Consider the following 55,599-nt stretch of genomic DNA (forward strand, 5'->3'; position numbering starts at 1 on the left):
AGCCAAGAAGGGATTCGGAGATTCTTTAATGTTGATCGGGTATTTTTCACCGTGATCGGTGTATTGAGCAGCTTGAACCATCATGCCCATGTTGAAAATAGCAGTTTCAAACAAGCTGGTTTCAACTTTTTCGCCTTTGCCCGTCATTTTTGCGTGGTAAAGAGCAGCTAAAATACCGGCTGCAAGGTTCATACCGACGTTGTGGTCGCCTACGCCAGGAACGACGTTCATGGGTACGCCGTCACGTTGTCTCAAGGTTTCGAGGTAACCGCCCCGTGCAAAGAACGAGGTAAAGTCAAAACCGGGAAGGTTTTTGTCCGGTCCGAATTCGCCGTAACCTGTACACATACCGTAAACAAGTTTCGGGAATTTTTCCTTTAACGTATCGTAATCGAGTCCTGCTTTTTCGAGGGCCTTCGTACGCCAGTTTGTAATTAAGACATCGGCATCTTCAAGTAACTTAAAGAGGATTTCTTTTCCTTCTTCACCGCGGGTGTCGATGGAGATACATCTCTTGTTTCCGTTTTCAAGTTCCCACGTCGTGTTTTCATACATGTCCAAAGGTCTTCCTTCGGAAGGAGCAGTGTAACGCAAGGGGTCGCCGCCGGAACGTTCAACCTTAATAACGTCTGCGCCCAAGTCGGCTAAGAAACGTCCGGTTGTAGCAGCTGCAATAAATGTAGCCAACTCGACAACCTTTACACCTTCCAAAAGTTTTCTGCTTTCTGTCATCTAATCCATCCTTTCAAGTCACACTCTGCCTTTGCAGAAGAAATGTTTGACAAAACTAATACTTAACAATATAGCTACTCGAAAAAATTTGTAAACTCCGGATCATCCACGACCATTCCGTGCACCGTATTAATGTGAACATCTGTCGCCAATAATGCGGCGTCGAGATCGTTGGATTTCACGGCCTCCAAAATTTTTTCGTGCTGCTCGACAAGCGTCGCCAGATAGACGCCGCTGTCCACGTAAATATTACGCCAACGCGCAATATGAAGAAGATGCTGATCCAGTAAATGAAGAATGTCTTCGGAATCATTGCCCGCGAGAATATAATTGTGAAACTGCTCGTCTAAGAGACGAAACTTTTCCACGTATTTTTTCTCGCCCTCAAACTGACGCTGCTTTTGAAGATTCAGTTCCATCTTCCCGATCGTGTCCTCTTTTAAAATAGGCCCCGCCATAAAACGTCTCAGAACTTCTTTTTCTACTGCTGCACGGATGAATAATGCCTTTTGTATGTAGTTTAAGTTCACGAGACTGACGTAGGTGCCCCTTTGGGGATACACTTTCAAGAGATTACTTTCAACTAATCGAGCAAAAGCTCCGCGAACGACGGATCTCGATACATTATACTCGGCGCTGACAGCGTTTTCGCTAAGCTGCATGCCCGGATATAGGGACAGATCAATTATTCGTCGGAGCAAGTCGTCATATAAAGCATAAGAATTCATCTTCATTTCCACACCCGTCTCCTTCTTGTGTACTAGTCTACTATTTCGTAAAAACAATTGCAAGAAGATTTTCTAAAAATTAACAAACAAGGATTTTCTTAAGTTATACTTTATATGTGTCTTTCTAATCCCTAAAATTACAACTTTATATAGGTTTTTAATCTTTCAGAATAAAATCTCCTTCACGGGTTGATCTGTGAAATGCTTTTCCTCGTTTTGTTATTATTTTATTTCATTTTCTTTTTTTTCGCAAATTTCCTCGTTTGTTTTTTTACATTTTTACTTGATATTTTTTTATTTTATAGTAAAGTAGTTCTTGTATACTAGTACTTATCGCCATGTGCAGCATAATGAAAATGGTTTCTGCGTTCCTATGTTGGGAGGTTTCATGGACTATTATAAGACGATCGGTTGCATGCCTTTTGAGTGGAAAAAGAAGCACCCGCAAAATGTCGCCATTATTCACAAAAATAAATCCTATACTTACGAGGATCTACATAATATTTCTCTTTCCTTCGCCGCCTATTTTGCAACAAGCGGCGTAAAGCGGGGAGATCACGTTTTGATCATGGGCAAAAATTCCGCCGATTGGCTCTTTGCCTTTTTCGGCTTGCAAATGCTCGGCGCCGTTACCGTTCCCGTCAACCCCTCGTACACGACGGCGGAAATCGCACAGATCATGAACATCGTCGGCGCCAAATACGTGGTCACTAACGAATTTCACGATTATGCTCAGCAAATTAAAAACATCCACAAGATTTCAAAAGATTACACCATACTCTATACCAATCGCGGATACCAATATTCCCATTTGCTCACCCTTAAAATTCATAATCAGCCGGAAGATGTTGCCTGTATTCTCTTAACCTCCGGAACCACAGGCGTCCCCAAAGGCGTACAGCTCACCCACATTAATCTTTTGCACAACGCCGCGAAAGTTTCCGAGATTACCGGCTGGAATGACGGGGATAATTTCTTGTTGAGCGTGCCCCTCTTCCACTGTTTCGGTCTATCCGCCACCACTCTTTGCGCCTTAATGGCGGGCGCAAAGCTTACGATTTTGGACAGCACGAAATCTTCCCATTTACTGGCCAGCATCGCCCAATACCACATTACGGTCTTTAACGGCGTGCCCGCCCTTTACCTCGTCGCCATGCGCCACAACGATCTCCGCCACTACGATCTTTCGTCTCTGCGCTCCGGCATTATTGCAGGTTCCCCCCTTACCTCGCGGGAATACATGGCCATTAAGAAAAATTTCGGCATCAAATACCTGATTCAATCCTACGGCCAAACGGAAACTTCTCCCGCCATTACGGTGGTGCGCCCCGACGAAGACGACGACATCGCGTCGGTAAGTGTCGGCACGGTCATCGACGACTGCGAAATCGCCATCGTCGACGACGACCTCAAGCCGCTTCCCGTGGGAAAAGCCGGCAACATCGTCGTGCGGGGAAAAAATGTGATGCGGGGTTATATTAACGGAAAGAATACTTACACGGAAAAAGATTGGCTCTGCACCGGCGACATCGGCTTGGTGGATGAAAAAGGCCATCTCTTTATTTCCGGCCGCACGAAAGATATTATTATTCGCGGCGGCGAAAATATATCCGCCCTGGAAATCGAAAACGTCGTAAAAGAACTGGATTATGTAGAGCAAGCGCGGGCTTTAGCTCAAAAAGATCCTATGATGGGCGAAGAAGTTTGCCTAAATGTATCCCTTACCGACGACAGAGATCCAAAAGAAGCGGAAGAAGCCATTCGCGAGCACTTGGCGGAAAGACTCGTGCGCTACAAAATGCCGAAATACATCATCATTCACCACGCCCTTCCCGCCAACGGAACGGGCAAAATCGACGACAAAGCGCTGCTCTGTTGGATGAAACAACACTTAGGCTAATTATCTTTCAACCGAAGGAGAAGGCTCGGGCATACACCCGAGTCTTTTTTGCGCCTTTGATTTGGAAATGCTGTTTTTATTTTTTCTAATTGATGTATAATATCAATTAGAAAAAGGAGATGCATATGAAAACTATTAATTTAGATTTACCCGTTGCCAAATTAGTCGAACAATACGCGGAATTGAAACCCATTTTAAAGGATTTAGGTTTCACTGAAATCGTCAATCCCGTAGCCCTTTCCACTGTGGGAAACATCGTCTCTCTGAAAAAAGGTGCTCAGATTAAAACGATCGACCTTAAATCCATCGTGAAACGATTGGAGGATGAGGGCTTTGAAGTCGTCGATCCTGCAAAACACGAGGAAAAAGAAGAAGCTAAAGAAGATCGCCTCGAGCTTTTGAAATCTTATATTCAAAGGCTCAGCCAAGGGGAGGATCTCGACGAGGTGCGAAAAGATTTTGTGGAAAACTTTCAAAATGTTTCGTCCAATGAAATCGTCGAAGCGGAACAATCCCTGATTTTAGGTGGCGTTCCCCTGGAAAAAGTGCAAAAACTCTGCGACATTCACTCCGCTCTTTTCCACGATCAGGACATTGTAGATGGGAGCGGCAAAGAGTTGGAACATGAGGTCGGCCATCCCCTGTATATTCTCGCCTTGGAAAATAAAAAAATCGGCGAACTCGTCAAATGTGTAAGGGAAAGTGAAGATAAACTTTCCGCCGTGGAAAAGCTCCTCGCCCTTCGTTCTCACTACGGGAAAAAAGCGGGGTTGATTTACCCTCTTTTAAAGACAAAGTATAAGATCAACGGACCGAGCGATGTTATGTGGGGGGTAGACGATGAAATACGTCAATCCCTTAGCCATATAGCGAAGACAAAAACCTACACGGAAGAAGAATTAATGGCCGTCTTGAACCGTGTGGAGGAAATGATTTACAAAGAGGAAAATATCCTCTTCCCCCTTTTGAAAGATCACTTTACCGACGAGGAGTGGAACAAAATTTACGGCGATCTGGCGGAATATGGTTTGGATCTCATCGGCGAATGTCCGGACTGGAAAGATTACGTGCCGGAAAAGGAAACCGCAGATAGCGACGCCGGGAAATTGCAGTTTGAAACCGGGTCTTTGACGGCGAAAGAGGCCGTGCAAATTTTTAGAACCTTGGATGCGGAGCTTACTTTTATCGACAAAGAGGACATCGTCCGCTACTATTCCGAAGGGGACGATAAAATCTTTCCTCGGCCGAAATCCTGTTTGGGACGCGATGTTGCATCATGCCATCCTCCCAAAATTGTTCCCATTGTAAAAAATCTTCTCGACGATTTTAAAAATAAGAAGCGGGATCGACTCGTCATGTGCCGAAAAATTAAAAATCGAGATATTTTGGTAAAATACCTTGCCGTCTATGACGATGGCGACTACATTGGCACTTTGGAAACCGTCGAAGATATTAGCGATTATAAAAATTAAAAAAGCAGGCCGACGCCTGCTTTCCACAAGAGATCCTCTCGAGGGATCTCTTTTTATGCTCTTAAATTCATAACCTCATCTTTAAAAATACGGGGATCCATTTCGATCATATGCTCACTTACGAGGGGCGTAAAGCCCATTTGATCCAAAATATCGCGTTGAAGATCGATTCCCGGTGCGATTTCTGTAATCATCAGCCCCTTTTCCGTGGGCTTCATGACGCAGCGATCGGTGATAAAGGTAATGTCCTGCCCGTTCTTTAAACCGTAGGCGGCGTTAAAGGTCGTTTGGCCGATGGAAGGGATGAATTTCTTTTGGGATCCCTCCTGCTCGATGACGAGTTTTCCGTCCTGCACCGATTCTTTTAAACCGCCTGCCGTTAGGGTGCCTACGAAAAATACCCGATTCGTGGGCTGAGAAATATCGATAAAGCCGCCGCAGCCGGCGAAGCGCCCGCCGAAATGGCTCACATTAATGTCGCCCATGGGGTTCACTTCGGCGAAACCTAAGAAGGCGCAGTCCAAACCGCCGCCGTTATAAAAATCAAACATTTGGTTCATAGGCAAATTGGCATCGGCATTCAGAGCCGATCCGAAGTTCGCGCCCCCTAAGGGAATGCCGCCTAAAATGCCGCATTCCAACGTCAAGGTAATCTCCTCGCCCATGCCCTCTTCGTTGGCGACGATGCCCACTACTTCGGGCACGCCGTAGCCTAAATTCACCACATCTCCCGGATGAATTTCCATGGCCGCGCGGCGGGCGATGATCTTTCGCTCGTTTAAGGGAAATTGGCTTTCGGGCTCGGCCGACACCTTTACGTGGCCGGCAATGGCCGGATCGTAGTAATTCGCCACCGTTTGGCGATGGGTCTTTTCAGGGTCATCACATAAAACGACGTAATCTACCAAAATTCCCGGAATCACCACGTCGTTTCGATCCAAGGATTTGGAATCTGCCAAGTATTTTACCTGAACGATCACTTTGCCGCCACAAGCCTTCGCCGCCATGGCGATTTCACGGGCGTCGATCATATTGGATTCTTCCTCCATGGTAATATTGCCCTTTTCATCAGCGGTGGTGCCGCGAATAATGGCCACGTCCAGGGAGGGCGCCTTATAAAATAAATACTCTTCCCCTGCCACTTCCGTCAGTTCCACCAAATCTTCCGTGGTAATATCGGTAAGTTTTCCGCCGCCCCGGCGGGGATCGCAGAAAGTATGGAGACCGATAGTGGTGAGCACGCCCTTTTGCCCGGCGGAAAGCGCCCTGTACATTTTCGACAAAACCCCTTGGGGAAAATTATACGCCTCGATACTGTGATCCAACGCCTGAGCTTCCAATCTGCGGTTTCGCGCAAAGTGCCCGGTCATGTAGCGCTTCACCATGCCCGGATGGGAAATTTCCATAATGCCCTCGTCGCCGTTATTTCCCGTACCCGCTGCCTGGAGAAGAGTCATATTCCGCGGCGCGCCCTCTTCCAAAAATCGCTCGCCGATAGCGCGCAAAATCGCGCTGGGCGTCGTGGCGAGCAAAAAACCGCTCACGGCAAGAGTGTCGCCATCTTCAATAAGTCGGGCAGCTTCCGCCGCCGTGATTCTATTCATAAAACCTCCGCTCCGTGTCATTTTGTATATTTAATCATTTTTAGTTTAACGGATAGAGGGAAAAAGTCAATTCGCAAATCGCGGACAAAAAAAGATGCCGGCAATGCCGACATCTGCTGTGACCAACTATATGCTATTCTTTCGCCTTCATCATAATCGTCCAAGGCGATTCCGTCACCAAAACGCCGTCTTGATTGACGAGGCGCGCTTCGAAATTGACGATGCCTTTTCCCGGTTTCGACGAGTGTTTCACCTCTACCGGTTCCACTTCCAAATGGACCGTATCGCCGATGCGAAGAGGGCTCTTGTAACGAATAGTAAGTTCCAAAAAGGCGATGGTGGTGCCGTCGAATATGCCGAGCATATTGGAAAGGCCCGTCATAATCGAGGCGCCGAGCATGCCGTGAGCGACCCGTTCTTTAAAGGGGCCGGTTTTGGCAAACTCGTCATTGGTGTGCAATACATTGAAGTCTCCGGAAAGGCCGGCGAAGTTGACCACGTCCGCCTCGGTAATGGTTCTGCCTTGTGAAATGTAGACTTTACCGACTTCAAATTCTTCTAAATATAATCCTTTAGGTTCGTAACTCATAGCTCCTCCTATTCAAAATGGGCGCGGCGCTTTTCGCGAAAAGCCGCCATTCCCTCGATTTGATCCGGCGTGCCGAAAATCGTGGCGTTCATGGCGTTTTCGAGAGCGATTCCGCCATCCAATGTCATGTCAAGCCCTAGGTCCACCATTTCCTTTGCCATGCCGACGGCGGTCTTGGAATTTTTCGCAATGGATTTCGCCAGTTCCACGGCACGATCCATAACATCCTCCGGCGACACGACGTCGAGAACGAGGCCGAATTCTTTTGCCTTGTGAGCGTCGATGACCTCTCCCGTCATCAGCATATACATGGCGTTCATACGCCCGATGGCGCGGGGCAAACGCTGGGTTCCGGAAAATCCGGGGGTAATGCCCAGTGTCACTTCGGGAAATGCCATTTTCGCTTTTTCCGATGCGATGCGAAGGTCGCAAGCCAGGGCGAATTCCATGCCGCCGCCGAAAGCGTAGCCGTTAATGGCGGCGATAGTGGTAATCTTCATGGTTTCGATGCGACGGAAGAGATCTTGTCCTTTTTTGGAAAAAGATGCCACTTCCATGCCCCGCAAATACTCCATTTCCTTGGTGTCGGCGCCGGCGATAAAAGCCTTCCCCGCTCCCGTAAAGATGACGACACGAACATCCTCTTTCTCAATGCGATCGATTGCGTTTTTAAGAGCGTCCAACATATCGCTGTTGAGAGCATTCATCGCTTCCGGCCGATTAAAGATTACAGTAGCGATGCGCTCTTCGATTTTTAAATCGATCATGCAAATCGTCCCTTCAAATCCATGAGCTTGTCCTCAAAAATGGAAAGGTCCATGGTCTTTACGTCGTCGGCTACGATGGGATCAAATTCCATTTGGTCGATAATATCTTTTAAAATGTCCACGCCCGGCGCCACTTCCGTAATGACGAGACCTTTTTCCGACGGTTTCATGACGCAGCGGTCGGTGATGAAAGTGACGTTTTGTCCGTTTTCCAAGCCGTAATCGGCGCTGTAAGTGATTTGATCCAAAGATTTTAAGAATTTTTTGCGCTTACCTTCCTGCTCGATGACGAGTTTCCCGTCTTCCACACGTTCTTTTAAGCCGCCGGCCGTCAGGGTGCCGCAGAAATAAATATTCTCAGTGGATTGGGAGATGTCGATAAAGCCGCCGCAACCGGCAATGCGATCGCCGAATTTGCTGACGTTAATGTCGCCCTTGCTGTTAACCTCGGCGAAGCCTAAGAAGGCGCAGTCCAATCCGCCGCCGTTGTAGAAGTCGAATTGTTGATTCATAGGCAGGCCCACCATGGCGTTGACCGCCGAACCGAAGTTGGCGCCGCCTAAGGGAATGCCGCCGATCATGCCGTCTTCCAACGTCAGGATAATTTCATCGCCGAAGCCCTCTTCGTTGGCGACGATACCGACGACTTCGGGAATGCCGATGCCCAGGTTCACAACATCTCCCGGATGAAGTTCCATGGCGGCGCGACGGGCGATAACCTTCCGTTCATTTAAGGGGAAGCTTGCGCTTTGTTCCATTATGACGCGGCGTTGGCCTGCAATGGCCGGGTCGTAAAAGTTTGCCGGCGTTTGGCGATGTTTCGTTTCCGGCTGTTCACTCAAGACGACGTAATCCACGAAAATACCGGGGATAATGACGTCGTTGCGATTAATGGATTTGGAATCGGCCAGGTATTTTACCTGAACGATGACCTTGCCGCCGTTTGCCTTTGCCGCCATGGCGATTTCCCGGGCGTCGACAACGGATGCTTCCTCTTCCAGGGTAATATTGCCCTGCTCGTCGGCGGTGGTACCGCGAATAATGGCCACGTCGATATGAGGCGCTTTGTAATAAAGGAATTCTTCGCCGCCCACTTCCAGAAGTTCGACTAAATCTTCTTTTGCGGCGGAATTAATTTTTCCGCCTTCCAAACGAGGGTCGCAGAAAGTTTTCAGTCCGACTTTTGTAATGTCGCCGTTAAAACCGGAGGCGATGTTGCGGTACATTTTCGATACGACCCCTTGAGGGAAATTGTACGCTTCCACTTCGTTGGCATTGGCTTGATCGATGAGCCGTTGATTGTTGGCAAAGTGGCCGGTGATATAGCGCTTAATCATGCCGGGATGGGAAATTTCATAAATCCCTTCGTCTTTATTATTGCCGATGCCGGCTGCTTGAAGGACCGTTAAATTTTTCGGGCTTCCCTCTTCCAAAAAGCGTTCGCCAATGGCGGTTAAAATTTCAGAAGGTGTGGTTTGAAGTAAAAATCCCGATACAATCAGGCCGTCCCCGTCTTGGACGAGTTCCGCCGCTTGTTTTGCATTAATACGTTTCATAATCAATCCTTTCCATATTCCAAGACGATTAAATAATGCCCATGAGACCGAGGCAAAGCGCCGTGATCAAACCGAAGAACGGTACGATACAGGTGGCGATGAAAATGCCCGGGTAGCCTTCTTTAAAGGAAAGACCCGCTACCATTAAGAAAGTAACATTAGGGCCTGCGTGAGGCAGAGAGTCTAAAACGCCGGCTGCAATAGCGCAGACGCGGTGTAGAAGTTGAGGTTCGATGCCCATGTTTAAGAAGTTTTGGCTCATAGAGTCCATGAAAATCGTAATCCCCGCCGAAGAAGAACCTGTAATCCCCGCAATAATATTGACCGCAAGGGCCGCCGAAATCAGGGGATTAAATGCGAGGCCTGTGGCGAAGCTTACGAAGGCTTGGAATGCGGGCACGAGGCGAATGGCGCCGCCGAAGCCGACGATGGACGATGTGTTGACGAGGGCGTTGATGGAACCTTCACTGGCCATACGAACCGATGCCTTGGGATCATCGAGGCGTTTGTAGAAAAGAAGATAGGTTACGATGGCGCCTGCTAAAAGAGCGATGACCACAGAATAAATAGGGTCGATGTCGATGCCCGCAAAGCGTACACCTAAAATCGTAGCGACGATGACGATAATGGGGATAATGGACAGGCCGAAAGCAGGTAAGTTTTCCATTTGTTCGGCGGAAATGCCGATTAATTTATCTTTTTCGCCCAGTTCAAACTTTTCGCCGTTAGCCTTCAACTTCTTAATGTAAGCGTTGAAAATAATAACACCTACGGTAAACATGACGATGGAAGCGCCGATGCCCACGAGGGGTGCGGCTGTCGTCGTCGTGCCCAAATATTTCGTGGGGATAATGTTCGTAAGAGCCGGAGAGCCGGGAAGGGCCGTCATGGTAAAAGAACCTGCGCCCAGCATAATGGCTCCGGGGATCACGCGCTTCGGAATATCCGCTTCCTGGAAGAGAATAAGCGCAATGGGATAAATCGAGAAGACGATGACGAAGACGGAAACGCCGCCGTACGATAAGATAACCGACGATAAGACGACGATTAAAAAAGCGTGTTTCGCACCGAATGTATCGGTGAGCTTTTTTGCAATGGCACTTGCCGCGCCGGATTTCGATAAGAGCTCGCCTACCAGTGAGCCCAGTAAGAACATAATGAGATAGCTTGCGATAAATCCGGTCATGGCAGGGGCATAACCCTTCATAAAACCGGGCCAAATATCAAATCGGTTGGTAACAAAAATAACTAGTGCTGCAAATAAGGACACCGGCAATGCGTGATAGCCTTTAAAGACCAGGACGATAAGCACAGCCAATGCCAGTAATAAGCCAATAACTCCCATTTTGCACTCCTTTCATAGATTAAGGGTATAGACTAAACTAGCGAACCATTTAAACGATTTTTTTCTAACAATCGGAATAAAAAAAATAGATTCCTTCAAATATGTTGTAATAATTTACTCCCATTGCCCTTCGTTCTGTAAATATCTTATCAAGCTTTACTCGTTATTAAAAAGACGAAAATGTAATCATTTTCATAACTTAAAGTTATCGTATAATAGAATGTAAGGAGGGCCTATGATCGACCTACAAAAAATCATCTACTTTATCGCCGTCGTGGAAAATAATTTTAATATTACCAAGGCGGCCCAAGAGCTTTATATTTCTCAACCGGCGCTGAGCAACGCCATACGCGCCATGGAAAAAGAAGAGGGCGTCGCCCTTTTTATTAAAAACAAAGGCCGCTACACGGATCTGACCCCCGGCGGACGCTATTTATATGAAGAGGGCAAGCTCCTTCTTCGTCGCCACGAAAAAATAATCCGTCAACTCCATCGCATCGGGAATCACTTTGCGCGCACCGTCAACATTGCGGCGCCTCCCTTTTTGTTGCGCAGCTATTTGGCATCCATTCTATTTTTCCTTCACGAACGTTTTCCCGGAGTAGAATTCATTTTTTCCGAAACGGATCAGGAAGGATTAAAAGAAAGCCTACTGAATCAGTCAGTCGATCTGGGACTTATGACCGAACCGAACGATTACAATAATGTGGGAATTTCCAAAATCCCCGTAGATCACTCAAAATTTGCCGCCATTCTCTCCAAAAGCCACCCGCTGGCCAAGAGAGAATACCTCGATTGGGAAGACATCGTCCACTATCCCCTGTCCGTTCCCGGCGATAAGTTCTCCACATACTACCTCATCCAAAATGCCATTCATTCCAGAGGACTCGAAGCCCACGTAGCCCTCGCCGGATCCGTTTGGGATTTTCAGGTAACGACCCTTATCGGCACCGATTACATCAGCCTTATGCCCGAACGCATTCGCCATTATTTTACGAAAGACATGGTAAGAAATTTAACCATGGTTCCCGTACGCGAATCCGTAGATTGGACAGTGGTATGTTGCGAAAATATTGCCGTCGAAAATCCGCCTATTATAAAAGAAATAAAGCGCTTTATCATCGACAAAATTCAAGATATGGAGGAATAGAAAAAGAGCCCGTAGTGGGCTCTTTTCAAAGGAATTATTCTGAATTTCCGTACACATTATGTCGGCGATTACTACTTCTCTCCGTCTCTATCTATCCGTCGTGCGCCTTTTGCATCGAAGGTGCGGCGCAGATCTATTTCCGTGGCGGCGATGGTGGCCAAGAGCACGGCGGTTTCAAAGGCGGTATAGTAACCCATCCATTCCCCGCCCCTTGGATGGCGAAGAACGAGGATCAAAACCATTAATGTAAAAAGGGCGAGAATTCTTCCCCCTATTCGCCACCGCTTGGCGCAGGCGGCCTGTGCATAGTTCCATGTATCCTGATTGATCATGGACATGGCGGTGCGGTATCCGTAGGCTGCGTTAATTGTTTTCGGCGAATGATCTCTCATGATGCGGCCGAAACAGATCATGATCCCCGGAATTAAAAACACGGAAAAGGCCATAAGAACACGAAAACCCATAGACGCTCCCCTCTCTTAAACATTTTTCCAAGCACATTTTAGTGGCATCGAATGGTCGCGTCAAGTGGACCTCGGCAGTGAATCCTCTAGCTTGCCAATTCAAGACACAAAAAAACCTGCTCTTCAGCAGGTTTAAATATCGATAACTTCTTTGAATCCGAATGTTTTGGCCAATGCCAGGAGTTCGGACTTTTTTTCGCGTGTCGGCGCTTGTAATACGTCGACGTAATCTTTTCGCACGCCGAAGGGGCGGTAGCTAATGAGTTTAATGACGACGTCGCCAATGTGTTCTCCCAGTACGCTCGCCACTTCTCGCAAGGTGCGCTCGTTGTCCAAATGACCTAAAAGGACGAGGCGCACTTCTTCAAGCCCTCCATGTTCGGCGAGATAAGCGAGGTTTTGTTTAACGATGTCATTGTCTCGCCCCGTCAGTTTTCGGTGATCCTCTTTATCCCACGCCTTCACATCCAACATGACGCCGTCGGAAATACGAAGCAGTTCATTGAGGGCGCCTTTTGAAAAATCCATGCCGCCGTTGGAGTCGATGAGCGCCGTGAGCCCTCGCTCCTTCGCCCCTCGAAAGAGGGGAATGAGCCCTTCCGCTTGTAAAGTGGATTCGCCGCCGCTGACGCTGATGCCTTCGATAAAGGGCATGGCGTCGTCGATTGCGTTTAAAATCTCTTCCGCTTCCATGGCCCGCACTTTCGGCGAGGCGCCGTGGGTGCAGGTGGCGATACATTTGTCGCAGTCCACACATTTGACGGGATCCCACACTACTTTTTCGCCTTCCATGGAAAGGGCGGATACCGGACAGGTTTCGATGCAATCGCCACAGTGAATGCAGCGGTGAATGGTTTCGGGATTGTGGCAATACATGCAGTTAAAATTGCACGCTTGCAAGAATATAGCAAAACGATTCCCGGGACCGTCGACGACGCTCATGGGAATCAGTTTGTTGACATATAACATTAGACGCCTTCGACTTTTCGGTCCAAGATGCCGTATTTCGTCAGGGGATCGGCTGCGTATTGCGCCGTATCGTAAGTTACTTGTTTGCCCGCTTTAAAGGCTTCCACGTCGGATTTTTTAACGAGGTAGCCGGTGACGCGAATGAGATCGCCGTCGTCGTTGTAAGCGGAAAGGTAGCGGTTGCCGAGTTTAAAGCCGCCTTTAAATACGTCGAGAACTGCCTTCGGGTTGCGCTTCGCCGTTTCGTCGAAGGGGAAGTGATCGCCGACGCCGGAGGGGAAGTATTTTTGGAATTTTGCCGCTTGGCGAATGTGGGTGTAAAGATCCGGTTCCTGACCGATGGGAATACGGTGTGCCGCCGTGGTACCTTCATCGTTTGCCGCCCCTACTTGTGCGTGGAGCATAAAGCGATGGTTCCATACCGGGCTGTAATCGGATGTAAAGTTCTTTACCCGTTCTTCGATAAAGTCCATAACGCGAATGCCCATGGCATCTGCCGATTCGTCGATACCGAATTTTGCATCGACGCCGTCTTTTTTAAGAAGTTCTTGAGTACATTCCGCAAGGCCTACCATGCCGAAGAGGCCGACGAAGTTGTCGAGATCGACGAAATCTTCTTTAACGAGGAAGTTGGATTTAAAGAAAGAGGTTTCCTCGACCAGATAGTGGATTTTCGATTCCATAAAGTGGAGCATGGTGTCGATGGCGCGGGGCAAGTTGTTTGCGAAGAACGCGTCCACGCTTTCGGCGCCTTCCGCAATTTTATTGAGGCGTAAGCGGCTCAGGGTAAAGGCGCCGCCGTGTTTGGGAAGGGCGTTGTAGCAGGATGCGATGCCGTAATCTACATCGCCGAAATCGCTGCTGTAGTATTTATCGTTGGCGAAGGCCGGGTTGGCGCAGACGAGGCTCGTCTTTAATGCCTTTTCCGCAAAGGCATCGGGCGTCTTGTCTTCGTCATAAAGAAGGGTCATGTTCGGCGTTACGATTTGAAGTTCCGCCACAAGGTCTAAAATAATATTGCCCGTTTCCGTTTCGTAAGGGCCGATATTGGCGTGGCAGAAAGAATCGTCTACGGTGCGATCCAGCTGAATCAGAAAGCTCTTTAAAATAGCCTTTGCTTCTTCCCGATCGGTTTTTTGTACAAAGGGCTCGAGGAGATCGTCGAGGGCGCCGATGTAAACCGGAAAGCGGGTAACGCTGGGTACGTGGTGGTACATGACAAGGAGAGCCGTAGTCGCTTCTAAAAGCGTCTTCGGCGGTTCCATACGTAAAAAGTCGCTGCCTTCTTTTAAGTATTTTTCGTAATCCGGAAGGATGTAGCGAGGCGCATAGGGCGCGTGGCCTTCGTCTAAATCGCAGATTTCACTCTTATCGTAAAGTTCGTAAAAAGCATCCTCTCCCTTTACCGGATAATCCATTACATTTTCCGCAATTTTTGCGAGACGAGACGTTTGTTGTCCATAAGTTTGTGCAGTATCTTGCTGAATAGCTTTTACCGCATCCCGTACACTTTCAATACTAAAAAAACGTTCCATTATTGGCCTCCCTTTCCCTTTTTCTAGGGATAGTATATACTGAATGAAAATAAAAAAAGATGCCAGATGGCATCTTTTGGAGGGCTTTATGGATTTTTCTACGCTTTTTTCAAATGGAATGCTTTCCGGACGCAGACGGTTTCAAAAAGGGGATATGCTCCTTTATCCGGACAGCGAGCAATACGCCATTTTGTTTTTGGAATCGGGCACGGTGGAAGTTTCCCGATACGATACGGAAGGGGAACGTATTTTGCAGAGCTTTATGGCGGCGCCTCAATGTTTCGGCCTCGTGGAATCTTTTGCCGATGCGCCGATTCTCTGCGGTGTAAAGGCCGTGACAAAGGGCAGTTGTTACGCTCTTTCCCCGGAGGATGCCCTCTTTAAAGACGGCAAGGTTTTAGACTTTCTGCTCCGCTACATTTCCACCCTTTATGTAGAGGAAATGGGGCGCAGCGCCCGTGAAAAACATCTTTCCGGGAAGGAGCGCCTGCTCCACACTCTTTATCGAATGGCGCAAAAGCCCTTCCCCTACACCCTGCCTCTAACTCGGGAAGATCTCTCCGATCTGTTAGGCATTCCTCCAAGAAGCCTTTACCGCTATTTAAAGGAACTGGAAGATGAGGGTTTTTTAACGCGTGTGCGGGGCAAAGTTGTCCTCGACGAAGAACACATCGCTAGGATAGACGGTATTTTTCATCGGATTTAACCACGTGGCGATCGATAAAGATGTGGAATTTCATGCCGAGTATAATCAGGAGACAGGAGACGGCCAGGCAAAGGGGCACGTATAAGAGATCGGGCATATCGCCGACCAATGGCTTTTCTCTGAAATAAAAGTAGTTTCCGTCGACCAACGGATTTACGAGATAGGTAAACACGAAGTACGCAAAAAAGGCTTTAAGGGCCGGTTGTATATCTTTGTGGGTAATGGTAAAGCCCCTGGTAATGTGGCCGTAGAGGCCAAAGAGGAGGTTCACCGTGTGGCTGATAAAAAAGCTGAGGCCGATGGGGTGATTAATAGGCGTCACTTCCAAAGGATAGGCGAAACTCAACAGGGCGAAAAAGCCGAAGGCCGTGCCGATAATGTAGAGCGTCCGCTTTTTCGTAAAAAGATAGGCTAAAATCACGAGACTCGCCACTCGACAAATATGTAAGGGCAAGGATTCCGATAAAATGAAATCGTAGTGGAACACGTAGGTTCCGTACATTAAGATTTGTTGAAAAATAATAATCCCGGCGAGGATTTTATCCGCCCGATTGGCGTGGGTGCGAATGGTTTCCCGCTTGCGCATTAAAAAGTAAAGCACGACCAAAAAGCCGATTAAGTAAACAAAATGGCCCGGTCCCAAGAAGGAAATATACTCTTCTTTTAAGGTCATAAACTAATTCCTCTTTCTTTTTTCGGGTAGTTTAACATAGTTTTTTACGGTGACGGTGACAATTTTGTGGAGAAGATGTTAAGATTCAGCAAATGTTATTCGACTGTTTCTTCAATATCCCCTTCCGGTAAATCGGCGCGCCATTTACCTAGTCGGAAATAAATCACCGTCATAATAAAGGTGGCGATCCAGCTAATGGGATAGCTCCAGTAAATGGTGTCGATGTTGTTAAAGACGGGCATGGCCACGACGATCCAACCCAGGCGAATAATAAACATGCCGATGAGCGTAATGATCATGACAGGAATAGAAGTGCCGCTTCCCCGAATGGCGCCGGAAAGCACCTCTGTAGTAGAGAACACCACGTAAAAGGGCGCCAAGGTTACCGTCATTTTCGCGCCGTAAAAGATGACGCCGTGATCGGCGCTGAATACACTCATAAAGGTGTAGCGGAAGCAGACGAGAATAGACGATACGACGGCGACAAAGACCCACGTCATCAGTAAGGATGTCTTAATGCCCGCCGAAAGACGCTTGGGCTTTCGCGCACCGATGTTTTGGCCGACAAAGGTCGTAATGGCAAGGGCGAAAGCTTCCAGTGATGTAAAGACGAAGCCGTCGATTCGATTGGCGGAGGCGGCGCCGGCAATGGCTTGAGCGCCGAATACATTGATTTGGCCCTGAATAATAACATTGGAAAGGGCGATCATGGCCCCGGAAATGCCGGCAGGTAACCCGATGGCAAAAATATCCCGCAAGCTGTCCTTGTGGAAGCGAATCCGTTTGAAGCGTAATCTGTAAATGTCCGTGGTTCTAATTAAGCTGTAGGTCACGAGAATACCCGATACCGATTGGGCGAAAGCTGTGGCGATGCCCGCCCCTACGGCGCCCATATCGAAAATGCCGACAAAAACCAAGTCTAATATAATGTTTAAAAAGGCGGATACGGCTAGAAAGTTAAAGGGACGCACGCTGTCGCCGACGCTTCTTAAAACCGCCGAACCCATATTGTACAACATGACGGGCACCATGCCGGCAAAGACGATGCGCAAATAGCTCGTGGCGGGGCCCATAACTTCCGGCGGTGTGGCGATCCATTTCAAAAACACGGGGGAAAAAATAATCGTAATAATCGACAATAAACCACCACCATAAATGGCGATGGCGAAGTTGGTGTGGACTACTTTTGAAAGTTCCTTGCGGTTTTTAGCGCCGTAATATTGGGCGACGAGAACCGATGTCCCGGTGGAAAGCCCCATAAAAAGCGCCACGACTAAAAGGGTGATAGCGCCGCAGGCTCCGATGGCGGCCATATCCACTTTCCCTGCAAAACGTCCGACGATTAAAAGGTCGGCAGTGTTATAAAGTTGCTGTAATAAAGCGGAGAAGAGCAGGGGTAGCGTAAAGGTCAACAGGTTTTTCCAAATACTGCCTTCTGTCAGATCTACATTTTCCCGCTTCATACACCAACCCTTTCTTTTTATAAACACTCAAAGGACGACACCAGCCGGGACACGGTGCCGTTCACTACTTATCATCTATCTTGAGAAGTTATTGTAACACTAATTTCCTTATATTTCAGGAATTTTTTTAAATTATGCTAAAGATTTTCCTTTTTGTACCGTTTCGATCATAGCATCGGAAAGGGCGCCGCGCACGCCGGCACGTTCCATGGCGAGAACCCCTTCGATGGTGGCGCCGCCGGGGGAACACACTTTATCTTTCAATTGGCCGGGATGCAGCCCTTCCTGAAGAAGCTGTTCGCAGCTTCCCGCTATGGCGGCTGCGGCGATTTTGTAAGTGTCCGCCCGTTTCATGCCGCACTGAAGGGCGCCGTCGGAGAATGCTTCCACGATCATGGCGACAAAGGCGGGGGTGGCGCCGGCGAGGGCGGTGACAATATCTAAATTCCCCTCGTCCATTTCCATAATCAGACCTGCCGGAGCGAGGAGGGCTTCGAAATTTTCCTTTTCCTCATCGCTCATATCGTAACCCGGCGTGTAGGCGATGACCCCTTTACCTACGGTAATGGGCGTGTTGGGCAGCACGCGAATAATTTTTTCCGTCGGCGCCATGGCGCGGAGAGATTCGAGATTGACCCCGGCCGCCATGGAGACGATGGTCTGCCCTTCGATTTTATCTTCGATTTCCTTCATAACGGATTTCACCATATAGGGCTTGACGCCTAAAAAGATAATATCCGAGCGATCGACGATTTCCCGATTGTCTCGTGTTTGGAATGTAGCTATGTCTTTTTCATGAGGACAAGCGACGAAAAGCGTGTGGCCCGCCTTTAAAAACAAATCGTAAAATGCCCGGCCCATATTGCCCAGGCCGATAATACCAATGTTCATATAATCCACCCTTTCTTGAAGCAGTTTTCTAATTACAGTATACTATCTCCTAGGAGGTTGTGCATGGAGAAGCGTATATCCTTATGGAAATTATTTTTAACCTTTTTAAAAATTAATACTTTTACTTTTGGCGGCGGCTACACCATCGTACCCATTATTCGCGATGAATTTGTAGAGCACCAACAACTTATCGACGAGGACGAAATGCTCGACATCGTGGCCCTCGCCCAATCGGGGCCGGGGGCCATGGCCATTTCCTGCTCCCTTTTAACGGGCTATCGTTTACGGGGACCTTTGGGGGCGGCTACCTGTCTTTTCGCCAGCGTCTTGCCCTGCCTTGTCATCATTCTTTCGATTAATCTGGCCTATAAACAATTCCGCGAAAATTTTTACGTCAACGCCGCCCTCGTCGGCATTAGCGGCATTATTTCGGCTGTTCTTTTTTTAACCACTTGGCGCATGGGCAAGCGCGCCATGCACGAAGATCGGAATTTTTCGATTGTCATGATTATTATCGCCACATTCCTCGGCATGTTCACCGATATTAACACCGCTTTTATTATTTTATTCCTCGGCTTTTGCGGCATTATCGTCACCAAGCTTGAAGATCACAAGAAAGAAGGTCATCGCTCGTGAAAGAGTTTCTCCGAAAAAAACACGTCAATCCCGGCTTTAAGATTTACGGCATCGATGCCTTAGGCGCCATGGCCTACGGCCTTTTCGCCACCCTTTTAATCGGCACGATTTTAAATACCGTCGGAACCCAACTTCATATTTCCTTTTTGACGGATTTCATCTGGCCCATGGCAAAACAGGCGACGGGCCCTGCCATCGCCATTTCCATCGCCTATGCCTTGGATGCACCGCCCCTCGTCCTCTTCGCCTCCGCCGTCGTCGGCGCCGGCAGTTATGATATCGGCGGCCCCGTTGCCGTTTACATCGCCGCCATCGTCGCGGCGGAATGCGGTAAGTTGATCAGCAAGGAAACGCGCGTGGATATTTTGCTCACCCCGGCGGTCACCGTTCTGACGGGGATGCTCGTGGCAAAACTCGTGGGCCCGTCTATTCAATGGTTTATGGAAAGCGTGGGAAGCTTAGTCATGGCGGCTACGGAACAGCAACCCCTCCTGATGGGTATTCTCGTTTCCACCATCGTGGGCATCGCCCTAACCCTTCCCATTTCAAGCGCCGCTATTTGCATGATGCTTTCCCTTTCAGGCCTCGCCGGCGGCGCCGCCACTATGGGCTGCTCGGCGCAAATGATCGGCTTCGCCGTTATTTCCTTTAAGGACAACGGCTTCGACGGGCTCTTCGCCCAAGGGCTCGGCACCAGTATGCTTCAAATGCCCAATATCGTAAAAAATCCGCGGATTTGGATTCCCCCTACCTTGGCAGGGGCCATCCTTTCTCCCCTCTCCACCATCGTCTTCCGATTGGAAAACTCGCCTCTCGGTAGCGGCATGGGCACAAGCGGCCTCGTGGGGCAAATCGGCACCATACAAACCATGGCCGGCACCATGCCGTTCGGAAAACTTTTAATCGTCATCACAGCGCTCCACGTCGTCCTTCCCGGCGCATTGTCCTATGGAATTTATCGCCTGATGCGATCGAAAGGTTGGATTCACGACGGCGACATGACCTTGGAAATTTAGGTGATGGCGTGCTTTTAATCAAACTATTCTTCGAATTTTTTAAGATCGGCATTTTTTCCTTCGGCGGCGGCTACGCCACCATTCCCCTGATTCAGCAATACATTGTGGAGACGGAAGGCTGGCTCACCATGACCCAGTTCACCGACCTGATTACCATTAGCCAAATGACCCCCGGCCCCATTGCCATTAACAGCGCCACTTTCGTCGGCGCACAAGTGGCAGGCGTGCCCGGCTCCATCGTCGCCACCATGGGCGTTACGGCGCCCCAGACCATGATCATGCTCACCCTCGCCTATTTCCTCTTTACGAAAAAGAAAAAATTCCGCCTCATGGATATGCTCCTTCGGGGTATTAAGGCGGGGATTATCGGGCTGATCTTTATCGCCTCTTACGATATGTTTAAAAATTCCCTTTGGCCTACTGACGGCAGTTTTGAAATCGTCGCCCTCATTACCTTTATCGTCGGCGGCTACCTCTATTACAAAAAAGTCGATCTCATTCGCATCATTATGATCGGCGCGGTAATGGGCATCGGCCTAAAACTATGTCTGCCGCTTATTATCTAAAACAGAAAAGGCGCCTCCCTTAGGAAGCGCCTTTTTGAATGCTTTGGAATCATCGTCTGTTCGATAGTCCCATGCTTAATTGTTTCTCCGAAGCTATCGTAACATATCGCCAACGATAATGTCTCGCAAAACGACAAAATTTTCATTTCTCTTAGAAAAAAGATAGATTTGAAAGCGCCACGACGTTAAAAATGGAAGAAGTCATTTTTTACCAATGCAAAATAGTTCTTTTTACGCCGGCACAATAAAATCGGCGGCCTGCGCGAAAACTTTTGCTCTTTTTTGCGTTTTCAATCCCTTGATTATCTTTCCTTTTCTCTGATGACCGCCCGCCCTGAAAACTGATAGAATAGAAAAGAGGTGAATCATGAAATACATATTAGCAATCGACGCGGGCACCACGTCAAACCGCGCTATTTTATTCGACGAAGACGGCCACGTGGTCACCGTGGCACAAAAAGCCTTTAAGCAATACTTCCCGAAGCCGGGCTGGGTGGAACAGGATCCTTCGGAAATTTTATCCACCACCATCGGCGTCGTCGCCGAGGCCCTCGCCAAAGCGGACATCGACAAGCGGGATGTGGTCTGCATGGGCATTACCAATCAAAGAGAGACCACTATTCTTTGGGATAAACAAACGGGCCGAGCCATCGCCCCGGCCATCGTGTGGCAATGTCGCCGCACTGCCGACAGAGCCGAAGCGGTAAAGGCGAAAGGCTACGGCGACATCGTGCGGAAAAAGACGGGTCTCGAGGTGGACGCTTATTTCTCTTCCACGAAAATCGGCTATCTTTTGGATTCCGTTCCCGGCGCCAGGGAGCGGGCGGAAAAAGGGGAAATCCTCTTCGGCACGGTGGATTCTTTTTTACTCTTCCACTTAACCGGCGGCGTCCACGCCACGGATATGTCCAACGCCTCCCGCACCATGCTCTTTAATATTCACACCCTGGACTGGGACGACGAGCTTCTTGAGATTTTTAATGTCCCCAGAGCTTGCCTTCCCGAGGTAAAGCCGACGGCCTATACCTTCGGCACTACCTTGGCTTCTCACTTCGGCACGTCCATTCCCGTAACGGGCATGATCGGCGATCAACAGGCCGCCCTTTTCGGCGAGCAATGTTTTGAAGTGGGCGAGGTCAAAAGTACCTTCGGCACCGGCGCTTTTATTTTAATGAACACGGGCCATACGCCGGTTCTCAGCGAATACGGTTTGCTTTCGTCTTACGCCTGGGATATTGGCGACGGCCCGGTCTATGCCATGGAGGGAAGTATTTTCGCCTGCGGAAGCGTCATGGAATGGCTGAAAAATGATTTGAAAGTCATCGAATCGGCAAGTGAAACGGAGCCTTTGGCGCGCAGCGTGGAAGGGGACAATCCCCTGGTCTTCGTTCCCGCCTTTACAGGCCTGGGCACACCTTATTGGGACGCCGACGCGAGGGGCACCATTTTCGGCATTAGCCGCAGCACGGGTAGAGCCCACCTCATTAAGGCGGCCCTGGATGCCATCGCCTTTATGACCGCCGATGTTATCGACGCCATGGAAAAAGATTTAGACGGCGGCCACGACCGCATTCTCGTCGACGGCGGCGTAAGCCAAAACGATTATTTAATGGAGCGGCTCGCCGATTTAATCGGGCGAAACGTCCATCGCCCCGAACTTGTGGAGACCACGGCCTTAGGTGCCGCCTTTATGGCAGGAATCGGCTCCGGTCTTTACAAGGATCTTTCGGACATAAAAAAACGCGCCTCAAAAGCGCGCGTTATCGAGCCCAAGGGCATGGATTATTCGAAGGAGCGAAGCCGCTGGGTTCGTGCCGTGGAAATGACCATGGACGTTCACCTGGAGGACAATGCCGATTGAAGGGCTTCTATTTCCTTTTCATGATCCGCTCCTTCCCCCGGCGTTTCCAGCGCCATAGGAAGATCTTTAAAAATAGATTGCCCTATAAAATTCACAATACTATCCAGTCCAATTTCGCCACCTCCTACGGGAGCGTGGCGATCTTTTTTTGCGCCGAAGGGTATTAGGGAATCGTTTAAATGCAAACCGTGTACCCGATGAAGGCCGACGGTGTCCTCGATTTGATTCAATACATCGCCGGGTTTTGAAAGATCGTAGCCTGCGCTGAACATGTGGCAGGTATCGAGTAAAATCCCCAGATTGTCGTCGGCGACGCCTTCGATAATCGCCTGCAACTCCTCGAGCCTGCTCCCCACTTCGCTGCCCTTGCCGCTCATGGTTTCCAAACAAATTCTCCCGTGGGGAAATTTTTCTTTTACGACACTAAGCCCGCGAACAATCCGTTCAATTCCCTTTTCCACTCCGTCGCCCGTGTGGCTTCCCGGATGAAAGACGTATACCGTGTCCTCGGGAAAGGCGGCGAGGCGCTCCATATCGTCTGCCAAAAGCGCAATGCTCTTTTCCCGCACCTCTTCCTTCGACGATGCCGGATTCATGGTGTAGGCGCCGTGGGCGATCACCGGGCCGAAATCACTCCTATATTTTTGAAAGGATGCCAGATCCTCGTAATCCAATTCTTTCGCCTTCGATCCTCTGGGGTTTCTCGAGAAAAATTGAAAGGTGGTGGCGCCGAAGCCCTTTACCTCTTCCATGGCCTGAACCCATCCCTTCGTTACCGACGTATGGTATCCGATCTTTCGCATACTACCTCCTTTGGGGCAACCACATCATGATAATAATTAACGCCACCATAATATATTCTACGTGCACGACGATCCCTTCCTTCCCTTACTATTCGGTAATAGTATAGCGAAAAGAAGCAAGAAAAAAGCGCCCTTCGGCACTTCTCTCTTTGTTGTTAAACAATTCTTAGAGCTTTTCGAAAAATCATCACATTATGCCAGGGGAATGTAATTGACCACGGGCACCTCATAAGGATGCACCCGGTCTATAATCCGTTGAACTTCTTCCCGTTCCTCTTCTTTAATGCGAAATTCCATTTTAACTTCCGGCCTGGTTTGCACTTGCCCTACCGTGCCGTCGAAAGGATTGGCTCCCTCCAAGGGGCGCCAGTGGCCTTCCACTTCCATGGTGGAAAAAGCATAATCGTAACAGCCTTCTTTTAAAATATCCGCTTCGTTTAAATCGTTGGCCAATTCCACAACGTATTTCTTGGGAACGAAAATTTCAACTTTTAAATAACTCATACCGTTTCACCCTCTTCTAAGGATTCTTCGCTCTTGTCGATGCGCTCGAAGGCGCCTCGATCCACGAGTTCGCGGATACTGTCAATAACCGCTACATACATAATAAGGCCCGAAATCACCGTTATAACGGATTGTGAAATAGACGACACTACGCCGCCTGTGGTGCTAATGCCCATAAAGGCAAAGGCCCAGGCGATGGCAATGACCATGACGATGATGCCGGCGATAAGGCATCGGCCGAAGATCATACCCTTAAAGCCTTTCGTCAGATTCCAGGAATCTCTGATAGACTGCATAATGCCGTATTCCCCTTTTAAGTAATTGACGCCCATTACCGCGCCGAGGGGCACCATGGCGATGGAAAAGACGATGCCGGGAATGATGAGAAGGCCGATACCAATAAGGGTGAAAATGCCCGACACAATATAAGTGAGGAACGCTTTATACCATTTCCCGTTGAAAAAGTAAAAATAATCGGCAAAACTAACGTCGCTTCCATAGCGGGCGACTCTGTAAATGGAAAGGATGATGCCGAAGCCAATGAGACCTGCCATGACGAAATAAATTAATTGTAAAATAATGGCTAAAATACTTTCGGCGCTTGTATTAAAACTTGGCGGCGAAAATTGACCCGGCTCCGGCATGCTCACCATAGCATCTGTTCCCAAGCCCATTGATTTTGTAATGAGCGAATAAACGGCTAATATAACCAAATAGATTAAAAGACTCGGAAACATTTTTTTGAAAATATCTGATGTGCTTTGTCTCATAGGTAATCTCCTTTTCAAATAAACAATCGTACGGTTAGCTTATACCCCGTTTTCCCAATTTTTATCAAACATTGCCCTATCCTTTCGCATTTTTTTAAGGGCGGGAAGCACTTGAGCAAAAAACTGCCCGATTAAAATAAAAATGCAGCCGATGATCTTCTTCGGCGGGAAATCTTCCCCGGCGAAAAAATAAGCGGCGAAGGTGCCGAAGAGGGATTCCGAGCTGATGATCAGCGCGCTTTTATCCGGCGAGGCGTCGCGCTGGGCGTAATTTTGAATAACATAGCCCACCGCCGTGTTGAGCACCACGATGTAGACCATGCCCAAAATGGCCGCCGTCGTCACCTCCCCCGCGTACATGACCCTGCCGTTGATAAAAAAGAGAACAAGGGAGATCATCGTCGCCGCAAAAAACTGCACCGCCGTAAACATAATGGAACTCGTCACTTTCGGCATCCAATAATCGATGCGAATAATCTGCACGGCAAATAAAAGGGCCATGATAAAGGTCATGACGTCGCCTATATTGAAGCCCGTCCCGGGCCCCAGGGTCAAAAAGCCGACGCCGATCACCGTAAAAACCGCCGCCACTAAAATATGGCGACCGGGCTTTACTTTTGAAATCGCGAAATTTAAAAGGGGCACGGTGATAACGTAGCTTACAATAATAAAGGTTTGGTTGGCAGGCGTGGTGTACTGAAGGCCTACCATTTGAAAGGCCGTTCCCGCGCCTAATAAAATCCCCACTTCCAAGCCGCCGGCCAGGGTGGGCTTATTTAATTTTCGGTGTTCTTTCGGAAAGCAAAGCCACAGCAAGAGCGTTCCCAAGCCGTAGCGAAGCACCATGACCCAATAGGGATCGAAGCTCGTCATGGAAAATTTAGCGGCGACAAAACTTCCGCCCCAAATCATGGCGAGGACGAAGAGTAAAAGCTCGGCCTTCGTTTCTTTGGAAAGCCCCTTATTCATCTAACCAACTCGTGAGCCGATCCATGACTTCGAGATCGGCGGAACCGTAAATAACAGGCGTCAGCGTAGCGTACCCCTGTTTCAGGAAATAGCGATCCGTGCCCTCTTTAAATTCCATTTTGCTGCGGCCTTTTAGAGAGAGAATGCGTTCCCCGTCCACTTCTTCTTCGAAATAATAATCGTAGGCGTTTTCGCCGATGTCGGCGACACGCACACCCTTTACCTCGTCTACAGGCAAGTAGGGCACATTAATATTTAAAACTGTAGGCTCGGGATTGCTTAAAAAGGAATCTTTCACCTTTTCAAAAATACGGCAGCCGATGGTGGCGGCGGTTTCAAACATGGCGTCGCCGTCCACCCATTCGGCGCTCACGGCGACAGATGGAATGCCGAGAAGCACGCCTTCCAAAGCGGCGCTCACCGTGCCGGAATAAATAATGTCCATGCCGGCGTTGTAGCCTAAATTACAGCCGGAAAAAATAACATCGGGCCGCCAGGGCACGATTTTATCAATTCCCGCCCGCACGCAATCCGCTGGCGTGCCGCTTACGCTGTAAGCGTCGATATCAAGGCCGTCGATGACCACTTTTTTCACCACCAGGGAATGGTGAATGGTAATGGCGTGGCTTTGGCCGGAGTGTTCCTTTTCAGGGGCGACGAGCACCACGTCGTGTTCTTTGGCGAGGGTCTTGGCCAGAGTTCGAATCCCCGGTGCAAAATAGCCGTCGTCATTGGTCAATAAAATGCGCATTACAATCTCCTTTATAACTCGATAAGTTTCGTCGGGTCGTCGGGCTTTGCCACTTCCAGCAAAAAATCCACCCCTTCGTGAATATGGTGATCGGCGAGGGTATCGCGGGTCGTGCGCGCCGCCAAAAGGGGGATGTTATTTTCCTGAGACAGATGGGCGAGTATAACGTGTTCCTGTCTTTTTTCGAGGAGACTCGTCAAAAGCTCGGCACAGTGTTCGTTGGATAAGTGGCCGCGGGTGGACGCGATGCGCTCTTTTAAAACCCGGGGATAGGGCCCGTTTTGAAGCATTTCCAAATCGTGATTGCTCTCTAAATAATAGATGTCGCTCCCCGCCATATGTTCCAACATGGATGTATTCACCCAGCCCGTATCCGTTAAAATGGAAATCTTCTTTCCTCCCGACGAAAACACATAGCCGCAAGCATCGGCGGCGTCGTGAAAGAGGGGCATGGGGTAGACGGTGAGATCGCCGAAGTGAAAGGGCTCCGCCGATTGAAAGACGTGGCGCTTGTGGTCGTCGATGCGTTTTACCGTGCGCTCCATGGCTCGCCACGTATTTTCGTTGGCGAAAACCTCTAGGCCGTAGCGTCTCGCTAAAATCCCCACGCCCTTGACGTGATCATTGTGTTCGTGGGTGACGAAAATGCCGTCGAGGGTGGAGGGATCCACGCCGATTATATTTAAGTTGCGTTCGATGGCCTTGCCGCTTAGGCCGGCATCGATTAAAATCCGCTTTTCATTAGTTTCTATAAACTGGCAGTTTCCCGTACTGCCGCTGGCAATTGCAGAAAATTTCATACTTACTTTTCCTCCACGGCCTATTATAACAAAAAAAGGCGATCCTCTGGTAAAGCTTACGCTTTCGGTGTTCTCCGGAAAATGAAAAAAGAGCCTCCGGGAGACTCTTAATTCTTTTTCAATAGTTGCCGTCCGATCATAATGGCGACGAGGGTCGCCACGCTAAGGAGCACGATGCTCCCGCCCGGTTTCAATCCGCCATAATAAGAGAGGACCAAGCCCAGTTCCGTAAAGGCGACGCCAAAGAGAACGGAGGCTATATGGGTTTTTTTATAACTCAGTTTCAGTTGAAGGGCGCAGGATACGGGAAGCACTAATAGAGATGAAATAATCAGTACCCCGACGGTGCGCGCGCTTATGGCTACTGTAAGCCCCGTTAAGATGACGAAGATGCCGGAAAGTCTGTCGGCCTTAATGCCCGAAAGGCGGGCGGATATAGTATCGAAGGAAAGGTAGAGCAGGGCGTCGTAGTTTTTATAGAGAAAAATAACGACGAGTACGGATACGGCGAGAATGGTGTAAAATTCAAAATTTGTAATGGCGACGATGGTGCCGAAGAGGAAGGACTCGAAATTCGCTCCCCCTTTTACAAAGCCCGATAATATCGACGCCAAACCCACCCCCGTGGACATAATCACCGCCGTGGAGATTTCGCCGTAAGAGGGAAAGTAGCGGCGAATCCATTCCATGGAAAAGGCGGCGACGGCGCAGGTAATAATGGCGCCTAAAATGGGATTAATGCCGATTAAAAGCCCGAGCATAACCCCGGCGAGGGAAACGTGGGAAAGGGCGTCGCCGATCATGGCGAGCCGACGGTTGACGATGACGACCCCCATGGAGGGAATGACAATACCGAGCATAAGGCCGATGGCCATGGCCCGGAGCATGTAATCATATTGAAAGATTTCCATAGCCCATCCCCCTTTCCAAGATTCCGCCTTCCAGCGTATAAACCTCGTCTACCAGGTTTTCGATCAGGTGCATTTCGTGGGTGATCATTAAAATGGTAATCTTGTGCTCGTCGTGTAGATGGTTAAGCAATTCGTAAAGTGCGTTGCGCGATTTAAAATCGATTCCCGTGGTCGGCTCGTCTAAAATTAAAACGTCCGGCCTCGAAATCAAGGCTTTGGCGAGAAGCACTCTCTGTCTTTGCCCCCCAGAAAGGGCGCCGTAAAGGCGATCGTCTAAATGTTGCAGCCCGACGAGAGCGAGGGCGTCGTCGATGCGATCCCGCTTTTCTTCTTTGCTTATTTTTTTCCCGTAAAGGCCGAGGCCCACCAGCTCAAAAATCGTAATGGGGAAGTCGTAACTGGATACCATAAGCTGGGGCACATAGCTTACGCCGGAAAAATCCGTGCGTCCGCTTACTTTTTCCCCTTTATAAGTTATGGTGCCGCTGCCGGGCTTTTCGATGCCCAGGAGCAATTTAATCAGCGTGGATTTCCCCGATCCGTTCGCTCCTATAAATGCGAGAAAATCTCCCTGATTAACAGAGAGATTGACTCCTTTTAAAACTTGGTTTTTCCCGTAGGAAAAAGCCACATCGTCTACACGATAAAGGTTCATCATTGCAGTGCCGACTCCAATACCTTTAAGTTGCTTTCCATACGTTCGATATAGTTTTTGTCGCTTTCATATTCCAAGGGATCCAATTCTTTAACTTGAGCCCCGGTTTCGGAAGCGATGGTTTGGGCGATTTTGTCATCTTCATGAGGTTCGGTAAAGACAAATTTAATGCCTTTTTGCTTCATGGTTTCGATGATTTCCTTCATGGCCTTGGGATCCGGTTCGCTTTCGGAGTTAATACCTTCGATGGGGATTTGATGCAAACCGTAATCTTTTGCAAGGTAACCGTAGGCTTCGTGGCTGACGACGATGTCTTTGGTTTTTGCTTTTGCAAGAGCATCTTTAAAGGACGTATCGAGAGCGTCTAACTTTTTGTTAAGTTCCGCAAGGTTGGCTTCGTAAGTTGCTTTGTTGCCCGGATCTTGTTTGATCATAGCATCGGCAATGTTTTGTGCCATTTGTTTTGCGTTTTTAACGGACATCCAAACGTGGGGATCTTTTCCGCCGTGATCGTGATCGTGTTCTTCGGCGTCGTGATCGTGGTCATGATCGTGTTCCGCCGCGTCGTGGTTGTGATCGTTGGCGTTGGCGTCATGATCGTGGTCGTGATTGTCGGCATCGTGGTCGTGTTCGTGGGCTTCTTCCCCGTCGTCGTGATGGTGATGGTGGCCGCCGGCTAAAAGTTCGATGCCTTTCGATGCTTCCACTACTTCACCGTCTTCACCCATGGTGTCTTTAACGGTGTCGACCCAGGATTCCAAACCGGCGCCGTTATAAATAAAGAGATCCGCTTCTTTTAACATGTTCATGTCTTTAGGAGAAGGTTCGAAGCCGTGAACCCCTTGTCCCTTGGGAATCAAGCAGGTTACTTTTCCGGAATCGCCGGCGATAGCTTGTGCCAAATCTCTGGTAATATAAGTGGACGTAACGATGTTTAATCCGTTTTCTTTCTTGTTTTCCGTCTTGTCTTCCGCTTCCACTTTATTGTTGGTGGAGTTTGCATCGGCATTGGCGTTTTGTTTGCTGCCGCATGCCGTTAAAAGTGCCAAGGCGCAAACGGCGATGGCAATTTTTCTGAATTTCATTATATGCCTCCTAAATAGAAATCGTTATTATTTACTTTTTTAGTATAACAGAAATGATTCTTATTTAAAGGGTTTTTTGATTATTTTTTTGAAAAACTATTCTTTTTTATCCGCTTGCTCTATGATAGAGGAAAGGGGGTATGGTATGGAAACTATTTTAAGGCAATATGGCCTGAAAGCCACGAAGGGGCGTTTGGCGGTTTTAGACATTTTAAAAGGCGCCCACGTTCCCATGTGCGCCTTGGATGTCTATAAGGTTGTAAAAGATGAGACGACCGCTTCCCTTTCCACAGTCTACCGCATTTTAAATCAGCTGACGGAAGTCGGACTGTTGGAGGCCTCGGTTCAACAGGAAGATGTAACCTATTACGAATACCACGGCCACGAACATAATCACTACATCGTCTGCTCGAAATGCGGCAAGTTTACGCCCATTCACAATTGCCCGCTAAAGGATTTAGACGATCACATTGCAAAATCGACGGGCTACGCCATTACGGGCCACAGTTTTCAACTGGAGGGAATTTGCCCCGATTGTTTAAATAAGAAATAGAAGAAATCTGCTGCGGCAGATTTTTTTATGCCCTTTTTTGGTGCTTTAACTGCATGGCGAGGAGGACACTTGCCAGCGTAATGGCCATATTAAATAACACCACATAGCGTGGCGCATCGATTCCCGACATAGCCGTAAGCTTTCCCGCAAGGGCGAGCACCGCGTAATTGGCAACGGATGATGCGATCATCACTACCGATGTAATTTTCCCCTTGTGATCCGGATAATAGCTGTTGGCTTCGGCGACGACTAATTGCAACACGCCGCCGGCGCCGCCGTAGCCGATGAAAAAGCCCGCGACCAAGAGGGCAAGCGGCGTTTTCACAAAGTAAATAAAGACAAGGGCCAATAGCGACATCATGGGATAGGCGACTAACACATCTTCCGTGCTCCATTTTTTCAACACGACAAAGGCCGTGGCCAAAATCGCCACAATGGTGCCTAAGGCATAAAACGATTGAATTTTCGACGGGTCCGCCATGCCGTAAAGGGCGCCTAATTCCTGATTGCAGTTGAGCCAAAGAATAAAGGTGGCGGTGGCGGTAAAGCCCATTAATATAGCGGGAAGGGCCTCTTTTTTAAATACAAAGGGCTCGGAGGTGTAGGCCGTTCCCTTTTTCGTTTGCGGAAAGGGAAGGCAGGCGATGACCATGCCGTCCAAGGCGATGAGCCCGCCCATGAGATAAAAGAGGGCGCGATAGGTAAAGGCCATGGTCGTGGCTGCACCGATCATAAAGGGCAGGAGAAATTGACCGATGGACATGGAAAATTTCGTAAACATATTGGCGGTGCCGCCCTTTTCCCCGAAAATTTCGAGAATCGTCGGCGTCACGCAGGTGTCCAAAAAGGAATTGGCGATGCCGCCGAGGACGGCGAGGCCGTATGCCATTTTAGGCGAGGACGTAGCGGCAATGCCGAAAAAGTACAGGGCGTAGAAAAAAACGCCGATCAGCCCCGATGTCTTTCGCCCGAATCGGTCGGATACATAGCCCGATATGGGAAGGGCTACTAATCGCCCCAAGCCGAGGGCGGCGATGACTTGTAATACCGTGGCGATGCCCGGCGCCTGCCACGCCGATGCGAGGGATTCCTTATACTGGGAAAGAATGGACACGCCGATGCCGTGAACGAAATAGGTCATGTAAAGGGCGAGGGCGGTGATGTAATGGCTGCGTTTCATAAAATCTCCTTTTATCGTCACAAAAAAAGATGACCTTTTGGTCACCTTTTTCTGCGACATAATGTCGCCTCGACGGTATGCCCTTCCGATATTTGGTAAGCAACAGTAAGTAAGAAACAACTCTAAGTAAAAACTTATAGCTAGGAGTAGTGGGCATCGCACTCCGTCGATTGTTTCCATTATCCCATGAAGGGGCGGCTCGGTCAATACTTTATATATTGATTCCTTACATACGGGCGATGGAACGAAGATCTTCGTCGATAGAATCCACCATTTCCCGAAATTCCACCGGATTCATAAGTTCGCAGACGGAAAAGAGATCCTCTCCCGCTAGTTGGAAATGAACTGCCAAATCGCCATCTTCGATTTCCACGTAAAATCCCAAATCCGGATTTTCGATGATCGCCTCAAAGCCGTAGCTTTCGCCGTCTAATATTTCGACGCAATTTTCGTAAATGGATTCGATTTCGGAAAAACGGAAATAGCTGTCTTCCAACTCAAATTCATCGTCTCCGTCTCTTCCATGGATTTTGCAAATAATATAATCCGTATCGTAGGGCATACCGGCGCCCCATCCCGGGGGATATTCGTATTCCAAAAGTTCGACGGCGACTTCTTTTTCTCCCTCTTTAAGATTCAACATGATCTTGCTCCTCACCTATTAAATGAAATCCTTGTTTTTCCGCAATTTTCGCGAGATTGGCTCGATTGACGCTGGCATTTTCAAGACGGGTTACCACCTGTTTTGAAAAAGAATCCACTCGGCGATTGGCATCGCGCAAATCGTAATAGGTCTGCATTTCCTCGTCGTAATCGGCGATAACGTCCATGTAATGATCGAATTCACGGTAGCGATCGGTGAAAAATTTAAGTTCCATATCCATTCTCGGCTTGAGTTGCGGCGATTGATTGGGCTTACCGAAGCCGATACCCACTACGGGGAAGGTAAGCTCGGGCAAATCCAAAAGATCGATTAAAGCTTCCGCGTCGTTTAAAATGCTCCCTAAATAGACCGCACCCAGGCCCGCCGCTTCAATGGCGCAGGTCACATTTTGCGCGGCCAAGGCGGCATCGGTAAAGCCTTGGAAAAAGCGATCGGCATCCCGCTCGGCAGCAAGTTCCACCCCTTGTTCTCTGGCGATGCGACTGTTGCGGTACACGTCGACGATGAAAATCCAAAGCTCCGGCGCACGGGCAATGTATTCCTGGCCGCCGATTTCGGCAATGGCCTTTCTCGTCTTTTCATCTTCAATCCGAATAATAGAATAAGACTGCATCCCCGTGGAAGTGGACGTGCGATTGGCCACCTCTTTCAGCGTCTCGATGAGTTTTTCGTCGACTTTGTCTTCTGTAAATTCCCGAATGGTGCGGTGATTCAGCGCCGTTTCAAACACGGACTTGTCCATTTTATCGTCCCCCTTGTTTGTATTTTAAGTACTTGATCCAAAGTTCACCGATTTCGGCGGTGGATTCCAGCGTCTTCAACTGCAGACGTAACAGCGTTTCAAAGGCATCGGCCATGAGGGCGTCGAGATCGTCGTCGGTGGAGCGCTTAATGTAGCCGTCGCCCTCCTTCGAGTAAAGCTCGATGACCATTTCCCCGGGTCCGCTGCCGTCGCCCTTATGTTCCACTTCCATGGCGAGGGGTCTTCCCATGGGCATGAGAGCATTGACCTGGCGAGTGGCGGGGAGTTGGTAGCCGTCCCCTTCCGATACGGTGCCGAATTCCTCTTCGCCGAAATCTTCAAGCCCGACGACCTCTTCCCGCTTTAAGCGCAGGGCGCCGTCTACAATCTCCTCGACGGTATAAAGCGCGGCCTCATCGCCCACGAGCCAAAGCCCGTCCCCCGGCGCCAAATGGGCGAGCTTTTCCTCGGAAAGAGAAAAAACGCCGTCGCCGTCCGGCCGTTTACTTGTGTAGTAATAAAAATGACGTTTCCTTTCGCCCATAGTCACCCCTTTATGTATCAAAAGAAAAGGTACCGCCGAACGGTACCTTTTTACTTACCCGATTTATTTTGCGTTTTCGTTCATCCATTCCATGGATTTTTCAACGGCTTCATCCGTCGGAATTTCAACGCCGGTTTCAGGATCTTTACCTTCGATATTACCGTAGATATCGGAAGCGGGAGAAGTTTTTTCGTGTTGGTTTTCTTGTTCTCTTCTGGATTCAGCTTTTTCTTGTCTTACGTCTTTTTCAGTCATCATAACCTCCTACTTGTGATACGTATGGCCGCTGTGAATGCGACTCGCCCTGTAAATCTGCTCGAGCAGAACGGGGCGCATTAGCGTATGTGGCATGGTCATGGGCGAAAACGATAATCTCATGTCGCCACGAGCCTTGACCCTTTCACTCATTCCCATACTCGACCCGATGACAAACACAACCTTGCCTTGGGCTCTTTCCATCATATCATATAATGTCTCGGAAAATCGTACCGAGTCCATCGTTTTTCCTTCGATCACCAGCGGAATACAAAGATCCCCCGGTTGTATATTTTCTAAAATGCGATCGGCCTCTTTTTCAAGCACCTGTTCCTTTTCCTTTTCGGAAAGAGATTCCGGCGCCCGCTCGTCCTTGAGCTCCACAATTTCAATGGGAATATAAGGCCTGATCCGCTTCACGTATTCGTCGGAAAGCGCCGTGAGCTCTCGGCTTTTCAGCTTGCCCAGGGCAATCACGCGAATTTTCAGCATAAATTAAAGAAGTTCTTTAACCGCTGCAAGGGCCTTATCGTAATCCGGGTGGTTGGTCACTTCTTGTACGTATTCAACGTATTTTACTTTGTCGTCTGTGCCGACGATGACGATACCGCGGGTTAAAAGACGGAGACCTTCGATTAAGAAGCCGTATTTTTCGCCGAAGTCACATACTTGATAATCGCTGACGAGTTTCGCGCGGTCGATACCTTCTGCTGCGCCGAAACGAGCTTGTGCAAAGGGAAGGTCGTTGGAAATGGTAATGACGTGAACATTTTCGCCGAGTTCTGTGGCCATTTCATTGAAGTTTTCAGTTTGAAGGGCACATACGCCGGTGTCGATGGAAGGAACGACAGAATAAATACGAATCTTGCCATTTAATTCCTTGGATTCAAAGGGGCTTAAATCGTTATTTACCGCTTTAAAATCCGGTGCCTTGTCGCCGACTTTAATTTCGTTACCTAAAATGTTAATAGCATCGCCGCCGAATGTAATATTTTCTCTGGACATGGTAATACCTCCTAAATTGTTTCATCATGTTACTTTCCATTTATATCCTAAATTCACCGAAGCAAACAGAAAAATCATATTTTAACAATCCCTTTTCTTTTTGAAATTGTAAAAACTATATTATAATAAGTAATAGGAAAGGAAATCGAGGAGGTACACAATGGAATTCAAACATCGCGCCGTTATTTTGGGAACGGACAACCCCGCAAGCCTCGCCATTATACGGAATTTAGGGAGGCGAAAAATCCATATTACCACCATGGACGGCGGCCCTTCGCCCTATGGCGTGAGCAAATATACGAAAGAAGCCCTTATAGTGCCTTCATGCCGTGAGGAAGGGCAACTTTTGAAAACATTAGTGGACTACGCCGCATCCTTAGAGAAAAAACCCGTACTCTTCGCCGCCACAAAAGATTATCGGCGATTCTTCGATCGCCATATAGAGGAGCTCGAGCCCTATTACCTCTTTCCCATGAAACAAAGCGCGGTAAGCACGCTATCTCACGATCAAACAATCCATCAACTCGCAGATTCCGCCGGTATTTTAGTTCCCGAACGCGTCAACCTAACGGACGGCGAACTCCTTCGCCAAGTGCCCCTTCTCCTCGGCTATCCCTGCCTTTTAAAATGCAGCGATCCCCGTTTTTTTAAGGAAACATTCGGCGAAAACTTCTTCCTTATCAAGAACGAATCCGCCCTTTTAGATAAACTCCACGCCGTGGAACACCACGGCTGCAACCATAAGTGCTTTCTCGAAGCCATGATTCAAGGGCCGGAAGATCACGAATACACCGCCAACTTATACTACGGAAAGGATTCGGAATTGAAAGGCTTCCTTACCGCCGAAACCATTCGCAAATATCCCCTTCCCTTTGGAAAAACCGGTTACAGCAAACAAAAATGGATCCCCGAACTTGTTAATCTCGTAGATCCTCTGTTTAAAAAAGTCGGCTACCGCGGCGTCGTAGAAACCCAATGGAAGCGCGACGAATTTTCCAGAAAAGTATATTTGCTCAGCTTAAAGCCCCGGTTTTCGGAATCGACGGAAATGTTTTGCCATTTAGGCTTTGAAACCCCTTATATGTACTATTTAGATGCCCTCGACCTGGACATTCCCGTTCACTTTATCGATCGAGATACTCACTGCCACTGGAAAAACAAACAACGAGATCTTTTCGCTATTTACAACTACATTAAAAACGATCAAATGAACTTGGTGAAGATCATAAGCGATTATAAATTCCGAAAAACCAATTCCGCCTGGGCCTGGGACGATATGGGACCCGGCCTTAGCTACTTCGGCTACGCGGTGGAAATAAGACTTTCCGAACTTTGGCAAAAGCGACCGAAATTCAATAAGAAATAGAAGCGAGCGTATCGGCTCGCTTTTTTGATTGGAAGCACGAAAAAAGCGACCTCCTAAGAGATCGCTTGATTTGGCGGAGCGGGTGGGATTCGAACCCACGTGCCCGTGAAGGCAAACTGATTTCGAGTCAGCCCCGTTATGACCACTTCGATACCGCTCCAAGACATATTAAATCAACATGTCTATTATACAGGATTTTCACCGTTTTTCAAAGATGATTTTCATCGTGTCGTTAGTACTTCACGTAATTTAACGGATTTTGCGCCACGCCTCCGACGCGCACTTCAAAGTGTAAATGGGAGCCCGTGCTGCGGCCGGTATTGCCCATTTTGGCAATGGATTGGCCTTGCTCTACGGCTTGGCCGACTTTTACGTCGATGCGGCTTAAATGGGCATAGCGCGTACTCGTGCCGTTTTGATGATCGATAATAATAAGGTTGCCGTAGCTTCCAGCACTCCCTGCACGGGTAACGATGCCGCCGTCTGCCGCCTTAATGTCGGTGCCGACGCTGTTGGCAATGTCGATGCCGTAGTGGAAGCGGCCCCAACGGGGACCGAAGGGGGAAGTAAAGCGACCCACCGTCGGGTTGATGAATTTACCCGTTGCCAAGCTTTGTTTCGTGCCTACGCGAACAATTTCATCGACAGCTTCTCGGCTCATGCGGCTACCCTCTACAATCGAAGAGATGGTTTTACCGTTTTGGCTTTGAATGCGCACGCTGGTTTCTCTCTGTCCCGGCACGCCGGCCCGTTCCACTTGCCGTTGGGTCTTGATCATGGTGTCGTCTTCTTTTGTTACGGTTTGGAAGGGAATATCTTCCACATTGACGACGACTTCTTCTAATGTCATCTCGATCAAGGGGGCTTTTTCCAAAACCTTCAGTTTGCTTCCCTTAGTTACCGGATCTTCCCAGTTGGGATTTAAGGATTTAATTTCGTCCAATGTCATGCCGTAGCGCTTGGCAATGGATTCTAATGATTCCGTTTTTTCGGCGATGTATACCGCTTCACGCTTGCCGCCTTCTGTAAGAAGTTTAAAAGCGTCGTCGGTAGTTAAAAAGCCTTCTTCAGTTTTATCCGTTTTCTTCACGGAAAGGGAAGGTTCGATGGTCATAGACAGAATGTCGGCACCCTGCGTTTTGAAATGATTTTGTAACTTTTTAATCAGTTCCTCATAGCTTCCGCGATTTTCCAATTGGCAAATCGCCTTGTCGCCGAGGTAAAGATCGACCCGTTCCGTTTTCTTTTCGGCGGTTTGTGCTTCCGCTTGTACGGGCATTTGCGCTGCGTTTTTTACGCTTTCGGCGTTTGCGACAGTATGTACGCCGCTAAATGCAAGGGTTGTCGCTAATGTAAAGGTTAATACTGAGTTTCTGATGTTTTTCAAAAAATTGGCCTGCTTTCTAAATGTATATTTTTTGTTTCGGCTCTATGGCCGATGGTATTCGTAACTTTTTTGTAACTCTTTACGAGCACGAATGGTATTATAACAAATGAAAGGGCCGTGAATGTATCATGTATGCTACATGATGATTACAATTAAATGACAAAAGGCACAAAAAAAGCGAAGGTGTTTGCCTTCGCTTTCGTTGTTTTTTATGACGTTTTAAATGGCACAGGGGCTGTAGCCGCAATCTTGACATTCGGAGCAGCCGCCGGTGTGGTTCATTTTGCCGCCGCACATGGGGCAGGTATCCGGGTCTTCTGTCATTTGTTTGGCGATTTCCCGATTTAATTCGTCTTGTAATTCTTTAATACGATCGCCTTTGTCGCTCTTGGATGTGGTTAAAATACCGCTTCTCGCGCAGCCGTCGCGGTAAATGGTAATGCCTTTAAGGCCCATTTTCCACGCGTAGACGTAAAGGTCTTCCACTTCTTCCACGGTAAATTCGTTGGGCACGTTGACCGTAGAGGAGATGGAGGCATCGATATAGTTTTGCCACGCCGATTGCACGCGAATCCTGGCTTTGTAATCCAAATTCGATGTGGTAATGACGAAATCCGGCAGGTCTTCTTCTCTCGTAATGTTACGCGCTTCCATTAAATCGCGAATAATGTCGGTATAGACGGTGTAATAGGTGTCTTCGTCGTGAAGGGATTCGGATTTACGAATGTAGCTGATTTGGAAGATGGGCTCAACGCCGTTGCTGCAGCCGATTAAGGTGGAGATAGATCCCGTAGGTGCGATGGTTAAAAGCTGGGAGTTTCTGAGGCCGTGTTTTTCAATTAATTCCAACACGTCGTCGTCGGCATTTTCCTTAATAAAGGGAGATGCCAATACTTTTTCCTTGCGGTAACGAGGGAATGGGCCGTCTTTTTCCGCAAGAAGGGCGGAGGTGCGCAGCGCTTCGTTGACGAGCACGTGGCCGATGTCGTGAATTAAGGCGAGGGATTCGTCGCTTCCGTAGGCAATGCCCATTTTAATAAACATATCGGCGACGCCCATAATTCCCAGTCCGATTTGGCGCAGTTCTTTGGAAAGTTCCCGCTGTTGTTTTAAGGGGTGAAGGGTCATGTTTTCGTCCAGTACGTCGTTTAAATAGATGACCCCTTCTTTCACCAGTTTCTTAAAGCCTTCGTAATCGAAGCTTGCGTCGTCTTTAAAGGGGTTTTTGACGAATTTCCCCAAGTTGATACTGGAAAGATTACAGGATCCGAAGGCGGGAAGAGGTTCTTCGGCACAAGGATTGACGCCGGCGTATTCGAAAGTTTCATCCTCGCTCATAATATGCCAGGAATTAATGCGATCTTTAAATAGCACGCCGGGCTCCGCCATGTTCCAGTTGTTATATGCCAGGCGATGCATCATATCCCGTGCACTGATTTTTTTTCTGATTTGTTCTCCCGTGGATTCCACGTCAAAGGACAAGGTAAAGTCTTCGCCGTTTTCGTAAGCCTTAAAGAATTCGTCGCTGCAATTAACGGAAATATTCGCGCTGGTGACCTTATCCAAATCGCTTTTTACGTCGATAAAATCCATAATGTCCGGGTGGGATGCGTCCATATTGAGCATAAGGGCGCCGCGACGACCGCGCATACCGATAAGGCCCGTGGTTAAGGAATAGAGATCCATAAAGCTTACGGCACCTGTGGTGGTAGAGGCTGCGTTATTGACTTTGGCGCCTTTCGGGCGAAGTTTGTTCAGGGTTAAGCCTACGCCGCCACCGTAACTGTAGGTTCTCGCCATCCACTTCGCCGTGTCGTAAATGGATTCGATATTATCTTCCACTTGGGGCATAACGTAGCAATTGGAAAGGGTTATTTTTTTGCCGTGATGTTGAAGGCCTCTGCCTGCCAAAATACGGCCTGCCGGCATAAAGCATTTATCCGCAATGGCTTTTTTAATCGTCGATTGGCCGCCGCTGACGCGCTCTAAAAATCCTTCAAAATTTTCCGAATGGAAGCGGTATTTCTTTTCGTAAATATCCCGTTGAAGATCGGTCATGTCCCAGCCGTGTTCTCTTAAACGGGTGCGTTCTTCACGGTAAAGGATGTATTTTTTCGCCGTCTCGGGATCCCGTTTCATAAGGGATACTTCTACGGCGTCTTGAATGGATTCGATGTCGATCACATCGCCTGTTAACGTCGCCTCCACGTCCCCTACAACGGCTTTTGAAATACCATGATCCACGCCTTTTTTAGTTTCCGCCATGGCTTTTTCCACGGCGATAATAATTTTCTCTCCGTCGTAAGGAACGACGCCTCCGGTTCTCTTTTTAACTTCCATACTGTCTCCTTGTTTCGTTTTTTAATAACTTATCCACAAAATATCAACATGTTGTGGTTAACTTCTTACATATGCCTACATATGGTGTCCTCTCCTATGTTACGTCATAGCAACCTATTTTTCAATTAAAAAAAGGCGGCCGAAGCCACCTTTTAGTCGTCGAAACGCGCTAAGTTATACTGCGCAATGGTATTAAGAAGTATTTCTCCGTAGCGGGGATTGGTACTGTAGCCCGCCGGGTGGAGAGCCTGAGCGTATGCTTCCCTCGTCGTCGCCTCCCTCACCTTTTCATAGCGAGGGGCCTTTGCAATAAGTTTTCCGTAATCGTAAAAACTTTCCCTGGGAGAATCATAAGTTCTGAAGCCGTCCCGAACCCTTTCTTCGCTCTCGCCAAAAAATTCCGTCGTCGCCAACATCACCGATCCTTTTCCCCTGCCTTTGATGCCGAAATAATTATGGTACTCTTTGGAAAGCTGACTTTCGCCGAAATTTGATTCCACCGCCGCCTGAGCAAGGATAACCGACGGGATTAAGTGGTACCGCTTCCCCACTTCCTGAGCCAAAGGCCCGTAGGTTTCGAAGAATTCTTCCCGGGAATGGATCAGCTCCGGATCGGGATTGTAACGTGGACGAAGGGTCCAAAATATGATGACGACAAATAAAGCCAAGAGGATTAAACAACCCTGTCGTTTCGAGGGGGCCTTTTTGCTCCTCTTTCGGCTCATTTATTCCACCTCGATAATGGTCGAAGGATCGTCTTTTGCATAGAAAGTGTTTTGTCCCATGGCCGTCATAATAATGACCACGAGGGGCATAAGGTAGTTAAAGACGGCAAAGGGGGCGTAAGCCATAGGCGCCACGTGCAGTACGCTTTTCATGTAGACGCCGCAAGTATTCCAGGGCACGAGGGCGCTGGTCACCGTTCCCGACGCTTCCAATGTGGAAGAGAGCATTTTCGGATGCAGCCCTCTTCGGCGATATTCAGGTGCAAACATACGGCCCGGCACTACGAGGGAAATATATTGCTCCGGCATGGTCATATTGGATAGTAGGCAAGACGCCAGTGTCGCCACGACGAGGCCTGTAACGGAGTGAATGCCCTTGACCACCGAATGGACGATGACTTCCATTTGGCCTGTGCGCTCGGCGATGCCGCCGAACATCATGGCGATCAGGGTAAGGGACACGGATTGCATCATATTCATGAGTCCTCCGGCGGTTAAGAGCTTATCCAGCCCTTCCATACCCGTGGCGGATACGTAACCGTCCATGCCGCTGCCTAAAATTTCTTTAAAGCCTACGGTCGGTTGAATAATAGGCCCGATCAATGTGGCCACGGCAATGCCCAATACGATTCCCGGAAGGGCGGGCATTTTAAAGGCAATGGTGACGATAACCACAATGGGCGGAATAAGCAAGAGAGGGCTTATGACAAAGGCCTCTTTTAGACCCGATTGCAGCTCTTGAATCCCCGACACATCGGCAATGCCGATTTGTGCGCTGTAGTGGCGAGTCAAAAAGGCGAAGATCACGAGGGTTAAAATGTAGGTGATCATGGTGGGCTTGACCATGGCCTTTACGTGGGTAAAGACGTCGGTTCCCGCCATAGCAGGCGCCAAATTCGTCGTATCGGAAAGGGGGCTCATTTTGTCGCCGAAATAGGCGCCGGAGAGAATGGCTCCGGCGGTAACGGGAGCGGGAATATGTAGCCCCTGTGCAATACCCATAAGGGCGATGCCCATGGTAGCGGCCGTACCCCAGCTACTGCCCGTAGCGAGTGATGTTATAGAACAAATAAGGCAGGCGGCCACGAGAAAAATCGATGGCTTTAGAATGTTCAGCCCGTAATAAATCATAGAAGGTACTACACCTGTGGCGATCCAAATGCCTACTAAAATTCCGATGGTGATTAAAATCATAACCGAAGGAAGTGCCTGTGAAATCCCCCGAACCATAGATTTTTCAATATCGTCCCAGCTGTAACCGATATGCATGGCCATTAAAGCGGCGAAGATCACGCCGATAAACATGGGGATGTGGGGATTGATCTTAAAGACCAAAATGCTCACACACATAATGAGCACAAGACCCGCAAAGACGATGAGCGCTTCGGCCAACGTCGCCTTTCTGGGTTCGTAATTTTCCTTCATGGTGCCCTCCTTACTTCATGGCATTTCATTTTTAAAATAGCTTTGTTGATTTTATATTATAGTCTAAATTTCTTTCTCTATCACGGGATTTTTACAGCTCCCGGCAATAAAAATCTTAAGAACTTTCTAAATTTATAAGGCGCTTTTATTTTACCATATCTCTTTTCACTCATGTTTTCTCCAATAAAAAAACCCGCCGAAGCGGGTTCAGTGGTTTGTATTAGAAGATACCGCCTTGTTCGTGCTGATCGCGGGTTTTGCCGATGCCCATTTTACCGAGCACCCAACCGACTGCGAAGCAGACGACGGAGGGAACGAACCAGGTAAAGCCGAATTGACCGAGAGGCAGACCCTTAATCGTTTCAACTAAACTGTCCAATCCAACCATGCCGCCGACGGTTTCGATCACGGCGACGACCAATACGCCGGCTACCATGAGGATAAAAGCCATGTCGTATTGAACGTGTTTTTCAAACATCATGTAAACGACGAGGGCGATAATGACCGGGTAGACGATGGTCAATACCGGGCCTGCCAATGCGATAATGGCATCGACGCCGATTAAGGAAAGTGCAAAACTGATTAAAGTGACGACGATAACGGTGTATTCATATTTGATCTTACCGTCGCTGATGTCGGCAAAGAAGTTGCCGGCTGCAGAAATTAAGCCGACAGCTGTCGTCATACAAGCTAAGGTAACGGCAACGGCAAGGGCAAACTTACCGAAGTTACCGAACAACATGCCGACGAGGCCTACTAAAATTTCTACGCGGGAGTTGTCGGGAGTGTAAATCGCGCTGCCTTGTGCACCTAAATAGGTGAGGCCACCGTATACGAGGGCGAGGGCGACAAAGCAGACGATGCCGACTTTAACAATAAAGGATTTGCGCTCTCTGTCGCTGACTTCGCCATAGCCTTTTCGAACCAAGTCCGCCACGACGATACCGGTAAACAAAGGAGCTGCCAAAGCGTCGAGGGTTTGATAACCTTCATAGAAACCTTTTACGAAAAGGCCGCCTTCGTGGGGCACGGGGACGATTTCGCCGACGGGAGAAATAATCGCTTTGACGATAATAAGCGCGAGGAAAATCAAGAGCGCCGGGGTAATGTATTTCCCGATAATATCGACGACGCCGCTTTCTTTATAGGATAGCGCAAATGCAATAGCAAAGAAGATTAATGATGTAACAAAAATCGGAGCGTTGGGCAGGAAGGGTTGAACACCGACTTCGTGAGTTGTGGCAGCCGTTCTCGGAATGGCAAAGGCCGGCCCGATACAGATAATGGCCACGAGGGATAAAAGTTTAGAGAAGCCGGGACTTACCCGCTTACCTAAGTCGACGGCGCGACCGCCGGCAAATGCCGTAATAAAAACGGTGACAATGGGGATTACCGGGTCGGCAAGCAAAAAGCCCATCATAACGGAGAACCAACCGTCTCCTGATCCGACACCAAGATAAGGTGGGAAGATTAAGTTGCCTGCACCGAAGAAAATAGCAAATAGCGCAAGGCCGCTGACGAAAATATCTTGTGTTTTCTTGTTCACAAAATCATCTCCTTTGAAAAATTTTAAGTATATATTGCCCTTGAACAACATTATACACAAATGGCCTCTATTTTTAAACTAAATCTTTCAATTAAAGAAAAGAGTCTATATTTTATTGTGTATACAAAATTAATTTGGTTCTGTTGTTTCTAAAACTGCATAATTTACATTTAAAGTTCGAAAAATAACGAATATCTCGAAATTTTAAGACATAAATCCTGCGCAATGACATATTCTAACGACAAAAGTTTAAAATAAATGACGGCAACAAAAAAAGCACTTCCGAAGAAATGCTTTTTCTCTGATTAAAATGCCGGTTGGATATCGTGATCATCACGAGTTTTGCCGATGCCCATTTTGCCGAGCACCGTGCCGATAACGGCGAAGACGATGCCGGGAACGAGCCAGCTGAATCCGAAGGTTGCCAGGGGCATCTTGTCGATGAAGCCTGCAATACCTTCAAGGGCGCCGGTATTGGTGTAAATGGTGGAGATGGTAGCTGCCAAGAGAGTACCAACTGCCATGCCGATAATGGTTCCGTCATATTTAAGTTTGCGGTCAAACATCATAATGAGGGACATGGCGATCAATGCCGGATAAGCAATATCCAATACAGGGCCTGCTAATTTAATAATACCTTCTACACCGACGAGGGATAGGGTGAAACTTACGGCGATGCTGACGCAGACGCAAATTTCATATTTCCATTTACCGTGGGATACGGAATTGAAGAAGTTACCTGCCGCAGAGGTTAAGCCTACCGATGTGGTTAAGCATGCCAAGCTGACGGCGATACCGAGGGCCACTTTACCCCAGCTGCCGAGCAAGAGTTCTACGACGCCGACTAAGATATCGACGCGGGTCGCATCTTGGGGGAAGTGTTCGCCGGCTTGTGCGCCGACATAACCGAGACCGCCGTAGATAAGGATAATGAGTACGAGGGCGATAACGGAGACGGCGACGATCATTTGTTGTTTAACATTTTTCGGTGCGTCGCCATAACCTTTGCGAATCAAGTCGCCGGTTACGATGGCCGTACAGAGCAAAGATACCATGGCGTCCATCGTTTGATAACCTTCTTTAACGCCGGTAGTAAAGTGTCCGCCCGGAGCAACCGGAAGAGGTGTGCCGACGGGGGCGACGGCCGCTTTAACGATAATAATACCTAAGAATAATAACAAGACAGGTGTAATGTATTGACCGATAATATCGACAACGCCCGTTTCTTTAATGCACAGGGCGAGGGAAATAAGGAAGAAGCCTCCGGATACGATCCAAATGGGAAGATTCGGGAAGAAAGGTAAAAAGGCTACCTCGTATGTCGTAGCGGCGGTTCTGGGAATCGCGAAAACCGGACCAACACTGATCATGGCCGTAGCGGCTAAAATAAGTGCAAAAGGATAATTGACGCGACGACCGAGGTGGACGGCTTCACCCCCCGCAAAAATCGTTACGAGCAAGGTAATGATAGGTACGATAGGGTCAGTTAATAGGAAGCCGGAAATAACCGCCAACCATTGATCTCCTGCGTGAAAACCGAGAAATGGCGGGAAAATAAGATTGCCTGCGCCGAAGAAAATGGCGAAAAGCGCAAAACCTACTACGATCATATCTTTGATCTTATTATTTTTCATAGATTCTCTCCTTCTGTTTAATACACGATTCATTATACAGAATACTGAAGAAAAACGCTATAAAAATAGAAAATACAATCGAATAATCGAAAATTGCCTCTTTTTTCAACAAATTTTACTCAAAAAATACAAAATTCTAAAAAAACATAGAAAGTTAATTGTTTAGCGACTTTTTGTATTTTATATTTTAAATTTAATATTGTCTATTTTGCCCTTTTTGCTTCTACGCCTTCCCGCGCTACTAAGACGATGGCATCGTGTTCCATTAAGAGTTCGCCGTCTTTATCCCGAATAAAGACATCTAAATGGACGACTCCGTAATCTCCGCCGCTTTTGATTTCGATTTTATCTACGACGAGGGTCGTATAGAGCATAACGTGGGGATAGACGGGTTTTATCCAGCGCAGGTGATCCATGCCGATGCCTGCCACGACGCCGCCTTCATCGAGTTTGGTGTGTACCCATTTCCCCCAGCAGGCGTAAAAGGTATGAAAACCCGAGGCGATAATGCCGCCGAAGCGACTTTTCGCCGCCGCTTCCGGGTCCACGTGTATGGGGCGGGGATCGTGAACTTTGGCAAAGTTAATGATTTCCTGCTCCGTAAATGAAATGGGGCTCAGCTGAAAGGTAAGACCCTCTACATAATCATCTAAATACATAGCTCCTCCTTTTAACGAGACGAGGTAATGGTGCCTCCGCCAATGACTTTATCGCCGTCGTAACAGACGACGGCTTGCCCGGATGCAATGGCGCCGTGGGGCGCGTGGAAGTCGACGGTAATCTTGCCGTCGCCGCGATCCATAAGGGTGGCGGGGGTTTCTTTTCCGTGATACCGGGTTCTCGCCGTAACCTCTATTTTTTCTTGTTGCGGAACGCTGATCCAATTAAAATTTATGGCCTCCAAGCTGTTTTTCTCAAGGCCTTCTTTCGGCCCGACGATGACTTGGTTTTTTTCCATATCCTTATCCAACACATAAATGGGATGGCCTGCCGCCACGCCCAATCCTTTTCTCTGGCCGATAGTATAACCTACGGCACCGTCGTGACGGCCGAGGACGTTTCCCGATCCGTCGACGATGTCTCCTTCGGGGTAGGTCTTATCTTGGAAACGCTCTAAAAATCCCTTGTAGTCTCCGTCGGGTACGAAGCAAATATCTTGGGAATCGTGTTTTTTTGCATTGACGAGACCCGCTTCTTCGGCGATGCGTCGCACTTCTTCTTTTTCAAGTTCACCTAAGGGAAAGAGGGTGTGGGCGAGCTGATCTTGCGTCAAACTGTAGAGGACGTAGGATTGATCTTTTTTCGGATCCGGCCCTTTTAAAAGGGTATAGCGTTTTGTTTCCTCATCATAGCCGATACGGGCGTAGTGGCCCGTGGCGATGTAATCGCAATCTAAATCCTTCGCCCGTTTGTAGAGGTCGTTGAATTTTAAATAGCGATTGCAGTCGATACAGGGATTGGGCGTCCAGCCTTTTTCGTAGTAATCGATAAATTTCTCGATAACTTCTTCTTGGAAACGCTCGGAAAAGTCGTAGACGAAATAATCCATGCCAAGTTTCGCCGCCACCATGCGGGCGTCGTCGATGTCGTCTAAGGAACAGCAAGTATGCCCCGTATGTTGTACCGTTTCGTTTTCGTAAAGTTTCATGGTGACGCCGATACATTCGTGACCCTGTTCTTTTAATAAATAGGCGGCGACGGAACTGTCCACGCCTCCGCTCATGGCTACTAATACGCGACTCACTGTCTCTTCCTTTCTAAAATATCCTTTAGTACTCGCAGGAATGTTGCTACATCCTCTGCGGTGTTTTCCGGCCCGAAGGATATGCGAAGGGGTGCTTTCCCCTTTTCGTCGATTCCCATGGCGGCCAACACGTGGCTCGCCGTGGAAGCGCCGGCTTGACAGGCGCTCCCTCCACTGGCAGCGATGTTTTCTCTATCTAATTGAAATAATAACACATCCCGCTCCATTCCATCGACCATGGCGTGGACGATTCTCGGATCGCCCCCTTCTACTGTTAGATGAACCCCTTCCATGGCCTCCAGTCCTTTTCGACATGCTTCGGACAGGGCGGCCATATGCTGCGATGTGGCTTCCCGTTCTTTTTCGGCCAGCTTTAAAGCTTCCACCATGCCGATAATCGAAGGCACATTTTCCGTGCCGCTGCGCATGCCCCGCTCCTGGCCGCCGCCGAGAGTAAAGGGATGGAGTTGTCCTTTGGCGATTAAAATCCCCACGCCCTTGGGGCCGTAAAATTTATGGCCGCTTATGGCGATAAAATCCCCGGAGTAATCTTTGACGGGCAAATGTCCCGCCGCCTGTACGCCGTCGACGTGAAGAGGTACTTTCCCCTTTAGCCCTTCCCGAATGGCTTCTATAGGTTGTAGGGAGCCTACTTCGTTGTTTATCGCCATAATGCTGACGAGGAAAGTATCGTCGCGTAGGGCATCCAGCACTTGCTCCGCGGAGACGACGCCGTTTTTATCCGGCTTAATGTAGGTTACCTCCACGCCTAAACTTTCGAGATACTTCGCCGTTTCCAAGACCGCCTCATGTTCGATGGCGGTGGTGATCATATGCCCCGGCGAGATCGTTCGATTTTTGTAACTGCTTAAAATCGCCATATTGTCCGCTTCCGTGCCGGAGGAAGTGAAGAAGACTTCCTTCATGGTGACGCCGAAAAGGGTCGCCACCTCGAGCCTTGCGGTTTCCAATGCATTTTTTGCCGCCCGCCCCGCGCCGTGTTGGCTGGAGGGATTGCCGTAGGTTTCGCTGAAATAAGGTAACATGGCGTCCAATGCTTCTCTTCGCAAAGGGCAAGTCGCCGCATGGTCGAGGTAAATCATAAGTCTCCTTTCAATAAAACAGCTTCCCGAAGGAAGCCGTTTCTAGTTACAAGCCGAAGCTTGTTCTTTTATATTTTGAGCAACTCGTCGGCTCTCGTTGATCTTGCGAATGGTTTTTTTATGCACGGCCCTATCCAAAACCCCATCCCTTAAAAGGGAAAGGACGACTTCCGGCGCGTGGAGCACGGCTTCTGCAAAAAACCAAGCCAACGCCATTTGCACGTAGTAGTGATCGCTTTTCACGGTTTTTAAATGGTTCACGGCACCTAAAGTATCTTCTTTCATATGGCGAAGGGCGAGGACAATGCCGAGCCGCGCCACATAGGGCCTGGAATCGTCGCTTAATTCTAAATAATAATCCATAAGGGATGGGGCGCTATAAAAGGATTTGGGATCCAAGCTGTCCACCACCGCCCAATTATCTAAGTAGGGCAAAAATTCCAGAAGGGCATGTAGCGCCTCGTCTCGATTCAGAGAATTAATGACAAAATCGTGGAGCATATCCTCTTCGAAATAAACATGGGGCAGCTCACGTAGATATTCTTTCGGCAGCTCGTTTGCAATTTGACGCAATATCGGCACTTTTACCCCTACAATACGCTCAGGATCTACTGTGGGCAAAAGCTTGCCCATAAATTTCCTATGGCGCTCCGTGCCCACTTCCATTAATTTTGCGCGTAGATTCTCCATTAGGAGGCGGCCTTGTAAATGACGTAAAGTAAGACGAGAAGTACTAAAATCACCCAAAGGATTTTGTTGGATTTCGTTTCTCGGCGAGGCGCCGATGGTGCCGAAGGTTTTTGAGTTTCAATCGCCGGTTTTACCTCGGGCTTTACTTCCGGCTTTTCCTTTGCCTTTTCGATTGTTACGTCGACTTTTTCAGCTTTCGGTTTTTCCGCTACAGGCTTTTCGTCAATTTTTTCAGCTTCTTCAACGGGCTTTTGTTGCACTTTTTCCTTTACACTCTCTTTTGGAAGAATGACCTCTTCCTTTTTAGGTTTCGGCTGTTTTTTCGCCTTTTTTTCGGGAAGACGGCCGGCGGCGCGATCCTCATCTTTTTTCGCCTTGCGACGTTTCCGCTTCATGGCTTGTTTTTTTCTGGGATCATCTTCCAAAGAAGGCATGAGGTCTTCCGGCTTGATCTCTTTCTTTTCGTGCTTTTTCTTTTCTTTGGGAGCGGGTTTTGCTTCAGGACGCGGTTCCTTCACTTCCACCGGATCCGCTTTTTCTTCCTCTTGCGGCTTTACCTCTTCTTCTTCAACTTCTGTCGCTGCAGCTTCTTCAAGAGATTCCGAAGAAGGTGTTTCCTCTACTCTATGCGCTTCTTCACCCGTCGAGGCGCCACTATCGACGACCTCGACCTCTTCACAAACAACTTCTTTGGCGGGCTTAGCCTCTGCCACCGGGGAATCTTCCTCTTTTTCCCCTAAGTGATAGACCAAAGGTGTGCCACAGGATGTACAAAATTTTCCTCCTAAAGGATTTTCGTTACCACAATACCGACATTTCATAGAAGAGACCCCCTTGTCATTTCATTACGGGAATGTATACCCTTTTACAATAGGATACCACGATCTCCGGTCTATTTGTTAACTTTTTACTGTTCTTCAGACTTTCGTAAAAATTTCGGTAAGGGCAGTTGTGCCAACAAAATGGCGACAAACATGAGGGCGCAACCGATCCATTCTCTCGATGTAATAAGTTCTCCCAATATGAAAATGCCGCCTAGAAGTCCGAAAATCGATTCCGAACTCATTAAAAGGCTTACAGTCGTCGGTTCGCTATACCTTTGGGCGATGATCTGGAGTGTAAAGCCTACACCGCTGGATAAAAAGCCCAGGTATAAAATGGAGGGCAGGGCGCCTATATAATCGCCGAAAAGGGAGGCTCCCGTCGGCAGGACATAGAAAAAGGACATGATCCCCGCCACGAAAAATTGAATACAGCTCATGGCCACGCCGTCAACATTGGCGCTGAAATGATCCACCACTAAAATGTGAACGGCAAAACCGACGGCCGATAAAAAGACGAGAGCATCCCCCGTGTTGACAGAAAAGCCCGTGTCTTTTTTGACGCTTATAAAATAAAGGCCTACGCAGGCGATAATAACGGATACCCACATTTTTTTCGGCACTTTATGGCCGAGTACCGTGCCGCCGATGGGCACGAGGATAATGTAGAGAGCGGTAATAAAACTTCCCTTTCCCGCCGTGGTAAATTGCAAGCCGTATTGTTGCAGCGCCATGGCCACACTTAAGGCGATGCCGCAGCAAATGCCCCCGACAATGGTGGCACGTAAATCCGTTCCCACATGTCGAATATTGGGGAAAAATAATAAAATCACCATAAGGAAACATCCCGCCACAAAATTCCTGTGCATATTCAGGGCGAAGGCGTGAATGTGTTCCATTCCCGATACTTGAGCTACGAAGGCAAGTCCCCAAATAATGGCGACGAGCAACATTAAAAAATTCGCACGTGTACGATTCATTCCATCTGTCCTTTTCTATTCATTGTAAGTTTTTCTCGTGGCGTGCATGGTGAAAATCGATTGAAAACACAGCGCGCCCTTTTGATAAAATAACACCTCGACGGTTATATTCGTCTTTCCGTTTTTGCCGATAAAGGCCTCCACTTCCACATCTCCTTCGTAAAGGGGCTTGTGGTAAAAGCAACTGGCGTCTTTTGTAACGACGATTCCCTCACGATCACACACAATGGCGGCGATCACATCGGCCATGCCGAAGTGGATCATGCCCTGGCAGGTACCGATGGAATTCAGAGCGCCGTCCCATACGTTCCAGCGCGCTGTAAGCCGCTCTTTATTCTGTTCTATAATTTCCAGTTTGGAATCCTTAATTAAACGTAGATCCAAACCGTCGTCGATCCGTCGGTAACTCGCCATTATAATGTCCCCTTCATTTTCGCCATATCGAAAAAGCCTTTCATACAGACTTTTTCATCTTGAATAAGTTCCACTTCCATTAAAGAGGTAAAGCTTCCCTTCCGTTTAAAACGGCACATAACATCGACATCGCCGATGACCAGTGAATGATAGTAAAAATAGCGCACGCTTTTTGTGAGCACGTGCAATGTGCGGTAACCTAAGGTGGCGCACATGGCGTCGGCTACGGAAAAAGAGGCGCCGCCGTGTACGATGCCCGCCGGATTCAGATCGCTCGTTTCCACATGCCAAAGGGCGTGCACGAGATCGTCTGTATACTCCTTTAACTCCAAATTAAATTGAGAGGAAAAGCCGTCGTAAATTTTGTCGGGTATTTTTAAAGTGTCGTCCATAATACCTCCTATATAAAGCGCAGCTGGCGGCCTACATCGTCGATTAAGCCGGAGACACTGAGTCCCAGCAGACGAAGTTTTTCGCCACTGTAAAGTTCGTCGAAGAGCATGCGGGCAATGTCGTAAAGATCTTCCCCGCTTTCCACAGGATCGCCAAAAGTTCTGGAGCGCGTATGGGTATGGAAATCGAAGGTCTTCATTTTGACGGTAACCGTATAGCCCGTAATGCCTTTTTTCTCCATTTCCATGGCGGTTTTTTGCGCTTCCTCGCGAAGAAGTTCGTCGAAAAATGCGCGGTTGCGCGTCTCCTTAAAAGTTTCCTCGCCGCCGATGGATTTTCGTTTTCGCTCCGTCTCCACCTTCCGCCGATCCACGCCCCGTATGCGTTCGTAAAGTTCAATGCCCGATTTTCCGAATTTATCTTCCAAAAATGAGGGTTCCAACACCAGGAGATCTTCCCCGGTGCGAATGCCCAAGCGGGCCAGTCGTTTTTCCGTCTTGTCGCCGATGCCGTGGATTTTCGAAATGGGAAGGGATTTTAAAATCTCCAACGCTTCCTCTTTTCGGATGATGGTAAAACCCCTCGGTTTTTGGAAATCCGATGCGATTTTCGCCAAAAATTTATTATAGGATAAGCCGCAGCTTATGGAAAGCCCCGTTTCATCCATAATACGCTTCTGCATCTCCTTTGCCACCGCCACCGGATGTTTGGCGGCCGTTAAATCCACATAGGCCTCGTCAATGGAAACCTGCTCCACGGGAAAGCCGTAGGAGCGAATAAGTCCGAAAACCTCACGGCTCTTTTCGCTGTAAACGCCTTTTCGCGTCGGCACGACGATAAGATGGGGACAAAGACTTTTTGCCATAAACATGGGCATGGCGGAATGTACGCCGTATTTTCTCGCCTCGTAACTGGCCGTGGTGACGATCCCCGAGGGATTGCGCCCTCCTACAGCCACAGGTTTTCCTTTTAAGGCGGGGTTTAGTAATATTTCAACCGATGCGAAAAACGCATCCATATCCATATGTAATATTGCAGCCATTTCATCACCTTATCAACTATATCAAATATTAAGAAAAAACGTAAATCCACCTTTTTCCCCCACAATAGATTACAATAAGAGGAGGAGGAATTATGAAACAAAAAATTGCTTTATTCGATTTCGACAGAACGGTAATCTCTAAAGATTCCATTCTTATTCTATATGATAAAACCTGCAAAAAAATACCCGGCTTTCGCAGCAAGCTCTACGGAAATTTAATTAAAGGCACCTTTTCCCGCAACGGAAAAAAACTGAAAACCGCGGTAAAAGAAGAATTTCTGAGCATGCTCGCCTATTATAGCGACGAAGAACTTCGAAAATTCGTTCACGAAGACGTCATGGCCTACGCTTTTAAAGAAGCTGTCGACGAAATTCATCGCTTAAAAGAAGAAGGCTATTACATTATGCTCGTCTCCGCATCGGTGGAAAATTACCTCGTCTACGTAAAAGACTGTTTGCCCTTCGATCACATTATCGGCACGGTAATCGACGAAGATTATAAACTCGTTGGCGAAAATAATCGCCACGAACAAAAGGTGAGCAATATTTTAGCCCATTTGCAGGAAAAAAATATGGTCATCGATTACGACAACAGCCTTTCTTACAGCGATTCCCTTTCCGCCGATCGCCCCATGATGGAGTTAACGAAAAGCCGCTACCTCATTAACAACCCCATTAAAGCCCAAGGCTACGATCATCTTCACTGGACCGATCCCCGAAAATAATCGCCTCGCAATCAATCTCCCAGACGGGAGATTTTTTTATCCTCTTTTACATTATAGAATATGATGCTTTAAATCAAACCGATGAATACAAATCCTTGTGACATAAACAGAAGATCGCACCTTCTTCAAAGGATCCTTTTTTATAAAAGTTCATTCGATTAAAAAACATTCCAAACGGGTATTTACCAATTATACGGAACTTAAAAGCGAAATTGTTCCCAAAGGATATGAATACTATGGCGTCGTGCCATTAAAATATTGACAGAAAAAAGGGGTAGAGGAGTCACTGTGAGCACGTTAATTTATTACGGAATTGAAAATGAAGAGCGGCAAACGAAATTACTTGAAACCGCAGATAAACTGCAAGTAGAAAAAAGAGAGGTTCTTCCGGAAGAGTTAGGGGAATTTCTTGGCTATTTAGCCGGTCTTGAAGGCTACGACAAGACGGGAAATCAAGAAGAAGCCGTAGCGGAAGAGCTTCTCGTTTTTGTGGATTTTTCATCTGAATTACTACAAAAATTCCTCTTGGATCTTCGAGAAAAAGGGGAAATTTTTCCCCACAAAGCGGCCATGACCGAAACCACAAAAGATTGGACCTTCGGCCATTTGGTGCGCCATATTCAAAATGAAAATGCCGTGGTAACGGCGTGGGCGGAAATGCTCCCCATTATAAAAAACAGTTTGGAAAAACAAAAAGTTTCCCCGACGGCAGAAAGAGCCGAGGCCATCGAGTGGTCTAAAAATCTCCGGGAAAAAGGCGAAGACCTTACGGAAGAAGATGTACGGGAAGCGATTCGCCGCTTAAAGGATGTAGACTAATTTATAATTCTAAACGCGAAAAAATCCCCATAACGGGGATTTTTTTATGTCTATTCTAAGGCGCCGCCGCAACTGGATCCGGCACCGGCCGTGCAGCCGTAGCAATAGTTTCGCCAAGTAATGGGGCGATTTAAATCATCTGCCGCCACCACCTCGTCAATAGTTTGGTAGGTTTTAGGAAGGACTCTTTCCGCTAAATGGAAGTCGCAATCGAAAATATTGCCTTTCGGATTGACGGAAATTTGAAAACGGCACATTAAATTTTCTACCGTGTCATCGTTAAAATTCGTTTCGAGAAGTTCCATATAATCTTTTTCCAAGCCCTCTTCTTTCAGTTTATCTCTGAAAAAGCCGATGGGCATATTGGTAATGGTGAAAAGATCGGAGAACGTGACGTCGTGTTCCGCCAAGTGATCTTTATAATCTTGTTCAAGTCCCTTTTGAGGGCCGGGCAAAAAGGCGCCCAGAGGATTGTAAACCAGGGAAAGCTCTCTATCTTTTCCGTACCCCATATGATTTAAAAGTCTTAAATTAGGCATAATCTTTTTAAACGTTCCCGTGCCCCTTTGAGAATCTACATTTTCTTCCGTATAGCAGGGCAAGGATACGACAACATGCATATTTAATTTATCGATTAATTCTAAAAGTTCCTTGTGCTCCGAAAGATCTACGGCATTGGTACGCAAAATAATTTTATCGACATACGGGCTCGCCTCTTTAATAAATTCCACTAAATGAGGATGGGTCGTGGGCTCGCCGCCGGTAATGTCCAATGTATGGAAATTGTGCTTTTTCAGCGCTTCGATGCACTTATCCATGGTTTCCTTTGTCATTTCCTTGTAGTCGCTGTTCTTCATAATATGGCAGTGTTCGCATCTTAAATTACATTTTCCCGTAATGTTCGCTTGAAAAATGCCGACACCGTCGGTGGATTGAAATTCTTCCTTTACGCGTTCTTTAAAATCCATAAAAACCTCCCTATATTCTGATGTCATCATATCACAGAGAAGTTTTAGATAGTTGTCATTCCAATAGTATTGATATTTTCTATAATCGAATTGACATACGGGTAATTTCCTATATAAAAAAGATCCCCGAAGGGATCTTTCATTCATCATAATAAGCTCACGAGTCTATAATGTCCTTTTTCGAACCATCGAAAGAGCCGTCCAGCAGCGCTTTTATTTTTTGTATATCCTGTTGAAGGGTTCGCTGAGAGGCTTCCAAATAGCCGATGGTATCCTCGCTCGAAGTTCCGGACATAGATCGTACGAGCGCATGTGTATAGCGACTTTCGGCTAAGCGCATAGCTTCTTCCATACGCTTAAATTTTCGAATTTGCCGCTTATCCATTAATCTCTGAAACTGCGGGTGCTGCGAGGTAAGTAGTAGTCGCGATCTAAATCTTCAGCTACATGTTCCAATACACCGTCGTCCATAGCTTCCAATACTTCTTTGAAAACGTCCAACTGCTCCTCGGTTACTTTTCCCTTTAAGCAGGTAAGAATATCGTCGACATAGCGATAATTGACCTGATAGTATCGCTTAAACTTTTCGGTTACAAACAAGTGGACTTGTCGACGGTCTTTTTGACTACGCACTTTTTCAACATGGCCTTTTTTTACAAGATT

The 55,599-nt window shown here is 48.0% G+C and carries 59 protein-coding genes and 1 tRNA gene (2 of these 60 running past the window's edge); 12 read left to right on the plus strand and 48 right to left on the minus strand.

Translation table 11 applies throughout. From position 1 onward, the window contains the following. Both HMPREF1863_RS01090 and HMPREF1863_RS01095 read right to left on the minus strand, forming a co-directional pair. On the minus strand, positions 1–732 hold the 5' portion of the coding sequence (locus HMPREF1863_RS01090; RefSeq protein WP_068366474.1) for a CaiB/BaiF CoA transferase family protein. Its footprint begins 507 nt before the window's first position; only the first 732 of its 1,239 coding nucleotides appear in the window; the start codon lies at positions 730–732; its stop codon lies beyond the left edge, outside the window. A gap of 74 nt (positions 733–806) precedes the next feature. Further along, positions 807–1,466: a GntR family transcriptional regulator gene (locus HMPREF1863_RS01095; RefSeq protein WP_232300084.1), complete on the minus strand. Its 660-nt coding sequence runs from the start codon at positions 1,464–1,466 to the stop codon at positions 807–809. Positions 1,467–1,848: 382 nt separating this feature from the next. Here HMPREF1863_RS01095 and HMPREF1863_RS01100 point away from each other — a divergent pair, with 382 nt between their 5' ends. Together HMPREF1863_RS01100 and HMPREF1863_RS01105 are read left to right on the plus strand one after the other, a co-directional pair. Then, complete coding sequence (locus HMPREF1863_RS01100) at positions 1,849–3,360, plus strand: class I adenylate-forming enzyme family protein (protein WP_068366480.1); 1,512 nt, start codon at positions 1,849–1,851, stop codon at positions 3,358–3,360. A gap of 125 nt (positions 3,361–3,485) precedes the next feature. Next, a complete protein-coding gene (locus tag HMPREF1863_RS01105) occupies positions 3,486–4,832 on the plus strand; it encodes a DUF438 domain-containing protein (RefSeq protein WP_068366483.1) in 1,347 nt (448 codons plus the stop codon). Between the two features lie 53 nt (positions 4,833–4,885). On the opposite strand, the gene HMPREF1863_RS01110 is transcribed toward HMPREF1863_RS01105, so the two are convergent. The 5 genes from HMPREF1863_RS01110 to HMPREF1863_RS01130 form a co-directional block, all read right to left on the minus strand. Then, positions 4,886–6,436, minus strand: a complete 1,551-nt coding sequence (locus HMPREF1863_RS01110; RefSeq protein WP_068366486.1) for an acyl CoA:acetate/3-ketoacid CoA transferase — start codon at positions 6,434–6,436, stop codon at positions 4,886–4,888. 133 nt (positions 6,437–6,569) lie between these two features. Continuing rightward, complete coding sequence (locus tag HMPREF1863_RS01115; protein WP_068366489.1) at positions 6,570–7,025, minus strand: MaoC/PaaZ C-terminal domain-containing protein; 456 nt, start codon at positions 7,023–7,025, stop codon at positions 6,570–6,572. Positions 7,026–7,033: 8 nt separating this feature from the next. Next, positions 7,034–7,792 carry an enoyl-CoA hydratase/isomerase family protein gene (locus tag HMPREF1863_RS01120; RefSeq protein WP_068366492.1) on the minus strand — a complete coding sequence of 253 codons (759 nt, stop codon included), beginning with the start codon at positions 7,790–7,792 and terminating at the stop codon, positions 7,034–7,036. After that, the gene (locus HMPREF1863_RS01125) at positions 7,789–9,348 is read right to left on the minus strand and encodes an acyl CoA:acetate/3-ketoacid CoA transferase (RefSeq protein WP_068366495.1); all 1,560 of its coding nucleotides are present in this window, start codon (positions 9,346–9,348) and stop codon (positions 7,789–7,791) included. The genes HMPREF1863_RS01120 and HMPREF1863_RS01125 overlap by 4 nt, the downstream gene beginning before the upstream one ends. A 28-nt stretch (positions 9,349–9,376) precedes the next feature. Beyond that, positions 9,377–10,693 carry a GntP family permease gene (locus tag HMPREF1863_RS01130; RefSeq protein WP_068366498.1) on the minus strand — a complete coding sequence of 439 codons (1,317 nt, stop codon included), beginning with the start codon at positions 10,691–10,693 and terminating at the stop codon, positions 9,377–9,379. Positions 10,694–10,928: 235 nt separating this feature from the next. Between HMPREF1863_RS01130 and HMPREF1863_RS01135 the strand changes: the two genes are divergently transcribed. After that, on the plus strand, positions 10,929–11,843 hold the full coding sequence (locus HMPREF1863_RS01135; RefSeq protein ID WP_068366501.1) for a LysR family transcriptional regulator: 915 nt from the start codon (positions 10,929–10,931) through the stop codon (positions 11,841–11,843). Positions 11,844–11,914: 71 nt separating this feature from the next. Here HMPREF1863_RS01135 and HMPREF1863_RS01140 read toward each other — a convergent pair whose 3' ends face one another. The 3 genes from HMPREF1863_RS01140 to HMPREF1863_RS01150 form a co-directional block, all read right to left on the minus strand. Then, positions 11,915–12,307 (minus strand): SdpI family protein, encoded by a 393-nt coding sequence (locus HMPREF1863_RS01140; RefSeq protein WP_068366504.1) that lies wholly within the window; start codon positions 12,305–12,307, stop codon positions 11,915–11,917. Positions 12,308–12,439: 132 nt separating this feature from the next. Then, entirely contained in the window at positions 12,440–13,276 is an 837-nt protein-coding gene (locus HMPREF1863_RS01145) for a YjjW family glycine radical enzyme activase (protein ID WP_068366506.1), read from the minus strand. Continuing rightward, positions 13,276–14,811, minus strand: a complete 1,536-nt coding sequence (locus HMPREF1863_RS01150) for a YjjI family glycine radical enzyme (protein ID WP_157065052.1) — start codon at positions 14,809–14,811, stop codon at positions 13,276–13,278. The genes HMPREF1863_RS01145 and HMPREF1863_RS01150 overlap by 1 nt, the downstream gene beginning before the upstream one ends. An 88-nt stretch (positions 14,812–14,899) precedes the next feature. On the opposite strand from HMPREF1863_RS01150, the gene HMPREF1863_RS01155 reads away from it, so the two are divergent. Beyond that, positions 14,900–15,517, plus strand: a complete 618-nt coding sequence (locus HMPREF1863_RS01155) for a Crp/Fnr family transcriptional regulator (RefSeq protein ID WP_068366513.1) — start codon at positions 14,900–14,902, stop codon at positions 15,515–15,517. On the opposite strand, the gene HMPREF1863_RS01160 is transcribed toward HMPREF1863_RS01155, so the two are convergent. The 3 genes from HMPREF1863_RS01160 to proC form a co-directional block, all read right to left on the minus strand. Beyond that, positions 15,486–16,190: a YwaF family protein gene (locus tag HMPREF1863_RS01160; protein ID WP_068366517.1), complete on the minus strand. Its 705-nt coding sequence runs from the start codon at positions 16,188–16,190 to the stop codon at positions 15,486–15,488. The genes HMPREF1863_RS01155 and HMPREF1863_RS01160 overlap by 32 nt on opposite strands. A gap of 95 nt (positions 16,191–16,285) precedes the next feature. Beyond that, positions 16,286–17,653 carry an MATE family efflux transporter gene (locus HMPREF1863_RS01165; RefSeq protein WP_068366519.1) on the minus strand — a complete coding sequence of 456 codons (1,368 nt, stop codon included), beginning with the start codon at positions 17,651–17,653 and terminating at the stop codon, positions 16,286–16,288. A 132-nt stretch (positions 17,654–17,785) separates the two neighbouring features. Further along, complete coding sequence (gene proC / locus HMPREF1863_RS01170) at positions 17,786–18,544, minus strand: pyrroline-5-carboxylate reductase (RefSeq protein WP_068366522.1); 759 nt, start codon at positions 18,542–18,544, stop codon at positions 17,786–17,788. 63 nt (positions 18,545–18,607) lie between these two features. Between proC and HMPREF1863_RS01175 the strand changes: the two genes are divergently transcribed. The 4 genes from HMPREF1863_RS01175 to glpK all read left to right on the plus strand — a co-directional run bounded on the left by HMPREF1863_RS01175 (position 18,608) and on the right by glpK (position 22,623). Then, positions 18,608–19,180, plus strand: coding sequence for a chromate transporter (locus HMPREF1863_RS01175; protein ID WP_068366525.1), 573 nt, complete (start codon positions 18,608–18,610; stop codon positions 19,178–19,180). Further along, on the plus strand, positions 19,177–20,196 hold the full coding sequence (locus tag HMPREF1863_RS01180; protein WP_068366528.1) for a PTS sugar transporter subunit IIC: 1,020 nt from the start codon (positions 19,177–19,179) through the stop codon (positions 20,194–20,196). The genes HMPREF1863_RS01175 and HMPREF1863_RS01180 overlap by 4 nt, the downstream gene beginning before the upstream one ends. Positions 20,197–20,204: 8 nt before the next feature. Further along, on the plus strand, positions 20,205–20,762 hold the full coding sequence (locus tag HMPREF1863_RS01185; protein WP_068366531.1) for a chromate transporter: 558 nt from the start codon (positions 20,205–20,207) through the stop codon (positions 20,760–20,762). 367 nt (positions 20,763–21,129) lie between these two features. Then, on the plus strand, positions 21,130–22,623 hold the full coding sequence (gene glpK, locus HMPREF1863_RS01190) for a glycerol kinase GlpK (protein WP_198142689.1): 1,494 nt from the start codon (positions 21,130–21,132) through the stop codon (positions 22,621–22,623). Here the strand turns inward: glpK and HMPREF1863_RS01195 are convergent. From HMPREF1863_RS01195 to HMPREF1863_RS01235, 9 genes are all read right to left on the minus strand, one after another. Beyond that, positions 22,599–23,426: a deoxyribonuclease IV gene (locus HMPREF1863_RS01195; RefSeq protein ID WP_068366538.1), complete on the minus strand. Its 828-nt coding sequence runs from the start codon at positions 23,424–23,426 to the stop codon at positions 22,599–22,601. The two genes, glpK and HMPREF1863_RS01195, sit on opposite strands and share 25 nt — an antisense overlap. Positions 23,427–23,618: 192 nt before the next feature. Then, positions 23,619–23,930 (minus strand): divalent cation tolerance protein CutA, encoded by a 312-nt coding sequence (cutA, locus tag HMPREF1863_RS01200; RefSeq protein WP_068366541.1) that lies wholly within the window; start codon positions 23,928–23,930, stop codon positions 23,619–23,621. Further along, entirely contained in the window at positions 23,927–24,700 is a 774-nt protein-coding gene (locus tag HMPREF1863_RS01205) for a hypothetical protein (protein ID WP_068366544.1), read from the minus strand. The genes cutA and HMPREF1863_RS01205 overlap by 4 nt, the downstream gene beginning before the upstream one ends. A gap of 39 nt (positions 24,701–24,739) precedes the next feature. Beyond that, complete coding sequence (locus HMPREF1863_RS01210) at positions 24,740–25,669, minus strand: DMT family transporter (protein WP_068366548.1); 930 nt, start codon at positions 25,667–25,669, stop codon at positions 24,740–24,742. Beyond that, positions 25,662–26,420: a 5'/3'-nucleotidase SurE gene (gene surE / locus HMPREF1863_RS01215; RefSeq protein WP_068366550.1), complete on the minus strand. Its 759-nt coding sequence runs from the start codon at positions 26,418–26,420 to the stop codon at positions 25,662–25,664. The genes HMPREF1863_RS01210 and surE overlap by 8 nt, the downstream gene beginning before the upstream one ends. Before the next feature lie 11 nt (positions 26,421–26,431). Then, positions 26,432–27,220, minus strand: coding sequence for an MBL fold metallo-hydrolase (locus HMPREF1863_RS01220; protein ID WP_068366553.1), 789 nt, complete (start codon positions 27,218–27,220; stop codon positions 26,432–26,434). A 107-nt stretch (positions 27,221–27,327) separates the two neighbouring features. Beyond that, positions 27,328–28,131, minus strand: a complete 804-nt coding sequence (locus HMPREF1863_RS01225) for a metal ABC transporter permease (RefSeq protein ID WP_068366556.1) — start codon at positions 28,129–28,131, stop codon at positions 27,328–27,330. Further along, positions 28,112–28,789, minus strand: a complete 678-nt coding sequence (locus HMPREF1863_RS01230; protein ID WP_068366559.1) for a metal ABC transporter ATP-binding protein — start codon at positions 28,787–28,789, stop codon at positions 28,112–28,114. The genes HMPREF1863_RS01225 and HMPREF1863_RS01230 overlap by 20 nt, the downstream gene beginning before the upstream one ends. Continuing rightward, positions 28,786–29,871 (minus strand): metal ABC transporter substrate-binding protein, encoded by a 1,086-nt coding sequence (locus tag HMPREF1863_RS01235; protein WP_068366562.1) that lies wholly within the window; start codon positions 29,869–29,871, stop codon positions 28,786–28,788. The genes HMPREF1863_RS01230 and HMPREF1863_RS01235 overlap by 4 nt, the downstream gene beginning before the upstream one ends. A gap of 145 nt (positions 29,872–30,016) precedes the next feature. Here HMPREF1863_RS01235 and HMPREF1863_RS01240 point away from each other — a divergent pair, with 145 nt between their 5' ends. Further along, positions 30,017–30,424, plus strand: a complete 408-nt coding sequence (locus HMPREF1863_RS01240; protein ID WP_157065053.1) for a Fur family transcriptional regulator — start codon at positions 30,017–30,019, stop codon at positions 30,422–30,424. Positions 30,425–30,449: 25 nt separating this feature from the next. Here the strand turns inward: HMPREF1863_RS01240 and HMPREF1863_RS01245 are convergent, their stop codons facing one another. From HMPREF1863_RS01245 to tpx, 7 genes are all read right to left on the minus strand, one after another. Then, the gene (locus tag HMPREF1863_RS01245) at positions 30,450–31,604 is read right to left on the minus strand and encodes an MFS transporter (RefSeq protein WP_068366565.1); all 1,155 of its coding nucleotides are present in this window, start codon (positions 31,602–31,604) and stop codon (positions 30,450–30,452) included. Positions 31,605–31,830: 226 nt separating this feature from the next. Further along, positions 31,831–32,247, minus strand: a complete 417-nt coding sequence (locus HMPREF1863_RS01250) for a WapI family immunity protein (RefSeq protein WP_068366568.1) — start codon at positions 32,245–32,247, stop codon at positions 31,831–31,833. Beyond that, positions 32,234–33,010 (minus strand): NADPH-dependent oxidoreductase, encoded by a 777-nt coding sequence (locus HMPREF1863_RS01255; protein ID WP_068366571.1) that lies wholly within the window; start codon positions 33,008–33,010, stop codon positions 32,234–32,236. Before HMPREF1863_RS01255 ends, HMPREF1863_RS01250 begins: the two co-directional genes overlap by 14 nt. Position 33,011: 1 nt before the next feature. Continuing rightward, entirely contained in the window at positions 33,012–33,554 is a 543-nt protein-coding gene (locus tag HMPREF1863_RS01260) for a hypothetical protein (protein WP_068366574.1), read from the minus strand. Positions 33,555–33,617: 63 nt separating this feature from the next. Next, a complete protein-coding gene (locus HMPREF1863_RS01265; RefSeq protein WP_068366577.1) occupies positions 33,618–33,812 on the minus strand; it encodes a CDIF630_02480 family spore surface protein in 195 nt (64 codons plus the stop codon). Between the two features lie 6 nt (positions 33,813–33,818). Continuing rightward, entirely contained in the window at positions 33,819–34,301 is a 483-nt protein-coding gene (gene rlmH, locus HMPREF1863_RS01270) for a 23S rRNA (pseudouridine(1915)-N(3))-methyltransferase RlmH (RefSeq protein WP_198142690.1), read from the minus strand. Between the two features lie 3 nt (positions 34,302–34,304). After that, positions 34,305–34,814, minus strand: coding sequence for a thiol peroxidase (gene tpx, locus HMPREF1863_RS01275; protein WP_068366580.1), 510 nt, complete (start codon positions 34,812–34,814; stop codon positions 34,305–34,307). A 160-nt stretch (positions 34,815–34,974) separates the two neighbouring features. On the opposite strand from tpx, the gene HMPREF1863_RS01280 reads away from it, so the two are divergent. Beyond that, on the plus strand, positions 34,975–36,180 hold the full coding sequence (locus tag HMPREF1863_RS01280) for a carboxylate--amine ligase (protein ID WP_068366583.1): 1,206 nt from the start codon (positions 34,975–34,977) through the stop codon (positions 36,178–36,180). Between the two features lie 71 nt (positions 36,181–36,251). Here HMPREF1863_RS01280 and HMPREF1863_RS01285 read toward each other — a convergent pair. The 16 genes from HMPREF1863_RS01285 to HMPREF1863_RS01360 all read right to left on the minus strand — a co-directional run bounded on the left by HMPREF1863_RS01285 (position 36,252) and on the right by HMPREF1863_RS01360 (position 52,424). Next, positions 36,252–36,340 (minus strand) — tRNA-Ser (locus HMPREF1863_RS01285). A gap of 72 nt (positions 36,341–36,412) precedes the next feature. After that, positions 36,413–37,567 (minus strand): peptidoglycan DD-metalloendopeptidase family protein, encoded by a 1,155-nt coding sequence (locus tag HMPREF1863_RS01290; protein ID WP_068366586.1) that lies wholly within the window; start codon positions 37,565–37,567, stop codon positions 36,413–36,415. A gap of 219 nt (positions 37,568–37,786) precedes the next feature. Further along, the gene (locus tag HMPREF1863_RS01295) at positions 37,787–39,907 is read right to left on the minus strand and encodes an adenosylcobalamin-dependent ribonucleoside-diphosphate reductase (protein WP_068366589.1); all 2,121 of its coding nucleotides are present in this window, start codon (positions 39,905–39,907) and stop codon (positions 37,787–37,789) included. A 152-nt stretch (positions 39,908–40,059) separates the two neighbouring features. After that, on the minus strand, positions 40,060–40,632 hold the full coding sequence (locus HMPREF1863_RS01300; RefSeq protein ID WP_068366592.1) for a glycoside hydrolase family 73 protein: 573 nt from the start codon (positions 40,630–40,632) through the stop codon (positions 40,060–40,062). After that, the gene (nhaC, locus tag HMPREF1863_RS01305; RefSeq protein ID WP_068366595.1) at positions 40,633–42,057 is read right to left on the minus strand and encodes a Na+/H+ antiporter NhaC; all 1,425 of its coding nucleotides are present in this window, start codon (positions 42,055–42,057) and stop codon (positions 40,633–40,635) included. 220 nt (positions 42,058–42,277) lie between these two features. Then, entirely contained in the window at positions 42,278–43,603 is a 1,326-nt protein-coding gene (gene brnQ, locus HMPREF1863_RS01310; protein ID WP_068366597.1) for a branched-chain amino acid transport system II carrier protein, read from the minus strand. 305 nt (positions 43,604–43,908) lie between these two features. Next, positions 43,909–45,237, minus strand: coding sequence for a branched-chain amino acid transport system II carrier protein (gene brnQ / locus HMPREF1863_RS01315; protein ID WP_068366600.1), 1,329 nt, complete (start codon positions 45,235–45,237; stop codon positions 43,909–43,911). Between the two features lie 203 nt (positions 45,238–45,440). Then, positions 45,441–45,896 (minus strand): MaoC/PaaZ C-terminal domain-containing protein, encoded by a 456-nt coding sequence (locus HMPREF1863_RS01320; protein WP_068366602.1) that lies wholly within the window; start codon positions 45,894–45,896, stop codon positions 45,441–45,443. An 11-nt stretch (positions 45,897–45,907) separates the two neighbouring features. Continuing rightward, positions 45,908–46,981 carry a tRNA 2-thiouridine(34) synthase MnmA gene (gene mnmA / locus HMPREF1863_RS01325; protein ID WP_068366605.1) on the minus strand — a complete coding sequence of 358 codons (1,074 nt, stop codon included), beginning with the start codon at positions 46,979–46,981 and terminating at the stop codon, positions 45,908–45,910. Next, positions 46,978–48,084 (minus strand): cysteine desulfurase family protein, encoded by a 1,107-nt coding sequence (locus HMPREF1863_RS01330; protein ID WP_068366609.1) that lies wholly within the window; start codon positions 48,082–48,084, stop codon positions 46,978–46,980. The genes mnmA and HMPREF1863_RS01330 overlap by 4 nt, the downstream gene beginning before the upstream one ends. Before the next feature lie 42 nt (positions 48,085–48,126). Then, positions 48,127–48,774 carry a DNA alkylation repair protein gene (locus tag HMPREF1863_RS01335; RefSeq protein ID WP_068366612.1) on the minus strand — a complete coding sequence of 216 codons (648 nt, stop codon included), beginning with the start codon at positions 48,772–48,774 and terminating at the stop codon, positions 48,127–48,129. Further along, positions 48,774–49,595 carry a zinc ribbon domain-containing protein gene (locus tag HMPREF1863_RS01340; RefSeq protein WP_157065055.1) on the minus strand — a complete coding sequence of 274 codons (822 nt, stop codon included), beginning with the start codon at positions 49,593–49,595 and terminating at the stop codon, positions 48,774–48,776. Before HMPREF1863_RS01340 ends, HMPREF1863_RS01335 begins: the two co-directional genes overlap by 1 nt. Before the next feature lie 86 nt (positions 49,596–49,681). After that, complete coding sequence (locus HMPREF1863_RS01345) at positions 49,682–50,575, minus strand: DMT family transporter (protein ID WP_068366618.1); 894 nt, start codon at positions 50,573–50,575, stop codon at positions 49,682–49,684. 15 nt (positions 50,576–50,590) lie between these two features. Then, on the minus strand, positions 50,591–50,989 hold the full coding sequence (locus HMPREF1863_RS01350) for a PaaI family thioesterase (RefSeq protein ID WP_068366621.1): 399 nt from the start codon (positions 50,987–50,989) through the stop codon (positions 50,591–50,593). Further along, positions 50,989–51,381 (minus strand): PaaI family thioesterase, encoded by a 393-nt coding sequence (locus tag HMPREF1863_RS01355; RefSeq protein WP_068366624.1) that lies wholly within the window; start codon positions 51,379–51,381, stop codon positions 50,989–50,991. The genes HMPREF1863_RS01350 and HMPREF1863_RS01355 overlap by 1 nt, the downstream gene beginning before the upstream one ends. Before the next feature lie 8 nt (positions 51,382–51,389). Further along, a complete protein-coding gene (locus HMPREF1863_RS01360) occupies positions 51,390–52,424 on the minus strand; it encodes a DNA polymerase IV (RefSeq protein ID WP_068366627.1) in 1,035 nt (344 codons plus the stop codon). 92 nt (positions 52,425–52,516) lie between these two features. On the opposite strand from HMPREF1863_RS01360, the gene HMPREF1863_RS01365 reads away from it, so the two are divergent. After that, positions 52,517–53,149: an HAD family hydrolase gene (locus HMPREF1863_RS01365; RefSeq protein ID WP_068366630.1), complete on the plus strand. Its 633-nt coding sequence runs from the start codon at positions 52,517–52,519 to the stop codon at positions 53,147–53,149. Positions 53,150–53,437: 288 nt separating this feature from the next. Continuing rightward, positions 53,438–53,968: a DUF3783 domain-containing protein gene (locus tag HMPREF1863_RS01370; protein ID WP_068366633.1), complete on the plus strand. Its 531-nt coding sequence runs from the start codon at positions 53,438–53,440 to the stop codon at positions 53,966–53,968. A gap of 50 nt (positions 53,969–54,018) precedes the next feature. Here the strand turns inward: HMPREF1863_RS01370 and arsS are convergent, their stop codons facing one another. The 3 genes from arsS to HMPREF1863_RS01385 all read right to left on the minus strand — a co-directional run. Further along, positions 54,019–54,936, minus strand: coding sequence for an arsenosugar biosynthesis radical SAM (seleno)protein ArsS (arsS, locus tag HMPREF1863_RS01375; RefSeq protein WP_068366637.1), 918 nt, complete (start codon positions 54,934–54,936; stop codon positions 54,019–54,021). Between the two features lie 157 nt (positions 54,937–55,093). After that, on the minus strand, positions 55,094–55,321 hold the full coding sequence (locus tag HMPREF1863_RS01380; protein WP_068366641.1) for a hypothetical protein: 228 nt from the start codon (positions 55,319–55,321) through the stop codon (positions 55,094–55,096). Then, positions 55,321–55,599 carry the 3' portion of a MarR family winged helix-turn-helix transcriptional regulator gene (locus HMPREF1863_RS01385; RefSeq protein WP_068366644.1) on the minus strand. The gene runs 228 nt beyond the window's last position, so the window shows 279 of its 507 coding nt (coding positions 229–507); its start codon lies beyond the right edge, outside the window — the gene reads right to left on this strand; its stop codon occupies positions 55,321–55,323. Before HMPREF1863_RS01385 ends, HMPREF1863_RS01380 begins: the two co-directional genes overlap by 1 nt.

The organism is Aedoeadaptatus coxii, from assembly GCF_001553115.1.
In the GTDB taxonomy this organism is placed as follows: domain Bacteria; phylum Bacillota; class Clostridia; order Tissierellales; family Peptoniphilaceae; genus Aedoeadaptatus; species Aedoeadaptatus coxii.

What these genes read in the sequence shown, in the direction of transcription:
- HMPREF1863_RS01380 (WP_068366641.1), bottom strand. Translation starts at nt 55,321, where the DNA reads ATGGATAAGCGGCAAATTCGAAAATTTAAGCGTATGGAAGAAGCTATG.
- HMPREF1863_RS01095 (WP_232300084.1), bottom strand. Translation starts at nt 1,466, where the DNA reads ATGAAGATGAATTCTTATGCTTTATATGACGACTTGCTCCGACGAATA.
- HMPREF1863_RS01360 (WP_068366627.1), bottom strand. Translation starts at nt 52,424, where the DNA reads ATGGCTGCAATATTACATATGGATATGGATGCGTTTTTCGCATCGGTT.
- HMPREF1863_RS01205 (WP_068366544.1), bottom strand. Translation starts at nt 24,700, where the DNA reads ATGAGACAAAGCACATCAGATATTTTCAAAAAAATGTTTCCGAGTCTT.
- glpK (WP_198142689.1), top strand. Translation starts at nt 21,130, where the DNA reads ATGAAATACATATTAGCAATCGACGCGGGCACCACGTCAAACCGCGCT.
- HMPREF1863_RS01105 (WP_068366483.1), top strand. Translation starts at nt 3,486, where the DNA reads ATGAAAACTATTAATTTAGATTTACCCGTTGCCAAATTAGTCGAACAA.
- HMPREF1863_RS01300 (WP_068366592.1), bottom strand. Translation starts at nt 40,632, where the DNA reads ATGAGCCGAAAGAGGAGCAAAAAGGCCCCCTCGAAACGACAGGGTTGT.
- proC (WP_068366522.1), bottom strand. Translation starts at nt 18,544, where the DNA reads ATGAACATTGGTATTATCGGCCTGGGCAATATGGGCCGGGCATTTTAC.
- brnQ (WP_068366600.1), bottom strand. Translation starts at nt 45,237, where the DNA reads ATGAAAAATAATAAGATCAAAGATATGATCGTAGTAGGTTTTGCGCTT.
- HMPREF1863_RS01250 (WP_068366568.1), bottom strand. Translation starts at nt 32,247, where the DNA reads ATGTTGAATCTTAAAGAGGGAGAAAAAGAAGTCGCCGTCGAACTTTTG.
- HMPREF1863_RS01120 (WP_068366492.1), bottom strand. Translation starts at nt 7,792, where the DNA reads ATGATCGATTTAAAAATCGAAGAGCGCATCGCTACTGTAATCTTTAAT.
- HMPREF1863_RS01245 (WP_068366565.1), bottom strand. Translation starts at nt 31,604, where the DNA reads ATGAAACGCAGCCATTACATCACCGCCCTCGCCCTTTACATGACCTAT.
- HMPREF1863_RS01100 (WP_068366480.1), top strand. Translation starts at nt 1,849, where the DNA reads ATGGACTATTATAAGACGATCGGTTGCATGCCTTTTGAGTGGAAAAAG.
- HMPREF1863_RS01175 (WP_068366525.1), top strand. Translation starts at nt 18,608, where the DNA reads ATGGAGAAGCGTATATCCTTATGGAAATTATTTTTAACCTTTTTAAAA.
- HMPREF1863_RS01295 (WP_068366589.1), bottom strand. Translation starts at nt 39,907, where the DNA reads ATGGAAGTTAAAAAGAGAACCGGAGGCGTCGTTCCTTACGACGGAGAG.
- HMPREF1863_RS01340 (WP_157065055.1), bottom strand. Translation starts at nt 49,595, where the DNA reads ATGAAATGTCGGTATTGTGGTAACGAAAATCCTTTAGGAGGAAAATTT.
- HMPREF1863_RS01320 (WP_068366602.1), bottom strand. Translation starts at nt 45,896, where the DNA reads ATGTATTTAGATGATTATGTAGAGGGTCTTACCTTTCAGCTGAGCCCC.
- HMPREF1863_RS01365 (WP_068366630.1), top strand. Translation starts at nt 52,517, where the DNA reads ATGAAACAAAAAATTGCTTTATTCGATTTCGACAGAACGGTAATCTCT.
- HMPREF1863_RS01140 (WP_068366504.1), bottom strand. Translation starts at nt 12,307, where the DNA reads ATGGGTTTTCGTGTTCTTATGGCCTTTTCCGTGTTTTTAATTCCGGGG.
- HMPREF1863_RS01255 (WP_068366571.1), bottom strand. Translation starts at nt 33,010, where the DNA reads ATGGACAAGTCCGTGTTTGAAACGGCGCTGAATCACCGCACCATTCGG.
- HMPREF1863_RS01135 (WP_068366501.1), top strand. Translation starts at nt 10,929, where the DNA reads ATGATCGACCTACAAAAAATCATCTACTTTATCGCCGTCGTGGAAAAT.
- HMPREF1863_RS01355 (WP_068366624.1), bottom strand. Translation starts at nt 51,381, where the DNA reads ATGGACGACACTTTAAAAATACCCGACAAAATTTACGACGGCTTTTCC.
- HMPREF1863_RS01160 (WP_068366517.1), bottom strand. Translation starts at nt 16,190, where the DNA reads ATGACCTTAAAAGAAGAGTATATTTCCTTCTTGGGACCGGGCCATTTT.
- HMPREF1863_RS01230 (WP_068366559.1), bottom strand. Translation starts at nt 28,789, where the DNA reads ATGATGAACCTTTATCGTGTAGACGATGTGGCTTTTTCCTACGGGAAA.
- HMPREF1863_RS01280 (WP_068366583.1), top strand. Translation starts at nt 34,975, where the DNA reads ATGGAATTCAAACATCGCGCCGTTATTTTGGGAACGGACAACCCCGCA.
- HMPREF1863_RS01235 (WP_068366562.1), bottom strand. Translation starts at nt 29,871, where the DNA reads ATGAAATTCAGAAAAATTGCCATCGCCGTTTGCGCCTTGGCACTTTTA.
- arsS (WP_068366637.1), bottom strand. Translation starts at nt 54,936, where the DNA reads ATGGATTTTAAAGAACGCGTAAAGGAAGAATTTCAATCCACCGACGGT.
- HMPREF1863_RS01350 (WP_068366621.1), bottom strand. Translation starts at nt 50,989, where the DNA reads ATGGCGAGTTACCGACGGATCGACGACGGTTTGGATCTACGTTTAATT.
- HMPREF1863_RS01335 (WP_068366612.1), bottom strand. Translation starts at nt 48,774, where the DNA reads ATGGAGAATCTACGCGCAAAATTAATGGAAGTGGGCACGGAGCGCCAT.
- HMPREF1863_RS01195 (WP_068366538.1), bottom strand. Translation starts at nt 23,426, where the DNA reads ATGCGAAAGATCGGATACCATACGTCGGTAACGAAGGGATGGGTTCAG.
- HMPREF1863_RS01130 (WP_068366498.1), bottom strand. Translation starts at nt 10,693, where the DNA reads ATGGGAGTTATTGGCTTATTACTGGCATTGGCTGTGCTTATCGTCCTG.
- HMPREF1863_RS01330 (WP_068366609.1), bottom strand. Translation starts at nt 48,084, where the DNA reads ATGATTTACCTCGACCATGCGGCGACTTGCCCTTTGCGAAGAGAAGCA.
- HMPREF1863_RS01210 (WP_068366548.1), bottom strand. Translation starts at nt 25,669, where the DNA reads ATGAATAAGGGGCTTTCCAAAGAAACGAAGGCCGAGCTTTTACTCTTC.
- HMPREF1863_RS01265 (WP_068366577.1), bottom strand. Translation starts at nt 33,812, where the DNA reads ATGATGACTGAAAAAGACGTAAGACAAGAAAAAGCTGAATCCAGAAGA.
- HMPREF1863_RS01125 (WP_068366495.1), bottom strand. Translation starts at nt 9,348, where the DNA reads ATGAAACGTATTAATGCAAAACAAGCGGCGGAACTCGTCCAAGACGGG.
- HMPREF1863_RS01110 (WP_068366486.1), bottom strand. Translation starts at nt 6,436, where the DNA reads ATGAATAGAATCACGGCGGCGGAAGCTGCCCGACTTATTGAAGATGGC.
- HMPREF1863_RS01145 (WP_068366506.1), bottom strand. Translation starts at nt 13,276, where the DNA reads ATGTTATATGTCAACAAACTGATTCCCATGAGCGTCGTCGACGGTCCC.
- HMPREF1863_RS01345 (WP_068366618.1), bottom strand. Translation starts at nt 50,575, where the DNA reads ATGAATCGTACACGTGCGAATTTTTTAATGTTGCTCGTCGCCATTATT.
- rlmH (WP_198142690.1), bottom strand. Translation starts at nt 34,301, where the DNA reads ATGCTGAAAATTCGCGTGATTGCCCTGGGCAAGCTGAAAAGCCGAGAG.
- HMPREF1863_RS01115 (WP_068366489.1), bottom strand. Translation starts at nt 7,025, where the DNA reads ATGAGTTACGAACCTAAAGGATTATATTTAGAAGAATTTGAAGTCGGT.
- HMPREF1863_RS01165 (WP_068366519.1), bottom strand. Translation starts at nt 17,653, where the DNA reads ATGAAGCGGGAAAATGTAGATCTGACAGAAGGCAGTATTTGGAAAAAC.
- HMPREF1863_RS01225 (WP_068366556.1), bottom strand. Translation starts at nt 28,131, where the DNA reads ATGGAAATCTTTCAATATGATTACATGCTCCGGGCCATGGCCATCGGC.
- HMPREF1863_RS01240 (WP_157065053.1), top strand. Translation starts at nt 30,017, where the DNA reads ATGGAAACTATTTTAAGGCAATATGGCCTGAAAGCCACGAAGGGGCGT.
- surE (WP_068366550.1), bottom strand. Translation starts at nt 26,420, where the DNA reads ATGCGCATTTTATTGACCAATGACGACGGCTATTTTGCACCGGGGATT.
- HMPREF1863_RS01150 (WP_157065052.1), bottom strand. Translation starts at nt 14,811, where the DNA reads ATGGAACGTTTTTTTAGTATTGAAAGTGTACGGGATGCGGTAAAAGCT.
- HMPREF1863_RS01220 (WP_068366553.1), bottom strand. Translation starts at nt 27,220, where the DNA reads ATGAAATTTTCTGCAATTGCCAGCGGCAGTACGGGAAACTGCCAGTTT.
- tpx (WP_068366580.1), bottom strand. Translation starts at nt 34,814, where the DNA reads ATGTCCAGAGAAAATATTACATTCGGCGGCGATGCTATTAACATTTTA.
- cutA (WP_068366541.1), bottom strand. Translation starts at nt 23,930, where the DNA reads ATGAGTTATTTAAAAGTTGAAATTTTCGTTCCCAAGAAATACGTTGTG.
- HMPREF1863_RS01260 (WP_068366574.1), bottom strand. Translation starts at nt 33,554, where the DNA reads ATGGGCGAAAGGAAACGTCATTTTTATTACTACACAAGTAAACGGCCG.
- nhaC (WP_068366595.1), bottom strand. Translation starts at nt 42,057, where the DNA reads ATGAAGGAAAATTACGAACCCAGAAAGGCGACGTTGGCCGAAGCGCTC.
- HMPREF1863_RS01155 (WP_068366513.1), top strand. Translation starts at nt 14,900, where the DNA reads ATGGATTTTTCTACGCTTTTTTCAAATGGAATGCTTTCCGGACGCAGA.